The organism is Pedobacter sp. WC2501, assembly GCF_052682415.1.
Map to the genome: position 1 here is coordinate 5,360,876 of NZ_JBQZFI010000001.1, position 57,671 is coordinate 5,418,546.

The window sequence follows — 57,671 nt, forward strand, 5'->3', positions numbered from 1 at the left end:
ACTTTTGTTTATTGGGGTTCTTTTATCTGGAGGCATGGGTTATTAATGCCGCTAAGTTGAGGAAAATGTATGAAAATAAAAAAGGCGAGTTGCCCCGCCTTGAATGTTTTCACAACATTAAAAATTTATTGTGATTTGCTTCTTATCAAAGATAGTATTTAATTTTTATACAATGTTTATGGGAAACCGTAATTTCTTGATTTATTTTTTCACTAGCTTTAAAAAACTCTTTATAAACAATTGCGATGAAAAAAATTCTTGGGCTTGATATTGGCACCACTAGCGTTGGGTATTCCATCATTGAGATAAGTGACGAAAAAAATAAAAATTCTATTTCTGATAAGTTAGCGGTTTCGGATATTAATAATGATCGAATTGGAATTTATGAGGATGCAATTGGTGTTCGAATTATTAATCAAGACACAGATAGATTTGATAGAGGTTTAAAATTGAACGACCCAAAAGGAAGTACACTTACCCCTACCGCAAATAGAAGAAAATTTCGTGGTGTGAGAAGAATGCGCAACCGCTATAAGTTAAGACGTAATAAACTTTACAAAATGCTTTCCTTGTTGGGTTTAACGCCTGATGAAACTTATTTCACCAATAAAAAAGGTAAAAGAGGGAAAGATAATGATATTGGTAAAGCACTTTACGGATTGAGAGAAAGAGCAGCGAGAGAAAAAATTTCATTGTCTGAATTAGCTAGAGTTTTACTTCATTTAAACCAATTGAGAGGTTATAGTAGTGACCGTTTTGCAAAAGATGAAGAAACAAAGTTTGATTATTATTTGACGGAAGTAGTAGAACTGGATTGGAAAAATAGAATTGCTGTATTTGATAAAGGTAGTACTGAAGATGTAAAGTATTATCAATTTAAAGCAAAATTGCGATTTGTTGAACCTTATGTGATCGTTGAAAATGATGAAAAAACTTTTCTTTATGACGTGGAAGGTTACATCTTTAAAAAAGAAATCGATTTTGAAGTTGGGAAATTTATCACAATAAAAGCACCTGAGTTTAAGCAAAACAAAAAAGGAAAAGTTGTAGTGGAGGAATATTATAAAATTACCCCGACCAAACCTGACGCAACTGACTGGAATTATAAATACCAAACTTTACATAAAGATTTATCAGATTGGTGTAAATCCCAAGGAACAATAGGCTCTTATTTTTACAAGAATTTATATGAGTTGTCCAATCTTTCGAGGATTAGAAATAATGTGGTAAACCGAGAATGGTATGAAAAAGAATTTGATGCTATTTGGACTTTGCAATATGAATATCACAAAGATTTTTTTGAAAAAATTGATGTAAGCAATTTGGTAAAAGATGTTTTCAAAGATTATAATACTGTATTAAATGATGTAATTAATAAGTCTGGAAATAAAGAAAAATTACAAACGCTCATAAAAGATAAGATTATTTTCTTTCAACGTCCTTGGCAACAAGCTAAAAGTAAAGGCAGATGTGAGTTTGAAAAAATAAAAGTAAAAAGGGAATTTGCCATTAAAGGAACAGGAACTAAAGAATTAAGAGAAGAACATATCGGAAGAACTGTTGTCCCAAGAAGCCATCCGATATTTCAGGATTTTAAAGTTTGGCAACAAATCAATAATGTAAGATTAATTTGGAACACAGCGGATGATAAAATAAATCTATTTGAAAATGCTGAACTATTAGAAAAGCGTACTGGTAAAACGATTGAAGTAGTAAAAGAACTTTTATTCAAGAAATTACAAGGAAGTAAAACACTGAGTTGGCGAACTTTTGTAAAAGAAGAATTAGGTTTAGATACTTACGATGAAATTGAAGAGAAAAGGAAAGCAAAAATTTCTAAAAAGCAAGGGTTAGATTTAGAGACCGGAGAAGTTGTTGACGAGTTCTTTTCAGTCAATTTTAGAAAAAGAAAAAGAGATGGAACTTATGATGATATTAAGTTAAAAGGAAATACGACAAAAGCCGAACTTCAAAATATTCTGAAAGAAAAATCTACAGAATGGTTTGAAATGCTTCACGACCAAAATAAAAATGTAACTAATCTTCAATTGCTTTGGGAGATTATTTATGATATAACAAACAGTGATATTGCCAATGTTTCATTAATTATAAAAAAACATTTTGACTTTGATGAAAATGTTTGTTTAATGCTTTCAAAAGTGCAGTTTGACGATTCTGGAATGGCAAATTTATCTGCAAAAGCAATCAGAAATTTGCTTCCGTTGATGAGTGATGGAAAGAATTATTCTAATAAAACAAAATTAAAAGTTGATGAATTAATTTCTTTAAATAGTTCAGAAACTGGTATTGATGCAGATGAAAAACTCAGTGGATTAAAGGATTTTGTAACCGACAGAAAAGCGAGAATTCGTTTATCCAAATTTGCTACCGAGAATGAGTTCAAATACCTCAATTATTGGGAATCTGCTGCAATTGTTTATGGTTCACATTCATCGAAAGCGAAGTCTGAAAAAAAAATAATGGAGCGAGTGAAAAATCATTCGATGAACAATCCGGTAGTTGAAAAAATAGTGAATGAAACCATTTCTATTGTTAATCTACTAAAAGAAAAATATGATTTTGATGAAGTAAGAATTGAGTTGAGCCGGGAATTAAGAGCTAGTGCAGATGAACGCCAGCAAATGTGGGAAGGAATGAGCAATGGCGCAGCTAAAAACGAATGGGCAAAAAAAATGTTGCGAGAAATAAAGCAAGCAATGCTAGAAGATCACAGGGATGTTTCTCATTTGGATACGGAGATTTCTGGAAGTAATTTGGATAAAATTAAAATAATTGAAGATGTAGTTAAATACCAAAAACCTGTAGAATTTAAGAATAAAGAAAAAGAATATAAACTTACAGAACCAAGTAATGCCGAGGTTACTAAATATCTTTTGTGGTTGGAGCAGAATTTTAAATGTCCGTACACCAATCAACCTATTCCATTGACAGATGTTTTTGCAAGAGGAAAAGTGGTGGAAATAGAGCATATTATTCCACGAGAAAGATATTATTCCAATGCTTATGCCAATAAAGTAATTACTTGGAGAGAAGTAAATCAAGCAAAAGGAAGTAAAACGGCTTATGAATTTATTGTAAGCAAAAGAAATCCTGCAGGAACTGTACAAGTAGGCAAGAAAGAAATATCGCTTGTTACGGCTTCTCAATGGGAAAATCACGTGAAAGAGATGTTCCCAAAAAGTGGAAAAAGAAATAATCTTTTGCGTAAAGAAATACCTGAAGACCCAATCGAAAGAACTTTAAAAGAAACACAATACATCAATAAAAAACTGAAAGAAAAGTTAGGTGAATTGGTTGGCTCGGACAAGGTTTGGGTAACTTCTGGGGCTGTTACAGATATACTGAGAGAGAAGTGGAAGATGAATGATATTTGGAAAGAATTGGTTGAGGAACGTTTTGTTAAATTTAATAATGGCGAAGCAAAAGATAGATTAAATTTAAAATACACTACTAAACATTTTAATACCAAAACAAATCAGTATGAAGATGTAGAAAAATTTGCAGGAATGTCAAAACGAATTGACCATCGCCATCACGCTTTAGATGCCATTATCATTGCCTGTACAAAGCAAAACCACATTCAATACATCAATAATTTGAACGCAATCAATAGTGCGGATATTGAAAATGATGATAGCAAAAAAGCAAAATACAAAGGCATAAAAACAGATGTTTGTATAGGAAACAGCAGTAGTAAATTCAAGTTTCCCTGGGATGAAAATAAATTCATTCCCCAAGTGAGACAAGCTTTGCAAAACGTATTGATTTCACACAAAAACTCAAACGTTTTAATTAGTCCATCCAAACATCGAAATAATAAAGAAATTAATTCGGGCAAAGTCGCTTCGGTAAGAGGAGAATTGCATTTACAAACCAATTACACCAAGAAGAAATATTTTGAAAATGAGAAAATTGATATTGTAAAACTGATTCCTCTTTTGTTTAAAAAGAAAATGGATAACCAAAATCAAACATTGGTTCGTTTCAAATCTTTTAATGAAATCATCAGGGAAACGGTATTAAAAGAGAAGTATCAGAATGTTTTAATTCTATTATTCGGAGAATATGTAGCAGAAAAATTGAATGTGCAAACCGTAAAAGATTTCTCTAAAAAAGTTTTGAAAAGGATTGAAGATGAAAAGCTATTTTTCCACGAAAAATCCGGAGAGAAAATGACTTGGTTATCAACTTTTACAGAGAAAAATGCATCTGTAAGGCCAATGGGATTATCAATGGATTTGAATAGTGAAAAGGAAATAAAGGATATTTCTAATCCGAGATTGAGAAGAATTGGTCAGCATCGTTTGAATTACATCAATAAAAAAATTGCTGAAATTAAAGCCCTCAAATTACATTTTAAAGAAGAAGAAAACACCAAAATCCGTGAAGTAAGAGAAATTCCTCTTTACAATAACGCCATTTATGAAGTAAGAATAAAACAAAAAGACGGGAAATTTTATTGGATTGAAATTAAAGATTTGCGACATTCTGATTTAGAAAATATTGAATACGCAAAACCTGAAACAACAATTGCAATTAAAAATAAACTTAAAGAATTCTCACTTGACGAATTAAAAGAAAGATATATCTCTAATCCGATTTTCTTATCAGAAAAATCAACTATTGTTAAGAAAGCAAGGCAGAAAAGTTTCTTCCAAGACTTGTACGAATTGAATGATGGTCGATATGTATATTCAAGAGATGTTTTTATGACTTATGTTTTTGTTCCGGAAGAATCAAACAGAAAAGATGCTAAACGAGAATTAGAGTTTTTGAAGTTTTTTGATGCGGTAAAAATCGTAACATTAGATAAACCAGATAAGATTGATTATAAGAAATTAATAAAAAAAGAAGATTATAAATTGTTATTTACACTTTCAAAAAATGATATAGTTTATATCCCAGATGAAGTGTTGACAGACGAGCAAATTGCTGAAATTAATTGGAAAGACAGGAGTGAAATCATTCCGAAGCTATTTGTTGTAAAGGAAATGACTCCAAGCAGAAATGAAATTGTTTTCCAACATCTATACAAATCAGATTCTATTAGAGTAAATGGGGATGAGGCTGAAAATATTTTAAATACAGAAAAATTAGAAGAACAAATTAAGTACGGTGACACAAATATGTGGAAACGTTGCATTAAAGTAGATATTGATAAACTAGGCAGGAAAATTAAACCTTATTGGATCCAAGCTATACAATGATCAAAAGAACGCTCCACTTCTCTAATCCCGCCTACCTGAGTTTGCATCAAAATCAGCTTTCCATTGATTTACCTCATTTAAAATCATTAGGCGAAAAAGAATCTAAAAAAGCCATTCCGATTGAAGATGTAGGCATTGTCATATTAGATCATCAACAAATTACCATTACGCATGGCTGCATAGCGGCATTACTGGAAAATAATGCAGCCATCATCACCTGCAACCAGAGCCGGCACCCTACGGGTATGATGTTGCCTATTGACGGGCATAATACACAAAGCGAGCGTTTCCGGCACCAGATTGATGCTTCGCAACCTTTAAAAAAGCAACTCTGGCAGCAAACTGTCCAGGCTAAAATTTTAAACCAGGCTGCGGTATTATTTAACCGGAATATACCTTGTGATAATATGGTACACTGGGCAAAATCAGTTCGTTCCGGCGACCCGGATAATTATGAAGGCAGGGCCGCAGCGTACTACTGGAAAAATGTATTTCCCAAAAAAATAGATTTCTTCAGGGGCCGGGAGGGCGACCCGCCTAATAATTTACTGAACTATGGTTATGCCATTTTAAGGGCCATAGTGGCACGCGGCCTCGTTTGTTCGGGCCTGCTCCCTACCCTTGGTATTCACCATCGGAATAAATATAATGCCTATTGCCTGGCCGATGACATCATGGAACCTTACCGGCCTTATGTAGACGAAATTGTATTGGGAATTATAGACCGTGGTGAGAATTTTTTAGAATTGGGTACTTCAATTAAAACGCAGTTATTGGGCATTGCCACTGTAGATGTACAGTTTGAAAGAAACAAAAGCCCGCTAATGGTTGGCTTACAAAGCACTACTTCTTCCCTGGCAAAATGTTACGAGGGCACGATTCGAAGAATCAACTATCCCATCATGAGAAATTTTGATGCAAGGAGGCTGTCGAAATTTGATGTAGAGTACGATTCGCCTGCAATTAAAGCAAATGAAATTTCGGAACCGGGTAATGATGCAAACCAGGATGAATTGCCATTTTAATAGATGCGTTTAAATGAATACCGGATTTTGTGGATATTAGTTTTTTTCGATTTACCTACAGAAACGAAGAAAGAACGCAGCATTGCTGCTAAATTTCGTAAGGAAATTTTACGTGATGGCTTTGCGATGTTTCAGTTTTCTATCTACTTAAGGCATTGCAGCAGTCGCGAAAATGCAGACGTCCACATTAACCGGGTGAAAAGACTATTACCTGAGAAAGGACACATCGGCATTATGACCGTTACCGATAAACAATTCGGTATGATGGAATTATTTTACGGTAAAAAAGAAAAAGAACTTCCTGATACACCACAGCAATTGGAATTGTTTTAATTCGCCCGCTCTTAGTCCGCTTGCCCTTACGTCTGTGGGTGCCTGCGGAGTAATTGTTTCTGAAAAATAACAAATACGATCAAAAAAACTGTTTAGAATAAAAATCCGGAAGCTTTTGCAACCGGATTTTTTTAATTCTAATTTTTGAACTAACCTACTGATGGATAGTTAATTGAACTAAGGTATGTTGTTGTAAATATCAGTAGTTCAAAGAATGAAAGCAAATCACAACTTAAACTTGTTAAGGTTGTATCCTGAAGAAGTTGTTGTAAATATCAGTAGTTCAAAGAATGAAAGCAAATCACAACTTCGCAATAGAAAGCTTAGATGCAATGAAGTTGTTGTAAATATCAGTAGTTCAAAGAATGAAAGCAAATCACAACTGGATTTAAGCGCATGAACAAAATTACCATGTTGTTGTAAATATCAGTAGTTCAAAGAATGAAAGCAAATCACAACATAACGTTAGGTTGGCATATTATCGGTGAGGTTGTTGTAAATATCAGTAGTTCAAAGAATGAAAGCAAATCACAACATGAAATCGTCGTTAAATGGGGAATCGCCCGTTGTTGTAAATATCAGTAGTTCAAAGAATGAAAGCAAATCACAACAAATAACCAAGATAGCGAGTATAAATATAGGTTGTTGTAAATATCAGTAGTTCAAAGAATGAAAGCAAATCACAACTGGATTTAAGCGCATGAACAAAATTACCATGTTGTTGTAAATATCAGTAGTTCAAAGAATGAAAGCAAATCACAACACTATTCAGACCGATATAGTACGATTAAAAGTTGTTGTAAATATCAGTAGTTCAAAGAATGAAAGCAAATCACAACGTAGGGAATGTCTGCGATGATCAATTGTGCGTTGTTGTAAATATCAGTAGTTCAAAGAATGAAAGCAAATCACAACTGGTACAATCATTTACACGACTGCGGGTCAGTTGTTGTAAATATCAGTAGTTCAAAGAATGAAAGCAAATCACAACATAACCAGCCTCGTTTTTGGCAATGATAAAGTTGTTGTAAATATCAGTAGTTCAAAGAATGAAAGCAAATCACAACAATGGAGTTCAATAACCAGTATTTACTACAGTTGTTGTAAATATCAGTAGTTCAAAGAATGAAAGCAAATCACAACAACGTAACAAGTTGCCCATCCTCTTCCAATGTTGTTGTAAATATCAGTAGTTCAAAGAATGAAAGCAAATCACAACTTAAAGGCGGCCAATAAAAAAATAGATCAAGTTGTTGTAAATATCAGTAGTTCAAAGAATGAAAGCAAATCACAACAACACCCAAAAGGATATTTTCAAAAAATTGTTGTTGTAAATATCAGTAGTTCAAAGAATGAAAGCAAATCACAACATAACGGAGCAAATAGAGAAAACGCCGAAAGTTGTTGTAAATATCAGTAGTTCAAAGAATGAAAGCAAATCACAACTTCGCTAAATTAGCGGATAGCCTCAACAATGTTGTTGTAAATATCAGTAGTTCAAAGAATGAAAGCAAATCACAACCATATAATACTTTTCTTTTACTTCCTGCTGGTTGTTGTAAATATCAGTAGTTCAAAGAATGAAAGCAAATCACAACCATATCCTATAATCTGTTTTTGCTCCGCCCGTTGTTGTAAATATCAGTAGTTCAAAGAATGAAAGCAAATCACAACTATCAGCAGACGGCACAACAAAAGCTTTCTGTTGTTGTAAATATCAGTAGTTCAAAGAATGAAAGCAAATCACAACCCGGATACCAACACCAAATTGATATCAAAGTTGTTGTAAATATCAGTAGTTCAAAGAATGAAAGCAAATCACAACCATTACACCGAGAATAACATACAAAAACACGTTGTTGTAAATATCAGTAGTTCAAAGAATGAAAGCAAATCACAACACCGCGAATGAAATGCTGCCAAAGCTTGCGTTGTTGTAAATATCAGTAGTTCAAAGAATGAAAGCAAATCACAACTATAGTACAGACTAATTTTAGCTATGAAAAGTTGTTGTAAATATCAGTAGTTCAAAGAATGAAAGCAAATCACAACTCAGAAATTAAAAAACGCAAAAAATTAACTGTTGTTGTAAATATCAGTAGTTCAAAGAATGAAAGCAAATCACAACTGATCTGTGTTGATTTAAGGTTATAGGCATGTTGTTGTAAATATCAGTAGTTCAAAGAATGAAAGCAAATCACAACGGAACACCGGATAACCATTCCTGGTTTAGAGTTGTTGTAAATATCAGTAGTTCAAAGAATGAAAGCAAATCACAACAACCCATTATTATACATTCAGAACCGGCTGGTTGTTGTAAATATCAGTAGTTCAAAGAATGAAAGCAAATCACAACAGAACAACACGGGGGCTTAAAGACGTTCAGGTTGTTGTAAATATCAGTAGTTCAAAGAATGAAAGCAAATCACAACTGCGGAACGCCGAGCCCTGTAGGAGCGACAGTTGTTGTAAATATCAGTAGTTCAAAGAATGAAAGCAAATCACAACGGGTTCACGGAAGTGCCTGTCATTATAGCAGTTGTTGTAAATATCAGTAGTTCAAAGAATGAAAGCAAATCACAACTACAAATGCAACAAGTACATAAAGAACACTGTTGTTGTAAATATCAGTAGTTCAAAGAATGAAAGCAAATCACAACTGTTGTTAATTGATTCTGCTAGGCTAGGGGTTTGTTGTAAAAAACAGTAGTTCAAAGAATGAAAGCAAATCACAACCGATATCCGATAAGTTGATCAGCGACACCGGTTGTTGTAAATATCAGTAGTTCAAAGAATGAAAGCAAATCACAACTAGATTGAATGTAAATCGAAACATTTGCCCGTTGTTGTAAATATCAGTAGTTCGGCAGCATTCAAACAAATCACAACGCGGCACGGACATCAGCGCGATTTTGGGTTGTCGATTCAAATTTAATCTGTAATTGGCCATAAGATTTGGTTTTAAATTTTAACTGAACCAAACCTATTTAATGCGATACACAATTTTATACGGTTAACCGTAAACATAAAAAGAATGGCTTAAATACATGATTTCGACCTCCAACTCATTCTTCCTCTACCACCCAGCTTAACTTATCCCCTTGCGCCACTACCTCCTTTTCCACTTTAGGTTGACCCACAAAATCGACGATTACACCATCCTTTACATGCAGGGCGTGAATAATTTTACATGCATAATAACGCCGGTCGGCAAAGCGGGCAGCACCCGTAAAAAATGAAATGCCCATGGCGAAAATCAAAGCTTTATCGCCCTGGTGATCCAGATTTAAGGTTAAGGCTGTTTTCGGGAAAGGGCTGTTGTTTAAAGGTATCACCAGGTCATTTACTTCCATAATTTCGTAGCCGCCATTATCATCCAGTTCGAAATGAAAGCCCATCACCTGCAATCGTGCTTCGGTAGCCTTAGGATGCGGTTTCAGGAGCGTTTTGAGTTCGCACTTAGGCAGAATAAGTTTTACTAATCCATCGGGTTCTATGCACAAAACCGTTTCGCGAAGCCATAACTGTCCCAGGGCTTTGCTGCTGTTAAATTCGAAACCCTTAAGCAAAGTGATGTCACCATCAATCAATTTTTTATTTCCTGCATGTTCGGCTGGGATGGTTTTAAAGATTTCGATAAAACGTTTGTTCAGTCGATTCAGGAGATCTCCATAGGCATAAAGTTTCACCAGCGGGGCAAATGCTTTCCGGATATAAGCGGCATTTCTGCTGGCTGTGCCAAAATCTCGACTGCTTTTTTTGCTTGCTTCGGTTTGCTGTTTGTGGGCAGCTTTTTGTCTGACAACATCCGTATTTCCACGTTTGTAAAAAACAAGATCGCCCAGTTGCCCGTTAATTTTAATAATTCCATTCTGGATAGCCATAATTTTAGTATATTAGGTGAAACAAAAGGGATGATCACTCAATTTAATCAATCTGATTTAAAAATCCCAAAAAAAATATTCCAAACCCCACCTTCACGCCACATTTACCCCACGTTTAAGCCACCTTCCGGCCAGGCTTGCTTATGCCCAACTGTACACCAACTTAACTATAACTTCGGCTTTGCTTCGGTTGAAATGGAGCTACGGTGAAGGTCGGCATTATCAAAGGTTTGCATCGCTTTCGGTTGGCGGGTTAACATGAGGTAAATAAAAGGTAAAGCACAACATCGCTAAGGGTTACTTTGGTATATAGCTGTGTCGGTGTTAGGGTATAAAGAAGGTATGGAGATTAGCTTACAAAACACCGGAATATTAGCCAATCATGGCTTAAGTTTCCCGCCTGCGCGGTAATGGCGACCGTATTAGAAAGTCCAAAGATCTCTCCACTACGGTCGAGATGACGACCCAGCGTTCTCCCCTCATAGTTTCAGAGTGATCAATTTACGGATGCCTGTCTCTGCTCCATGCTTTCTGCTCCCTACTATCCGGCCTTAGGATATGATGGAAGGAGAAAACGTTAAAGCTTTTGCACCTCCTTTCAACCTACCACAGCCCAGAGACAGCACGCCCTCCCCGATCCTTCATCGGGGGCTTGTGCTGACGACCAAAAAAAGCTTTGACGAATTTATCCGACATCAGATCTAAGCCTTGATCTTTTGTTACTTTTGGATCAAGCCAAAAGTAAAAGCCCTTCGGTGGCTAACCGAGGCAAGACTGCGCGAAGGGCAAACTTCTTAGGTAGTGAGTAAACACAAACAAGTGCTAAACACTTAGAGATCCTTCGTACCTCAGGATGACAGAACAACATAGTGATTTTAGTATAAATCGCAGATTACCCGTAGTAGTAAGATTGCTTCCTCGGCTGAAAAGCCTCATCGCAATGACGGATTGATCGAAATAGAAATTACGCGTAATATTCCTCTGCTCCCTACTATCCGGCCTGGCAGTTCCGCCGGAAAAAGCACGGAAATCTTTGCAGTTCCCCTCCTAACGCCACAACCCAAGGCAGGGTCAAAGCGGGAGCGGTGGGATAAGTAAGGGTAAAGCCTCGATGCTGCCGCAATCAAGATTTTCGTAGCTTTTTACAAGGAATTGCGCAGCAATCTTTTATACCGATAAAAACAACATTATCAGATAAAAAACGATGCAAGCCTTGGGTTTTTGTTACTTTTGGGCCAAGCCAAAAGTAAGAGCCCTTCGGTGGTGAGCCGAGGCAAGACTGAGCGGAGGGAAAAACCTTTAATTGTCATTCTAAACGCAGTGAAGAATCTTTAAATCAAAAGATCCTTCGTACCTCAGGATGACAGAAAACAATAAGGCAAGACTGAGCGAAAGCGTTAAGATTCCCGCATGCGCGGGAATGACGATTGTATTAAAAAGTTCAAAGATCTCTCCGCTACAGGGAGATGACGAACCAGCATGCCCTTCAGAGTTTCAGAGTTGAAAGAACCGGGTTTACGAGCTAATCAATGCCGATGAAAAATAAATAATCCATGAATAATGAAAGTAAATCACAACGCGATCTAGTAGAACTCATTAAATTCCTTTGTTGCTGTAATATCAGTAGTTCGGAAGTATTCAAACAAATCACAACACCTCTTCGCTGGCAGTGAAGAGGCGATTGGTTGTTATACATATCGATCGTTCAAAGAACCGGGTTTACGAACTCATCAATGCCAATGAAATCTAAAAATGCAGATATTGAATTAAAATGATTAAATAATACCTCGCTTTTGATATTTTTACGGCATCTAAATAGACCATGTTCAAACTTATTTTCAACACTTATAAAACATCATTCAGCGGATTAAGCAAGGAAACCTGGCTATTGAGCATTGTAATGATGTTTAACAGATGTGGAAGCATGGCTGTTCCTTTTATGGGCTTATACGTTACCCAAAGTTTACATCGCTCGGAAATGGACGCCGGATTAATCATTACCTTATTTGGCGTAGGTTCAATTCTGGGTTCTGCAACAGGAGGAAAACTGACCGATATGATCGGTTTCAGGCCGGTACAAATTTTATCATCAATTATCGGCGGACTGTTTTTCATCTTTTTCTCAACCATTACCCATTTCTCTACACTTTGCGTTTTGGCAGTTGTCATCAGCTTTTTTTCAGAAGCATTCCGCCCTGCAAATTTTACAGCGGTGGCCCATTATGCAAAGGAAGGAACCATTACCCGCTCCTATTCGCTCAACAGACTCGCGGTAAACATCGGCTGGTCGGTTGGGATTAGCTTAGCGGGGATTATAGCATCATTTAATTACCGGCTTCTTTTTATTGTTGAAGGTGGGGTAAGTATTATTGTTGGCATTTTAATTTTATTGTTTTTGCCACAGGTGAAAGGTTTTATCCAGAAGGCAAAAGAAAATGCCATCAACATGGTTATCATGAAACCCTGGAAAGATGTTTTTTACGTGAAATTTATTTTGCTTACCACTGTTTTTATCACCTGCGCATTCCTGATGTTCAGGGTTGTACCGGTATTTTTTAAAGAGCAATGGCACATCAATGAATTTGCTATTGGCATCATTATCGGCATTAACGGGTCAGTTATCGCCTTGTTTGAGATGATTATGATTAATAAAATAGAAGCCAAAAGATCGCCGATGTTTTTCATTATCATTGGTGCTGTATTATTTTCGATATCATATATCTTGCTAAGTGCTCCAGTTAGCTATCATCTGGTTGCAGCCGTTGTTGTCATTATCATATTCACCGGTGGAGAAATGTTTTCACTACCATTCATTAATACAATTGTAATTAGCAGAAGTAATGAACATAACAGAGGGCTATATGCGGCCGGCTATACTTTAAGTTGGTCATGCGCCCAGGTTATCGGCCCCTTGTTTGGCTTCTTCATTGCCAAAAATTTTGGTTACAACTCGCTCTGGTTTGGACTGGCCTGTATGCTTTTATTATGTGCCTGGGGGTTTAATACACTTGATAAAAGGCAGGCAAAAACTATTTTACAAAAAACTGAAGCTCAGCTGGAAATTGAATAAAATCTCCAGCTGAACAGTGTTTATTTTACTTTCTGTGCTTTAACACCTTCGTTGGTAATTTTTACGGGTAAAATCATACCTGCTGCATCAAATTTCATTTCATCAATACAGGTAACACGATGATTGCCATCGGTTTCGATTAAAGGCCTGCGGTGATATACAATATAATAGGCTCCTTTTTTCTCGTTAATAATTACTGAATGATGGCCTGCACCCGTTGCAATTGCAGCATCCTGCTTTAATATTTTACCTACCCTTTTAAACGGACCGAAAGGTGAATCGCCAACGGCATAAGCTACTGAATAGTCCGGGCCAGTCCAGCCACCCTCGCTCCACATAAAATAATATTTACCATTTCTGATGAACATATATGGGCCTTCTACATAATTATCGGGGGTTATTTCTTTAAAAGTTGTACCATCTTCAAAAGGTAAAAAGCCAGTAAAATCTTTATTTAATTTAGCAATATTACAATGTTTCCAACCCCCATAAATTAAATAATACTGGCCATCTTTATCTTTAAACACAAACTGATCGATCGGTTGCGCTCCGTTATGAAATTTATCTACCAAAGGTTTTCCGAGGTGGTCTTTATACGGGCCTTCCGGCTTATCGGCAACGGCCACGCCGATCCCACCTACTTCATTATCGCTCTGGATATCGTTGGCGCCGAAAAACAAATAGTATTTCTTGTCTTTTTGAACAATGGCTGGCGCCCACATGGCTTTGTTGGCCCATTTTACAGCAGCAGTATCTAAAATATGCGGGTGTTTTTTCCATTTCACCAAATCGTCAGACGAAAAGGCATCCAAAAATACCTGTTCCTTATATTTTGCCGAATAGGTTGGATAAACCCAGTATTTATTATTGAAAATAGCAGCGTCAGGATCTGCATACCAACCTTGAAAAATTGGATTTCCAGACTGATTAATCGTTTTAGTATCCTGAGCAAAAGAAGCGAACCCGGATAAAAGTAAAAGAGATGAGAATAGATATTTCATGGCAGCAATTTAGAAAAAAATCTGTGGTAAAAAAATTAACAACCTGAGTTCGATTAATAATGTGCTTTAATTTGGGTTATTTTGGCGCCTTGCATGAACGGTCGTCACCCTGAACTTGTTTCAGGGTCTTTATAGCAAGGCCGTTTAACAGGAAAGATGCTGAAATAAATTCAGCATGACGAAACAGCGAGGCAATTCGTCCTAATAAAGTACATTAATTTTTAAACATTAATCGAACTCAGGTTAACAGTTCAGTTTAACGCTCAAGAAAGGTCTTCGACTCCGCTCAGACTGACAATTAAATTAATGATGTTTTGGAAAGCAAAACTTATAGTAGTTAGGTTAAAGCAGCCCTGCCTTTCGTTTCAAATCCTCGGCCTCATGCTTCGGCCTGCGGGTTTTTCACTACGGTCAGGTTTAGGTGGCACGACTGGTAATAATATTTAAAGTTTATAACGAATGCAGGAACAGGCTTTGCTTCGAAGAACGAACCGCAGTTAAATAAACCCGACAATAGCGAAAATACATTTGTTGCACCACCGCCAAACTGAGCTGTCATGCTGAGGCACGAAGCATCTGCCAGCGATGAAAAAGATGCTTCGTTCCTCAGCATGACAGTAGTGTAAAAAAATTGAAGCGGATGGCGAGACTACAGGAGCTATGAAAACAGACCGCTCATTTTCAAAATGGCAAAGAAATCCCTGCTCATAAAACAGGCGGGTCTTCGCCTCCAGTTCAGACTGACAATTAACCTAATGATGTTTTGGAAAGCAAAACTTGAAGTAGTTGGGTTAAAGCAGCCCTGCCCTTTGTTTCAAATCCTCGTCCTCATGCTTCGGCCTGCGGGTTTTACACTACAGTCAGGTTTAGGTGGCAGGGCTGGTAATACTATTTAAAGTTTATAGCGAATGCAGGAACAGGCTTTGCTCCGAAGAACGAACCACAGTTAAATAAACCCGACAGAGCTAAATAGCCCGGAATGGAGCACAGCGAATGAGGACTATAAGCGATGGCGGGACTACAGGAGCTATGAAAAACATAACGTTCATTTTCAAAAAACAGCAAAAAAAATCCCTGCTTAATAAATTAGGCAGGGATTGGTCTTCGACTCCGCTCAGACTGACTAATAAGATTACCTATTTACTCAATTCAGCGAAATATTTATGAAATAACGGCAAAGTTTCTATTCCTTTATAATAATTGTAAATATCATATTTCTCATTTGGAGAGTGCAGCGCATCGCTATCTAAACCGAAGCCAAAAAGCACCGATTTAATGCCCAGTACATCTTCAAACAAGGCCACGATAGGAATACTGCCACCACCGCGTGTTGGAATAGCTTTTTTACCAAAACTATCTTCAATCGCTTTTTCGGCTGCCTGGTATGCAATACTATCCGTTGGGGTTACTACTGGTTCGCCACCGTGGTGAGGTGTAACTTTAACCTTTACATTTTTAGGTGCTATACTTTCGAAATGTTTGGTAAAAATCTCGGCAATTTCTTCTGAACTTTGATGTGGAACCAAACGCATAGAAATTTTTGCATTGGCTTTACTAGGTAAAACAGTTTTTGCACCCTCGCCAATATAACCACTCCAAATTCCGTTTACTTCTAACGTTGGGCGGGTACCTGTACGCTCCAGGGTCGAATAACCTTTCTCCCCCCAAACTTCTTCTATATCTAAATCCTTTTTGTATTCTGCTTCATCATAAGGTGCAGAATTTAAGGCTTTTTTCTCCTCGTCTGTTAATTCAAGCACTTTATCGTAAAAAGCAGGGATAGTGATGTGGTTATTTTCGTCATGTAATGAAGCAATCATTTTACAAAGAATAGTCGCCGGATTGGCCACTGCCCCACCATAAACTCCTGAGTGTAAATCGCGGTTCGGACCAACTACTTCAACTTCCATATAAGCTAAACCACGTAAGCCAGTTTCGATTGACGGATGTTCCATACTGATCATCGAAGTATCAGAAATTAAAACTACGTCGGCTTTTAAACGCTCCGTATTTGCGTTTACAAAAATACCAAGATTGGCAGACCCTACCTCCTCTTCACCTTCAATCATGAATTTAACGTTACAAGCCAAAGTATTGGTTTGCATCATCAGTTCGAAAGCTTTTACGTGCATGTAAAACTGTCCTTTATCATCGCAGGCACCACGGGCGTAAATTTTGCCATCGCGCACTGTTGGCTCGAAAGGTGGGGTATGCCAAAGTTCTAATGGATCAGCAGGCTGAACATCGTAGTGACCGTATATTAAAACAGTTGGTAAAGAAGCATCTATAATTTTTTCGCCATAAACAATCGGATATCCTGCAGTTGGGCAAATTTCTACCTGATCTGCACCTGCATCCTTTAATTTCTGCGCAACATAATCGGCAGTTTTTAAAACATCGCCTTTGTATTTCGGATCAGCACTAACCGATGGAAAACGCAATAACTCAAACAACTCATCTAAAAAACGTTGTTTGTGCGTTTCTACATAATTTTTAATCTCTTGCATAACAAAATGAATTTGGACAAATATAGGCTTTACCGGATAAAAGGCACAGTAATCGATTAAATTATCACCTTGTCAAGCATAAAACTTTGCTTATACATGATTTCTGCATTTAATTATTTTGAGCCCAAAATCTTTACGTTATCTTAAAATGTAAAAACCGTCTTTTAAGAGCTACAAAAAATAGTTTAATGTTTGTAAAAAAGAATAGTACAGTACTTTTTATGTTTACTTTTTTTGTAAATTGCGCAATTAAAAAATATCCTTAAATCCTGTACGAAAGAATTTTAACAATGAAGTTTAGCGCAAAAGTATTTCTATCTCTGCTGCTGCTTTTCGTTGTCCGCATTTCTTCTTTTGCTCAGGGAACACCTTCCCCAAATCGCGTTAGTTGCCCGGAAGCAGCCCAATATTATTCGAAAGACAGTATAAATATTGTAACCTTTGGAGCGAGTACAATAGAGGGCGTAAAAGGCCTTGGTTTTCAAACCATGCTCCAGAACAATTTTACAAATTGTTATACGAATAAGACAGTTGATATTACCAACCATGGTATTGGTGGCCAGACTACTTTTCAAGGGTTACTCCGGATTGATAAAGCAATAGCCAATAGAACAGGTTTTATCGTGATTGATATGGGGATTAATGATGCTCTTGCCATAGCTGCAGGCAAGGGAAATGTGGCCGAAACCGTTGCCAATATGCGGGTTTTAATTACGGCGAGTCTTAAACAGAAATTAATCCCGATTTTGTGTACGCTCCAGTTTGTTGATGACAGAAACAATAAAAGTTATATTGCTGTAAATACCAATATCAGGAACCTGAATGCTGCATACAGAAAATTAGCAACAGAGTATAAAATATACCTGGCTGATGTAAACTCGGCCATGAGACGCGATTTTTCTCTTTACCAGGATGCATTCCATCCAAATGCACGCGGTTACAGATTGGTAAGTTATGTTATTTTCGATGCTATTAATAAAGCAATTTTCGAAAAACTCCTGAAGTTTACCGTGACTCAGAATTACCCGAATCCTGCTGCCATGCAAACATTTATTGATATCGTTTTGCCTGAAACGGATAAAATTAATGTGCAGATTTACGATTTAATGGGTCGATTGGTTAAGACAGTAGTGAACGAATACCTTAATGTAGGAAAACACACTTTAGAAATCAATACTTCTGCTTTTGTTCCTGGCATTTATTTCTTCAAAATTTCTTCCGATTCCGGTCAATATAACTCTGCAAAAAAGTTTATTGTAGCGAGGTAACAAAAGCATTAAATATTAGTCAGATATTTGATTAATACGTGTTAACATTTTAATTATGTCCTCCGATACACCTTTCACAAACGAAACAATCGATCTTAAGCATCTTCCGAAGTATGAAAAAATTTCACTAAAACAACCTCATTCCAGTTATTGGAAAATTATCTGTATCAACCTGGTGATTTTTTTTGTGCTACTGGGAATTGGTGCTGGTTCGCTTTTATTGTTTGTTGATGAAATAAGACCGAATGTAGTTTGGATTGTCCCTCTTTATTTCATCCTGGCCGTTATTTTTTTTCTGCTTTTCCGTTTAAGTTTTAAAAAACGTGGTTACGCAGTACGTACGCACGATGTAATTTATAAGAGTGGAATTATTGCAGAGTCTACCACGATTGTTCCTTTAAACAGGATCCAGCATATTGAATTAAATGAAGGGATTTTTTCGCGGATATTTAAATTAGGATCCCTGCAGTTATTTACTGCTGGCGGCCAAAGCGGGCATATCCACATTTCGGGTATAGCAATTGGGGAAGCAAAAAGCATTAGGGACTTACTTTTGAAAAAATTAGACCTGCTCGAAAACCCAACGACTGAAACAGAAGTATAATGGACAACGATTTTAGCAAACCACAACGCGAATCGGCCTTTGGCATCATTATAATGGGTGCGCATACCATGCTCAAGATTGGCAAGGCGAGTTTTTTCTTATTCGTTATTGCTTTCGTAAAGATGCCGGGCACTTCTTTTACCTATCTGATATTAGCCATTTCTGCAATAATCGTAATCAGTTTTATATTTGCTTATTTATGGTATTTAAAATTCACCTTCTTTTTAGATAAAGAAAAGCAGGAGTTTGTAGTAAATAAAGGCATCTTCAATCGCGACCAGGTCATTATTCAACTCGATAAAATACAGCAGGTTAACATTAACCAGAATATTCTGCAGAAAATTATTGGTGTTTATGGTTTAAAAATCGACACTGCGGGTGCACATGGCGAAGAAGTAAGTATAAAAGCCATCGATGAAACTGCTGCTTACAACCTTCAAGCGCATCTACTGAACAGAAAGGCTGTGGATGGGTTGCAACCGGAAGCGATACATGAAAATGATCTGACTGAAGAAACACCATTTTTAAGGATCAGTGGCTTTACCCTATTTAAAGTTGGTTTAACTTCTAATTACGGACAAAGTTTAGCTTTGCTTGCCGCTTTTTTTTATACTGTTATTTATGAAGGCCGACAATTGCTGGATGCTTTTAAAATCAACAGAGATGAAATTCAGAATACGGTAACCGGAATGCTGACCATTGTTACGGTTTTCATTTTAATTGCATGCCTGTTAATTGTATTGCTGATTATTAATCTGGTTAGAACCTTCTACAAATATTTCGAACTCCAGATCAGTCAGCATAAAGATGCCCTACTGCTCTCTTCAGGGCTCATTGCCAAGAAAAATACTTTGATCAGTCCAAATAAAGTACAGATTACAAAATACAGCCAGAATTATTTTCAGAGGAAGATGAATATGCTGAATATGAGTTTAAGGCAGGCTCATTTTGGGCAAAGTAAAAAAGGACATGAAATGCAGGGAAATACCTTGGAAATCCCAGGCTGTAACCCTATTGAGCGTGATGAACTGTTAAAAATGATATTGGCTAAGGCACCACTAAAGGGAAAAACCTTTGCTCCAGACTGGCGTTTTTTAAACCTGCCGATTTTCTTCAAACTGATTTTACCCGTTGCAATCTTTTTGATCCTGGCTTTTAATATCCCGGAGGTGAAACCTTTTATTGGTATTGCAATGGCATACTTCGTTGCAGGTGTGCTCATGATTTATATCAGCTACCGCCGGCACCGGATTTCAGTAAGTCAGGATTTCATCATCAAAACCAGCGGAATTTGGGATATTTCTGATGAAATTGTAATGCCAAATAAGATTCAGGCGATTACTGCTTTTCAATACCCCTGGCACAAAGGAGTGGATGTTGGCCACCTTACTTTACATACCGCTGCAGGTCAGATTCACTTCAAATATGGCAATTATACCGAAATTAAGCAGCTCGTAAATTATTGGTTGTACCAGGTAGAACATAAAAATGAGAATTGGATGTAGCCAAACAGTTGTCCGGCCGCTAAACCGAACAACTGTTATCTTTTAATTAGCTATGATATGCTGCAGCAAAATCTCTGGCAAAATCTTCAAGTTTAATACTACCTAAAACAGGTCTGTTTTTATAATAATCTACAAAAAGTTTCTTGCTTCTAATCGCATCGCCCATTTCTACATAGTTTTTGGCTATTTCTTCAGGCAAACCTGCGCCTACCATTCCGTTAAATGCGTCTTCATCGCTAAATTCAATCCATGGCAATTCTGGCTTACCCACGGCATTGCCCAATGCTTTTGCAACATCAGCGGGAGTACTTTCATCATCACTGGCTACATATTGTATGGTTTTACCTGTAAAATCGCTTTCCAATACTTCGGCGGCTGCCGCTGCAATGTTACGGGGATGCACCAAAACAAGTTTGGCATCAGCACCGAAATTAGATCCCAATATGTTGGCATGTTTAACCATATCGATGTTAGCTAAAAAGTTAATATAGAAATAACCGGCACGCAAATGTTTTACATCTACCCCATTTAATGTTTCAAAAATATTTTCTACATCATGTAATCCGGCAATTGGGCCGGTTCCATCAGGTAGATCTGCACCTACACTACTTAAATTCACTACTTTTTTAACCCCCGAATCTTTTATGGCAGCAGCATAATTTTCGCCGATACCTTTAATATATTCCCTGAATTTTGGTGCAGCAAAATCTGATGGAACCATCGTGTAAATGGCGTCAGCCCCGGTAAATGCATTTGTTAAAAATTTAGTATCGCTCACATTACCAATTAAGGGTATTGCGCCAAGCGATTTAATTTCTTCCGCTCTATCAGCGTTACTGCTAATCACTTTCACTTCATGGCCTTTGGCTACCAATATTTCGGCTAGCGGCTTTGTAATATTTCCTATTGAACCTGTTAATGTTATTTTCATGATTTTTTGTTTTTAAATATTGAATACAAAGCTATATTTGTGCTTACTTTTATACAAGTACTTACCCCAAAGTATGTAACTATGACAGCTGTTAAAGAAAGTTCGACCCGTAATTTTAACAAAGGTATAGCGCTAACAAGCTGCCCTGTTACTTTTGTAATGGAAAAAATTGGTGGTTATTGGAAACCGATTATTATTTTTCATTTAATGAGCGGGCCAAAACGTTACAGCGAGTTAAAACGTGCTATACCCGAGATTACGGAGAAAATGCTGATACAACACTTAAAGCAGTTGCAAAATGATGACCTCGTTCATCGGGATGCACAAGCCGTTATTCCGCCCGTAGTTACCTACAGCCTCACCAAATCCGGGCAGGATCTGTTTCAGGTATTAGATTCGATGGTAGATTGGGCCGTTAAAAATGGTTCTGTTTAACCTTTATTATAGACTAAGTAAGGGTTTGAGTAAAACTTTGGCTCATTTTACCATTTAAGACACATAAGGTACATATAAGCCAATACAGGGTAGATCATGAAACAAGTTTAGCATGATGGCTTTATGTGTAGTTGATCATTAGGCGATATAATATCTTTTATTGATTGGAAATGAAAGGATGGTTTTTCATCGGATATTACAGTCCTGCTGTTTGCTGTAGCCCTCATGCTTCGGGGCTGCCGCTACCATCAGGTTTATGAACAACGTAGGTGCACAACGCAACCTCAAAAATGAAATACTGATCTAGCTTTTCTAAAAACCAAAAGAAATTCATTTCAAATGTGCGGGATAGTCTACAGTATCATAATCCCCTTGATGTTTCCTGCCTGCTTATAAACAGCAATTACCTCATCAGCATTCTGCATGGCCTTTTTTACCGTAATCGAAACATATTTACCGGTTTTTGAGGGTTGCTCAATAAACTCATCATTGGGTAAAATGGCACGTAAATCCTGTATTTTATCTAAACCGCCTGTAATGATAAATTTAAAATTGTAAACACCCGGAAACTTTTCAACGCTTTCCAATTTCTCTTTTAAATTGGCATAAATATCCTTGTTATCCCCATCCGGGATATCAGTAAGCTCAATATTCTTATTTATCTTTTTCTCTTCCATAAACAAGGCTTATCAAATTCTATACCCAAATAAACAGGGTGCAATTCTGACAGCATAATGCATTTAATCGAAAAAATGTGACTTTGGGTTTTAAACCCACAATAGTAGCACAAACCCAATTTACATAAACCTTGGCGAAGCGGATACCGGCCCAGTGCATAAGGCCTGCAGGCGTATGAGCAAAGCAAAGGGCTACACAACCCAATGAAATACAGGTTTGGCTTTTCTAAAAAACAAAAGGGCAGATTTACCATAGCTATATTAGCCCCAAATAAAAACAAGGGCATTTTACCATATAAGATAGATAAGGGCCATATAAGCCAATACCGGATAGATTCTGACCACGAAGTAGCTATTAGACCTAAAAAACAATAAGAACAGCTAATAAAACGAGTTCAGAATGACGGGCGATAAAATAAAGGTGTTAGTTTTAAACCCTCAATAGTAGTACAAACCCAATTTATATAAACCTTGGCGAAGCGGATACCGGCCTGGTGCGTAAGGCCTGCAGGCGTATGAGCAAAGCAAAGGGCAACATAACGCAATGAAATACAGGTTTGGCTTTTCTAAAAACCAAAAGGGCAGATTTACCATAGCTATATTAGCCCCAAATAAAAACAAGGTTCATTTTACCATATAAGATAGATAAGGACATATAAGCCAATACTGCCAGATCCTGGCCACGAAGTAGCTTTAGACCTAAAAAAATAAGAACAGCTAATAAAACGAGTTCGGAATGACGAACGGTTAGGGCGACCGATTAAGTTTGAAACTAATTACTAACAACTTTGGCAAAAAGCGACAGGAATTGTTATTTTTGAACCTCAAAAAAACAGGAGCCGATTTGGATTATTTAGCAGGATTAAACCCACAACAGAGAGCAGCAGTAGAGAACACAAAAGGACCAGTAATGATTGTTGCAGGTGCAGGTTCGGGCAAAACCAGGGTAATTACCTTTCGTGTAGCCCACCTTATTCAAACCGGTACCGATCCATTTAATATTCTGGTTTTAACCTTTACCAACAAAGCGAGTAAAGATATGCGTGAGCGTATCAGTAAAGTGGTTGGTGCAGAGGCAAAGAACATCTGGATGGGTACTTTTCACTCTGTTTTTGCGAAAATTCTACGGGTAGAGGCCGAGAAAATCGGTTATCCAAGCAACTTTACCATTTACGATACGGATGATAGCAAAAGTGTAATCCGCGCTATTTTGAAAGAAATGCAGCTGGATGATAAATTATATGCTGCGAACTTTGTTTTCAATAGAATTTCATCAGCTAAAAATAATTTAATTTCATGGGGCGAATACCAGGCTAACGATCAAATACAGGCTGAAGATATCCAGAATAAACGCCCATTAATTGGCCAGATTTACGAAACCTATGCCAAACGTTGTTTCAGGGCCGGCGCAATGGATTTTGATGATCTGTTGTTCAAAACCAATATTTTATTAAAAGAACACCCGGATGTTTTAAATAAATACCAGCAGAAATTCAGATACCTGATGGTGGATGAGTACCAAGATACCAACTTTTCGCAGTACACTATTGTGAAAAAACTGGCTGCTGCATATCAAAACATTTGTGTAGTGGGTGATGATGCACAGAGTATTTATGCGTTCCGTGGTGCAAACATCCAGAATATTTTAAATTTCGAACGCGATTACCCTGATTTAAAGGTTTATAAATTAGAACAGAATTATCGCTCTACCCAAAATATTGTTGATGCAGCGAGCAGTATTATTGCCAACAACAAAAATCAGCTCGAAAAGAATGTATTTTCTGAAAATGCAGAAGGAGATAGAATTAAAGTTTCGCGTGCATTTACCGATAACGAAGAAGGTAAATTGGTTGCCGAAGCCATTATTCAGGAGCGCAGTACAAAAGGATATCAACACAGCGATTTCGCCATTTTATACCGTACCAATGCACAAAGCAGGGCTATGGAGGAAGGTTTACGTAAACTGAATATTCCTTACCGGATCTATGGCGGTCAGTCTTTTTACCAACGCAAAGAGATTAAAGATTTAATTGCTTATTTCCGTTTAACTTTTAATCCGAAGGATGAAGAGGCTATAAAACGTGTAATCAATTACCCTAAACGTGGTATTGGCGACACTTCTATCGATAAAATTATTGTTGCTGCAGATCAGCATGGAAAAACCATGTGGGATGTAATTTCTAATGCACACGAATATGTTGATGGGCGTTTAGCCAATCAACTGAACGATTTTTCCATGATGGTGCAAAGCTTCCAGGCAGAGGCAAAAAAACTTGATGCCTATGATACAGCTTTGTTTATTGCCCAACATGCAGGTATTTTAAAAGAATTATACACTGATGATAGTGTGGAAGGGCGTGCGAGATACGAAAATATCCAGGAGTTACTAAACGGTATTAAAGAATTTGCGGAGCGCGAAGATATTGAAGAAAAAGGCCTTGATATTTTTATGCAGGATGTTGCCCTTTTAACCAATGATGATAAAGATGGTGATAAAAATAAGGATACCGTTTCTTTAATGACGATCCACTCAGCCAAAGGATTGGAGTTTAAAAACGTGTTTATTGTTGGATTGGAAGAAAATCTGTTTCCATCACAAATGTCGTTAACCAACCGCACTGATTTAGAAGAGGAGCGCCGTTTGTTTTATGTAGCCATTACCCGTGCCGAGATAAAACTAACCATAACCTATGCTACGTCACGTTACCGTTGGGGTACATTAACCAACTGCGAACCAAGTCGTTTCATTAACGAAATTAGTCCGAAGTTTTTAGAGTTGGATGTTAAACCTGCCAAATCAACCAGTTTTGATGGCAATTTTGATGATGACCGCAAATCATGGACTTCACAACCACGCGACTTCATTAGCAAACCCAAACCAGCGGCTGGTGCAACTACTTCTGCACCACCTGTCCGTCCGAAAACAACATCGCTACTGGCAAAAGCGCACGTACCAACACCAGGTTTTACCCCATCACAACCGCATGAATTTCAGGGCGGTATGGAAGTGGAACACGAAAAATTCGGTTTTGGAAAAATTATCAGCTTAGAAGGAACCTTACCAGATGTTAAGGCAACAGTGTTTTTTCAGGGTTTAGGCAATAAACAGTTGCTGCTTAAATTTGCAAAACTGATGATTGTGAAGTAAAACGCAGATTTCCATTTAGCTACAGAAACGCAGAGGTATGAAAATCAAAGGAGATTCGTCATCCTGAACTTGTTTCAGGATCTTTAATAGATGCTGAATCAAGTTCAGCATGACCAGCGCTAATGAAAATTATGTCCAAGTCAGTACTCTCTGCGCTTTTCTCTCCGCGCTCTTTGCGGTTAAAAACACGATGGTTAAAAAGTTGAAAAACCACGAAATTATCCTTAATATTGGATTGGGTTCTCCCGATTACAAACCATGCAACTTACCAGGTTAGAAATTAAAGGTTTTAAGAGCTTTGGCGATAAAGTGACCATCAATTTTAATGAGGGTGTTACCGCTATCGTTGGTCCGAATGGTTGTGGAAAATCTAATGTAATTGATGCCATGCGCTGGGTTTTAGGCGAACAAAGCACTAAAGCATTACGTTCGGAAAAGATGGAGAACATCATTTTCAATGGAACAAAAAACCGTAAACAGGCGCAACTTGCAGAGGTTTCATTAAGTTTTGATAATACAAAAAATATCCTTCCTACCGCTTATTCACAGGTTACCGTAACCCGTAAACTCTACAGAAATGGCGACAGTGAATATCGTTTAAATGATGTTCAATGCAGGTTAAAAGACATCACCGACCTTTTTCTGGATACCGGAATCGGCTCTGATAGTTATTCCATTATCGAGCTTAAAATGGTTGATGAAATTATCACCAATAAAGAGCATAGCCGTCGTTCCTTATTTGAAGAAGCATCAGGAATCTCGAAATACAAATTACGCAAAAAACAGACTTTCAGCAAATTAAAAGACACAGAAGCCGATTTAGAGCGCGTTGAAGATTTACTTTTCGAGATCGAAAAAAACCTTAAAACCTTAGAAAATCAGGCGCGCAAAGCTGAGCGTTATTATAAGTTAAAAGAGCAATACCGCGAACTGAGTATTCAGTTGGCTACACATCGCATTGCCTTCTTCCGTACCGACTTAAATGCTTTAGAAACACAGGAGCAAAGTCAGCAGGTGAAGCGTGCAGAACTCAGTACCAAAATAGATACCGGTGAAGCCGAACTGCAAAAACTTAAACTAGGCAGTATTAATCAGGAAAAGAACCTTTCTGTACAACAAAAGGCTACAAACGAGTTTGTTTCTAAAATCCGCGCTTACGAAAGTGAGAAAAAAGTAAAAAACGAGCAGATGCGCTTTTTACAGGAAAAAGAAACACGCTTATCCGGCGAGCTGGAAAAAGATAAAAACCAGGTTAACCACATTAAATACAACATTAAACGTTTAAATGAAGAAGTTTTAACAGAAACCGAGGTTTTTAACCGACTGGAATCTGATTTAAAGCAGCTAAAATCTACGCTTGATACTTTACGCGAGCAACAACAGACCGAGAAAAACAGGACTGACAACCTGATCAAATCTGTTAACGACCTGCAAAACCAGGTATACCAATCGCAAAAAGAAATTGATATCCTGAATATCCAGAAAGATGCCCTGGTACAGGAAACCAACCGGAATGTTGATGATACCGAAACCAAAACATTAGAGTTAAAGGCTTTCGATCATGCATTAGCCGAACTTGATATCCAGGTAAGGGAAAAGCAGGCCAATATTAAAAACTTAACAGAAGCCGAAGAACTTTTAAAAGAAAAACTGGCTGCTTCCGAAATCAACCTGAGTTCTAACAAGGAAAAACTTACGGCTGAAAACCGTAAAAAAGATGCCAAACAGAACGAATATAACCTGACCAAATCGCTGGTTGATAGTTTGGAAGGTTTCCCGGAATCGATTCGCTTTTTAAAAAAAAACAATGCCTTTGCTAAAAGTGCCCTGCTCCTATCTGATATTTTATTCTGTAATGAAGATTACCGCATCGCGATAGAAAATTACCTCGAACCGGTAATGAACCACTATGTTGTTGACCAGTATGCAGATGCCGTTCAGGCCATTAACCTTTTAACCGATGCCAGCCGTGGAAGGGCGAATTTCTTTATTTTAGAAAATGTTCCCGATAAAAACCCGGTTATTGGTACTCACGAAGGATTGGTTTCGGCTTTATCGGTGATAGAAGTCGACAAAAAATACCAGCACCTCTGTAACCTGCTTTTACAAAATGTATACATCGCAATAGCTGAGCAAGAAAATTTGTTTAAAGCCACACCAACCGAGAGTTTAACCATTTTGGCCAAAAATGGAAAATATGCCCAAACGAGATTCACTTTGGCAGGTGGATCTGTAGGACTGTTTGAAGGTAAAAGGATTGGTCGTGCGAAGAATTTAGAAAATCTGGCCAAAGAAATTAAAGCTTCAGAATCACTGATTAATCAGTATAATGCAGCTATAAAAGCCGAAACAGACAACATATTTAACCTGAAAGAGGCTTCTAAAATTAACCAGATTAACGCTTTACAGCAGGAAATGAACCGTTTAAACAACGAACACATTTCTGTGCAGACGCGCCGCGATCAATATCAGGAGTTTATCACCACCAGCGAAAACCGCAAAACGGATATCGCGCAAAAGATCGTATCGATAGAAAAAGCCTTGTCGGAGAAGTTACCCGCATTGGTTCAACTGCAAAAAAATCAACAGGAAGCACACGTTAACCTGCAAGAGCAACAACTGAACTATCAGGAAATTGCCGATCAGGTAAATGAAAGTGCGGGTAAGTACAACCAGGATAATATCCGTTTCCATCAACAACAAAATAAGTTATCGGGTTTAGAAAAAGATTTAGATTACCGTTTTGTACAGGAAGAAGCTTTAAATAAGCGCATTGCCCAAAACGACAAAGAATTACAGGAAACCCTAATCCAAATTACGGCAACGTTACAACATACCGATCTGAACGATGATACGCTTCTGGAGATGTATCAACAACGTGAAGAGATGGAAAAAGGCCTTGCTGAAGCCGAGCAGGCATATTTTTCAAGCAAAGGAAGCATTAACGAGGTAGAAAACGACCTGACGAACATCCGCAAAAACCGCGAAGAAACTGATTTCTTATTAACCGAAATCAAGGATAAAAAGAATGCTTTAAAAATAGATCTGAATGCATTAAAAGAACGTTTAGCTGTCGAGTTTAATATCGACATCAATGATCTTTTAGAAACCGAAACTGAAATTGAAGTGCTGGAAAGCGAGTTCGAACTGCGCCAGAAAGTAGAAAAAATGAAGCGTCAGTTGGATGAATTTGGAGCCATCAACTCCATGGCCATGGAGGCTTTTAAAGAAATGGAAGAGCGTTACACCTTTATCCAGAACCAGAAAAAAGATCTCAACGCCGCCAAAGCCGATCTTTTACAAACCATAAAAGAAATTGATGATACGGCTAAAGATAAGTTTATGCAGGCTTTTACTCAGGCCCGCGAACATTTTATCGTGGTTTTCCGCTCTTTATTTAACGAAGAAGATAGCTGCGACCTGATTTTATCAGATATCAACAATCCTTTAGAGGCCGATATTGATATTATTGCCCGCCCAAAAGGGAAAAGACCTTTATCGATCAACCAGTTATCTGGTGGAGAAAAAACATTAACGGCTACCGCCCTATTGTTTTCACTTTACCTGTTGAAACCTGCGCCTTTCTGTATTTTCGACGAGGTTGATGCCCCATTGGATGATACCAACATTGATAAATTCAATAATATTATCCGCAAATTCTCCGATCAATCGCAGTTTATCATCGTATCACATAACAAACGTACCATTGCCAGTACCGATATCATTTACGGAGTAACGATGGTAGAGCAGGGCGTTTCGAGGGTGGTAGCCGTAGATTTAAGAGAAGTGGCGGCGTAAGCACTTACAGACCTATAAGGTTTAAAAACTTAATAAGTCTAAAGCAAACAAATCTATTGTTTCCGTCATTTGATATTTTTTGTCATGCTGAGGTACGAAGCATCTTCAACCTATGAGAAAGATGCTTCGTACCTCAGCATGACAACGTTTTCAAGGCTGCCGCAAATAAAAAGTATTCCGTTCCCATCAGGTTTAGAAACGCAATACAGCAAAGCAAACAGCGTTTGAATAGCGTAACGAAAAATGTATATTTGTTAATAACAATAAAAGATATGTTAGCTACAGTTAAAGGATATTATGAAAAAGGAAAAATAACGCTGAAAGAAAAAGCGCCTGTACAGACCAAAACGGAAGTTATAGTTACTTTTTTAACAGAAGATAAGCCACTTCTTGCTAAAAGGATTCCTGGTGCGTTTAAAGGTAAAATATCAATCCCTGATGATTTTAACGAACCTTTAGATGATTTTAAGGAATATATGTAATGGCATCTAATCATTATCTTTTAGATACCCATTGTTTAATATGGTTTCAGGAAAATAATCCAAAGATCCCTAAAAAGATATTAGATATTCTTCAAAATACAGAAAACGTTGTTTATTTCAGTCAAATTAGTTTGTTTGAAATCTCAATAAAACAGTCCCTCGGCAAACTTCCTAACTTCAGTGTATCTGTTGAAGATATTCATAATCAAGCGCTATTAGATGGCTTCAGTTTTTTAGTCATAGAAAATTCTGCAATTTTCAATTATTATAGCATTCCATTGTTGAATGAACACAGAGATCCATTCGATCGGCTATTAATTTCTTCAGCTATACAACAAGATGCTACTTTATTATCTGCTGATGAAAAATTCAAGCTTTATCCAAATATTTTAAAATTACTTTGGCAATAATTCATTATAATCATGAAAATCCTATATATCATTCCCTTAGCGATGATGCTAAGTTGCTGCTCATCAGTAAAAAATCAAACGGGGGCTACCGATTCAGGCAAATTAGATACCCAATTATTAAAAGATGTAGAAGTATTATCATCAGATGCTTATCAAGGCAGAAAAACCGGTACAAAGGGCGCTGAAATGGCCAGGACATATATTATAGAAAGGTTTCAGAAACTGGGTTTAAAATCCTACCCACAGCATGTAAACTATGCACAGGAATTTACCTTTAATGGAAGATCTGGCGCAAAAGTGAATGGGACAAATCTAATCGGCTACATTCCTGGCAAAGGAAACAATGTAATTGTTGTTTCGGCACATTACGACCATTTAGGGGTAATTAAAGATGAAGTTTATAATGGTGCTGATGACAATGCATCAGGAACTGCAGGCCTATTAAAAATTGCAGCCTATTTCGCTAAGAACAAGCCGAATAATACGATCATTTTCGCGGCTTTCGATGCGGAAGAAATGGGCTTACAGGGTGCAAAAGCATTTGTTGGTAACCCACCAGTGCCTGTTAATACTATCGCTATTGATTTAAACATGGATATGATCAGCCATAGTGATAAAGGTGAACTCTATGTATGTGGGACTTTCAAATATCCTGATTTAAAGAAATATGTAGATACGACTAAAACCAATATCAAATTACTTTTCGGCCACGACGATCCTAAACAAGGTCATGACGACTGGACCAACCAGAGTGATCAAGGCGCATTTAATGCTAAAAATATTCCATTCTTATATTTTGGCGTGGAAGATCACAAAGATTACCATAAAGCTACAGATGAATATTCTACCATCACCAAACCATTTTTCAGTAATGCTGCAAGTGCTGTACTGGATGTGGTAAAAAGTATCGACACACAAACTGGCTTACAACAATTGTTAAAGGATAAAATGATCATGATGGACAACCCAAGAAAGTTGGAAAAATTTTAATGAATTGATTTATATAGATCTAAACCTGCCCTATCCGGCAGGTTTTTTTATGCTTTAAAAATTTAAAGCATAAAAACATCCAACTGAATATCAATTAATTAACAATAAAATATTTTATAGTAGTAACTTAAATTAACCAAACTAAAAAAATAGTTGCTACGATAAAAGAGTTAAAGAAATAACGATTAATGAAGTTCTATTGCTGGAGATCATAAAAAAGAAGCCAGAAGATTACCACCACCACCGCCAGTTGAACCAGGCTTTTTAAAATCAAAAAAGTCTGGTGCTCCAAAAGTTGATCAGATTCGTTTCGCTCCACCTATTGTAAAAAAAGATAAAAAGAACTTACCAGTACCACCGCCACCGCCAGTTGAACCAAAAACTAAAAAAATTGGTGGTAAATAGTAAAAGGTAATATTTTAAGTACAGGATAACTACTATGGCACGGTAAACCACGAATTTCGTTTCAAAAAATCTCCCTCAAAATAAGCTGAAAGCGGGTATAACTCTGCTTTCAGTTTTTATATTATATGATTTTTTCCCAAGGCCTTACTTCAATACCATTACTACGGTTTTGGATAACCGATCCGGTATAACAAATAATGGTTTTTAATTTCTTCTTATCATCTGCCAGATCCTTAAAATATAACAAGCCTTTTTGATAATCGGAATTCATTGTTGCCCCAGCTTTAATTTCTACTGCTGTAACTGCTGTGGCTGTATCAAGTAGTACGTCCAATTCATTTCCTGTTTTATCACGCCAATAATAAAGATTATCCTGTAAACCATCATTTAAACGTTGTTTAAGCAGGTCTATAATCATCATATTTTCGAACAGAGCACCAATACTGGGATGAAATGCAAGTTGCTCAACATTTTGGAGTCCTAATAAACTACAGGCAACGCCAGTATCGTAAAAATAAAGTTTTGGGGCTTTTATAATCCGTTTATTGTAGTTATTATAAAATGGTCTCAGCAAATAGATGATATAACTTGATTGCAAGATATATAACCATGCATGCACCGTTTTGGCATCGATACCACAATCGTTACCAAGCGATTGCATATTTAAAATTTGCCCCGTTCTACCCGCACATAAGCGTAAAAATTTCATGAACAATGCCAAATCTGTAATGTTTTTCAATTGGCGAACATCTCTTTCTACGTAAGTATTGATATAATTGGGATACCAATCTACAGTATCGATATTTTTATATAAAGGCTCTGGATAAGCCCCAGAAAATATATGACTTTGATAATCCGATAATAATTTTGCCGTCTTTAATTCTTTCAAACTGCAGGGCAATAAATGTAAATAAGCTACCCTACCAGCTAAGGTCTGGGATATGCTTTCCTGCATTAAAAAGTTATTGCTTCCACTTAAAATAAAAAAACCAGCTTTATTATTTTCATCTACGATTTGCTGGATATAAGAAAACAAATGAGGTAATTTTTGCACTTCATCTAAAATGGCTCCATTTTTAAATTGCTTTAAAAAACCCTTTGGATCAGCTGTTGCAAATTCAGCAATATCAGGATTTTCAAGTGACACATAGGGTTTACGAGGAAAAGTTGTCTTGCAGATCGTTGTTTTACCACTCTGCCGTGGACCAACAACTGCAACAACTCTAAACTTAGAGGCCAATTGTTTTAATTTATTTTTACCAACTCTATGAATCATAGTTAAATATAAAAATAAAGTAGACAAATCCGGAATTAAATTCCTGATTAGGACAAAATAAATAACCCCGAGGCAAGCCTCGAGGTATTAAAAGAGCCGGAGTTGTTCTAAATGCACTTTTTGATACTCATTTTCCTTGCCTTGATTCTCTATATATTTTTTTATCACGTCTTTATTGCCATATTGACCAACAGTATTTGCATAGTAGCCACTTGTCCAAAAATTGCCTCCCCACAACAATTGCTTTATTTCCGGATGGCGTTTAAAAAGCTCACGAGCTGTGAGGCTTTTTATCAAGGTCACAAGTTTCGAAACACTCATCGAGGGAACAGATTGAACTAAAAAATGAACATGGTCTGGCTCGTAACCTATTTCCAAAAACTGCAATTCATAACGCTCGGATATCTCCACGCAAATATCTTTCAATGAAACACCTGAAGAACTGTTTAGTGCTCCACGACTATATTTCAGAGGAAATACCAGATGGTATAACAAAAGGGTCTTATTGTGACGTTTATAAATATGTTCATCCACAATGCAAATGTATTTGAAAACTCTTCGTTTTCAAACTTTCCGCTTTGACCCCGAGGCAAGCCTCGAGGTATTCTCGGAATAAATTATTAAATAACTATAAATCAAAAACTTAATTAAAGAATAGCTACATAGATATCGATTAATTACTGCGGCACATAAACCACATATTTAGTCTCAAAAAAATCTTCCTCAAAATAAGCTGAAAGCGGGTATAATTCTGCTTTCAGTTTTGATTCTTTGATTTCTTCAGCTAAATCGCCCCCTTTTAAATATAAAATCCCATTCGGAATGGCATTTAAGGAGTCTTTTTTAAATTTACCCTGTATCCATGGATAAAATTCGCCTAAGCGTGTAACCGCCCTAGATACGACAAAGTTAAATTTCTCTTTAATCTGCTCAGCTCTTAAATGATCGGCCTTTAAATTCTCCAAGCCTAATGCCGATGCTACTTCTTTAACCACTTTAATCTTTTTTCCAATAGAATCTACCAGATAGAATTGCGTTTCAGGAAACAAAATCGCCAATGGGATGCCCGGAAAACCACCACCAGTACCTACATCTAAAACTGATTCGCCAGCTTTAAAATTGCATACTTTAGCTATTCCCAACGAGTGCAATACGTGGCGCTCATATAATTCTTCAATATCTTTTCTCGAAATTACATTGATTTGCGAATTCCAAAAGCTATATAATTCGAACAGTTGCGAAAATTGGGCAATCTGTTTTTCGCTTAAATCAGGGAAATATTTTAAAACGATATCGGGCTTTACATCAAGCATATTGTAATTACTAAAGGATTATTGAATTATTTCCAGTTTACTTTTTTCTTGCCAAATAAGGCTAAAAATCCGTTCAGGGTTAAAAACAGAAACAAAAGTATATCTAAAATCGGGAACCACCAACGCAAATCGCTATAGTTTAAGCGTTTCAGCAATTTTGGATAAATAAAACACCTGATGATGATGCTTAATCCGAGGATTCCTAAAGCGATGTATTGCGCCTCGCGACTAAAAAACATACATGCGACAAAGAAAGCATAGAATAAAAACTGGAAAACAATCTGCAGGCTTAAAATAAACTTATGTTTTGATTTATAGAACTTTCCCGCACCAAAATGACGTTTTTTTTGTCTCAGATAGCCTTGCCAGGTATTATTAGGTTCACTCCAAACATGACTATCGCGGTGTAAACGGATTTCGGTATTGTATTTATTGGCGTGTGCATTTACAAACAAATCATCATCTCCGGATGGGATATGCATGTGTGCTGCAAAGCCTTTATTTTTAAAAAAAAGCGATTTTTTATAAGCCATATTGCGTCCAACGCCCATATAAGGCATGCCTTTTAAGGCGAAAGACAAGTAATTTACTGCAGTAAAAAAGGTTTCAAACCTGATCAGTGCATTTAAAAGACTTCTTTTCTTCATATAAGGAGAATAGCCCAAAACGATTTCCGTATTTTCGTCAGCAGGCTGCTGCATATCCATTAACCAATTTTCGGAAGCTGGAGTGCAATCTGCATCAGTAAAAACTAACCAATCATATTTAGCGGCCTTTATTCCCATGGTTACCGCAAATTTTTTGCCTGCTATAAATTTATCGTTATCTAAAATCTTAACTACTTTCAGGTTACGGTGTTTCTTCTCTAATTGTTCTAAAAACTCTTCTGTACCGTCCCAGGAGCGATCATTAACCACCACAATTTCGAACTCCGGATAGTTTTGACTTAATAATACAGGCAGATACCGCTCTAAATTCACAATTTCATTTCTGGCACAAACAATTACACTTAGCGGTTTTTGAGCCGACGAGGGAACCTCTTCGATACTTACATTAGCCAATTTTAAATGAACAAAAAGTACATAGTAAAGCTGCACAAAAAGGCAAAAAGCCAATATCGAGAGCAGAATAATTTCAATCAGGGTTAATATCACGGTGTTAAAATAAACAGGCGCAAATTTCTCATTTTTAATCTGTAAATCACTTTTATGTGGATAAAAAATTAAACAAAAATATGCCCTCAATTTTTGCTATTTTTGGCAGATTTTCGACGAGAAAAAACACATATAAACCGCCTGCCATCAAAATAGCAATTCGTTTAATAAAACGGAATTGATGGCGGTAAACTCCACTTAATAATGGGAGAAAAATAAATAGAAACAGATGAAATTTAGTTTACAGGCTAACGATCCACTATCTAAAGCCAGAGCCGGAACAGTAACAACTGCTCATGGCGAAATACAAACCCCTATTTTTATGCCTGTGGGCACTGCCGGAACGGTAAAAGCCGTTCATCAGCGCGAACTGAAAGACGATATTGATGCTAAAATCATTCTTGGCAATACGTACCATTTATATTTAAGACCAGGATTAGACATTCTTGAAAAAGCTGGCGGATTACATAAATTTATTGGCTGGGATCGTCCTATTTTAACAGATAGTGGCGGCTACCAGGTGTATTCTTTGAGTAAAGTTCGTAAAATTAAGGAAGAAGGTGTTACTTTTCACTCTCACATTGATGGATCAAAACACCTTTTTACTCCTGAATATGCGATGGATATTCAGCGCACCATTGGTGCAGATATTATTATGGCCTTTGATGAGTGTACGCCTTATCCATGCGACTATACTTATGCGGCGCAATCGATTAAAATGACCCATCGTTGGTTAAAACGCTGTTGCGAACGTTTTGATACAACAGAACCTAAATATGGTTTTGACCAAACGTTATTCCCCATTGTACAGGGTTCGGTGTATAAAGATTTACGTATTAAATCTGCAGAATTCATTGCCAGCATGAACCGTGAAGGCAATGCCATTGGTGGTTTATCTGTTGGCGAACCTGCTGAAGAGATGTATGCCATGACAGAAGTGGTATGCAATATATTACCAGAAGAAAAACCACGTTATTTAATGGGTGTGGGCACACCTATTAATATTTTAGAGAATATTGCGTTGGGTATTGATATGTTCGATTGTGTAATGCCAACCAGAAACGCTAGAAATGGCATGCTTTTTACCAGAAACGGAATCATCAACATCAGGAACAAAAAATGGGAGAATGATTTCTCTCCACTGGATGCCGAGAGCGATCTTCATGCTGATTTAGTAACCAGTAAAGCATATTTAAGACATTTAGTACATAGCAAGGAGATGCTTGGCGCTCAAATTGCTACCTTGCATAATCTGCATTTCTATCTTTGGCTGGTAAAACAGGCCAGGGAAAAGATCATTGCTGGTGAATTTTACGAATGGAAAAACAAAATGGTTAAAGTATTAGGCAATAAGCTATAAAATGAGTCTGTTAAAAGGAAGGATAAAAATCATCGATCAGTATATTATCGGGAAATACCTGGGTACATTTATTTATACCCTGGCCATTTTTGTGATCATTATTGTAGTGTTCGACCTGTCGGAAAAGATGGATGATTTTATGAAAAGCGGCTTGAGTTTTTGGGGAATCCTTTCCAAATATTACGCAGGCTCTATTCCTTTTTATGTGAATATGCTTTCCCCCCTGATCAATTTTATTGCAGTGATTTTCTTTACCGCAAAAATGGCCGATCAGACTGAAATTGTACCAATTTTGAGTGGTGGGGTGAGTTTTAACCGCTTTTTATTTCCTTACCTGGTGTCGGCTACAATTATTTTCTCAGCCAACTTACTTTCAAATCTATATATCCTTCCTTATACCAATACTTTAAAAAACAGCTTCGAGAATACATATGTAAAACGTAATGATCCTTCCACAAAATCAAACATCCACATGAAACTGGATGACAAAACCTATATTTATATTGATAATTTCGACAATAAAACCAATTCAGGATACCGGTTTTCTCTGGATAATTTTAGCGGAGATGTACTGACCAAAAAGATTGTTGCAGAAAATATAAAATGGGATTCGCTTAAACGAAAATGGCAGTTGAGCAACTACTCTATCAGGAAGATTGACGGCCTGAAAGAAACCATGATTTATGGTAACGGAAAGCTTAAGGATACCATTCTGGATATGCGTCCGGATGATTTTTCAGCATATGACAATGTGGTACAAAATTTAACCACAAAGGAACTTTCCGATAAGATCAGGAAAGAAAAGATCCGTGGAACAGGCATAATGAACGACCTCCAGTTTGAAAAATACAAACGTTACCTTCACCCGCTTTCAGCATTCGTATTAACGCTGATTGGCGTGGCACTATCGTCGCGTAAAGTACGTGGAGGGGTCGGTGTATCATTAGGTATCGGAATCTTCATTAGCTTTGCTTATATCGTATTTAATCAGTTCACACAGATGTTTTCGACTAAAGGTGGATTACCTCCTTTTGCAGCTGTGATTATGCCTACATTATTCTTTGGCTTATTAGGTTTTTACCTGTTAAGAAAAGCACCAAAATAGCAATGGAAGCCACTAAAAAGAATTTACTCATTCTTCATCTTACTGTATTTGTCTGGGGCTTTACAGGCGTGCTCGGAAAATTAATTTCTATTGATGCAGTACCCATGGTTTGGTACCGGGTATTGATTGCAGCAGCTACACTTTTTGCCTGGTTTTTAATCACCAAAAAGAATATTAAAATAACCAAAAAGCAGTTTATTCAATTCTTTCTAACCGGCGGAATTGTAGCCATTCACTGGATATTTTTCTTTCATGCCATTAAAGTTTCCACGGTTTCAGTAACCTTGGTATGCCTGTCATCCTTTACTTTATTTACCGCAATTTTAGAGCCACTGATCAAAAAACAGCCCATTCAAATGGGCGATATTCTGATTGGTTTATTAATTATTCTCGGGATATATATGATCTTTAAATTTGAAGGCCAGTATACCTTAGGAATTATTTTTGGTTTGTTAGCAGCAGTGGCATCCAGTCTTTTTTCAACCATAAACTCGACATTAGTACAAAAAAGCGAGCCTTCCATTATCAGTTTTTATGAACTGGTGGGTGCGCTTTTCTGGATTACACTTTACCGTTTATACGATGGAACACTACTGCACACAGCATTCAATTTAAGCACCAAAAACTGGTTCTATCTTATTCTTCTTGGGACACTTTGTACATCTGTTGCCTATGTTGCGGGTGTTGCTGTAATGCGGACATTATCGGCTTTCAGGGTAGCCTTAATTACCAATCTTGAACCTGTTTACGGAATTGTTTTGGCCTTCATTTTCTTTCAGAATAAAGAACAGATGACAGGCGGGTTTTACATTGGTGCAACGATTATTCTAGGCTCGATATTCTTATATCCGATCTACAAAAAGAGGAAGAACAAGCTATAGAATCCTATTGGTAAATTACACAGTAATACAACATACACCTTTCATCAAAACCGGTCGTCATCTCGACCGAAGCAACGCGAAGTGGAGAAATCTATTTAGGCAGATTTCGCTACATCAAGCATTCAGAAACTCAACTAATCTGTACTCCACAGCATTTACAGCTACCATCATCTCGACCGAAGCAACGCGAAGTGGAGAAATCTATTTAGGCAGATTTCGCTACATCAAGCATTCAGAAACTCAACTAATCTGTACTCCACAGCATTTACAGCTACCATCAAAACGAGTCGTCCTTCTCGACTGAAGCGCAGCGAAATGTAGAGATCTATTTAGCAGATTTCTCGACTTCGTTGCACTCCGCTCGAAATGACGATAACTCTAATTAATTTTTTATAGACTAATTTTTACGCATAAATTATCTTGAAATAGATTCATTTTGATAGCTTACCAACTTCGTTACATCCCATTTGAAATGACAATATCACGCAATCCCAAATGCCACTTTACTTTATTTCCTATGCACTAAATTATCAACATTAAACGCTTTAAGTAAAGCTAAGACCACCAAATAAAGGTCAAAATAAATTAGATATTTTCACACGAATCTATCAATTCAGATTGGATTTTTTGTTAATAAACTAGAGGCAACTAACAGAATACAGAGGTACGTACTAAAGCTAAATAAGTACCCTCATACAAATGATTATGCAGCATCATACTTGTACATAAAAAATTAAAATGCCAACGCACGTAAGACAGCAGAATTTAAAACCCAAAAACAATATCAAACCAGCAGATAAGCATCATAAAACCTCAACAATACCGACCAATAATAGCCTAGCAAAAACAACAGATATTCAAACAAAAATCACATCAAAAAAAACACGTGTTTAAGATTAAAAACAGCCCAGAAAAAGAGTTGTAAAAGAGCTCATAAATACCTAAAAAAAAGCAGAATAAATATAACACAAAAAGCATTTAAAAAGCATAATTAATTAAGATTGAAATCCCATAAAAACTGCTTCAAAAATCATTAGCTATACCAATATAAAATCTAGTTAAAAACCAACCAAAAACCTAAATTTTCATTCCCAACAAAGAGGTATTAACATTATTGAATCCCGCAAATTAAATACTACTAGTTAAAGCAAATACTCGAATATTGAGGTCTTTAATCAGCTGATCAGCATCATAGAAAACTACTCTTTTTCGACTGAAAAACTGAGCTTTTAAAAATATAACATTTAGAAAAAATACCGAAAAACAGACCTCATGATGTACTCAGGTTTAGCATAAATAGCTGAAAAATCGTCAAAATTTAACTAATTCGCCAACCTAAAAAAGCAATAATAAAACCAATCAAAAAGTGCCCTTAAGTAATAAAGGAAGCAGTTTTTAACTTAAAAATAATTTTTTCAAAAAAAGATGTCCACAACCAATCTACCTTAGAATATCGCAAGGAAATCGCATTATCCAGTCAAAAAACCTGAGTTTTAAAGCCTAAAAACATTAAAAAGATATACAAATCAGGGTGCCTAAAGTAAAATTCAGACAAGATTTTTAGTGTTAAAACCCTTGTTGAAGCCATAATAAACTGAGTTTTTAAATGTTAAATTACAACATCCAGAACCACCTGGATATGGAATAGCAAGTTGTGAAAGTTAAATCCAGGCCTGATGACGAAAAAACCAGTATGAATTAAGCGACAAAAATTAAAGACATTTTGTCATAAAAATATTTATCACCCTATAAAACCGAATTTTAAACCGGCATCAATTTATACATTAAGCGTTATAAATTCTTAGAGTCTTACGGCTCTAAAAATCTAATCCCTGGCTGGGAATAAATCAATTTTACGGTAATGGTTATTCTCCACATAAGCAAATAAACCAGACAATTCTTAACTCCTATAAATCATCAGGAAGGATTCTGAAATCCACAAGACTCAGGCTCAATTTTCAGGACAGAAACCTCATTCTAAAATTCATACTAAAATTTAAAAAGCCGCAAAAATTTTCAAGGAAAATCGATTAATAAGTGTAAATTAAATCAATAAATTAGTATTGATAAAAAACGTGATGAAGCGGTTAAATCTAAAGTAAAATCAGGTTAAAAAACACAACAAAATCAGTATTTAATGAATTTACATAAATTTCATTAATATTTACAAATCAGTATCTTATGACAATAAATATAAATTAAAAATTTACGTTTAAGAATACCTTTAAAATTTAAAAAACTAAATATTTTAGCAAAGATTTTAGATGAATTTAAAAAGAGCAAACAAAAAACTAATTATCAAGCATTTAAGCGCAATTACTTTAAGTTTTATTTCAGCATCAGTTTTTGGGCAAATTTTCAGCACAGCACAAAACCCACTTAGTGTAAAATGGAACTACATTTCATCAGGAGGCTTTAAAATCATCTATCCTGAAGAACTGGAGAAAGAAGCACAAAGAATGGCCAACACCCTACCCTATATCTACACCAAGATTGGCTTGGGTTTGAGGCAACAAAAAACTACTATTCCACTCCTTCTCCAGAACCGAGGAACGGTTGCAAATGGCTTTGTTCAGCTGGGTCCGAAGAAGTCTGAATTTTATGCAACGCCCCCTCAATTTTTCGACAGTCAGGATTGGCTAAACAACCTCGCTGTACATGAGCTCAGACACATTGCACAGTTTGACAAATTGACAGGAACACAGGCTCACCCCTTTCCGGAGCTAGTTTACTTTGCCTACTTTGGTGCAGGCATACCTATCTGGTTTTTCGAAGGGGATGCGGTGGTTAATGAAACGGCGCTGACCTTTTCAGGCAGGGGCCGCCAGCCCAATTGGATCATGCCTTACCGGGCTTCAATTTTGGAAGGCAAAAAATTCAGCTACAGCAAAGCCTATTTTGGTTCGAACAAAAATGTGACACCAGGCTACTACCAAACCGGATATTTGATGGTAGCAGACATGAAAGAAAAATACGGCCAGTTCATTTCCGACAGTTTACTTGGCGACATCAGAAAAAGACCAGTGAGGCTTTATCCCTTTTCGAAAAGCTTAAAAAAATATACAGGAGAAAATACGCGACAATATTTTCTAGCTACCCAAAATAAGCTTGCCGAAAAATGGAAAATACAGGAAGAAAAAACAGCTTTAGAAAACTATGAAAGTTTAAATAAAAAAACATCGCTGGCCACGAATTATTTCTTACCGGTTAGAATCAATAAAAACCAGATTTTAGCACTCAAAGAAAGTAAGACAGATGCACGATATTTCGTGATTATTAACGAGGATAAATCGGAGCAAAAATTATTTGGAATTGGCTATCAGGAACAGCCCTGGTTCAGCTTAAAAAATGACTTGCTGGTTTGGGATGAAATTCGTTACGATCCGCGATACAAACAGCGCAGTTATAGTGTAATCTGTTCGTATAATTTGAAAACCAAAAAACTCAATAAATTAAGCAGCAAAAGCCGGTTCTTCTCCCCTAGCCTTTCTAACGATGCGAAGAAAATCATCGCTTCAAAAGTAGAGCTGAACAATCAGTTCAACCTAGTTGAATTGGATGCTATCTCGGGAAAAATTTTAAAGACCTATCCAAATCCTGAAAACGCAATCCTGCAAACGCCAGCTTTCGATAAAACCGGAAATAAGATTGCTTATATCAGCGTAACGGAAAAAGGAAAAAGCTTGTGGCTGATGGATGGAGAGAAAAAATCGCAATTGATTTCTAACAGCCGGCAACAGCTCAGCCGTCCGGTTTTTATTAACGATAAAATTGTTTTCAATGCGCACTTCAATGGCATCGATAATATTTACGGAATTGATCCTGCTTCGAAAAAAATTACAGCATTAAGCGCGTCTAAATTTGGCGCCTTTAACCCTACCGAAACCAGTGATGGAAAAATCATTTTTAACGATTACAAAATCAATGGTTACGAAATTGCCGAAACCAGCATTACAGAAAAACCTGTAGGCGAAAATAACTTTATAGATTTTTCGGCCGCAGCAGAAAAGCAGGAAAATATTGGAAATGTTTTCGACAAAATACCGGATAGCACTTACCAATCTAAACGTTACCACCAAGCTTTAAATCTTTTCAGCATCCACAGCATTATTCCGGTAATTGACAACGAATACGTTTTTGGTTTAGAACTGCAATCGAACAACCTGCTTAACACTATGGACATTTATTCGGGTGCAAAATACCACCGCGATTTAAAACGTTTCGAATACACAGCTGACATTAGCTATAAAGCGCTCTATCCGGTGTTTAGTGTATTATACCGCAACCGTCCGAAAAGAACGTTCTACAGAGCTAAAAATGCGATACAACAAGGCGATTGGAGAGAGAACTATATCAAGCTTAATGCATCGGTTCCGCTATCGTTCAATATGCGCAATGAGAACTATGCTTTTACACTAAATACGGCGACCAGTTTCACGCAAAGGTACATGCCAGAAAACATGCCAACCGGTTTTATACGGGAACTTAAATTTCCGATGGAATACAACTTTACTTTCAATCACAGTGTGCGCACTACCGAAAGAGATATTGCACCCAAGTGGGCACAGGTATTCAGGGTAACTTATGATCACCAACCTTTCGATAAAAATTTAGGTGGAGAAATTTTAGCGCTCGAAAGTTTTCTATATTTCCCGGGGCTTGCTAAAAACCATTCCTTCCTGGCGAGTTTCAATTACCAGAAAGCAAGCGGGGTAAACCAGTATGCAACAGAGATTACAACCGTGTATGGATACAACAACATTTTAGCAAAAAGCAAACTGCAGAACAGCTTACTTTTCAACTACCGCTTTCCATTTGCCTTTCCCGATTGGGAATTGGGTCCGCTGGCTTACATAAGGAATTTTAGAGCGGGATTATTTTGCCATTACGAGAACATTGGTAAGGGCACCACATTTAACGATCCGAAAACTTATGGGGTAGAATTGAACACGAGCGTAAACATTTTACGCTATCAACCTGTTGTAGATTTAGGAGCGAGATTGGTTTTTGTTAACCAGATTTACAATCAAAATCCGATATTAGAGTTTTCATTTAATTATAGCTTCTAAAACCATGAGCGCAAAAACAATCTCCATTATTATTTTAACCGCATTGCTGACCATATTCTTGATGGTAAATACTGAAGCTGTAGATTTCAATTTTCTGGTTACCACAGTTCCGGTATCTAAACTTTTGGTTATCGGTGTTTGCATCATTATTGGTTTTATTATCGGCTTTGTAGTGGGTCGTCCGCGGAAAACAGTAAGCAGTTACGATGATGAGATCGAAAGAAATCAACCTACAATAGAAAAGAAAAATACCTTAAGCGACGAGGACAGAGATTACATTAGTTAGAGCCCAAAAATTCCCATGGTCTGTGTCTCACAGACCATCAAGATTTATTTTTCCTGCGTAAAACTAGTTTTAATGAGATTAGCCTAAAGTGTTTTGAAAAGCAAGTCTTGTAGCGCTATTAATTGACAGTCGGGCTTTTCGCTAAATCTTTTAAAATGCAATTGTCATGCTGAGGCACGAAGCATCTGTTTCATCGGTTGCAGATGCTTCGTACCTCAGCATGACAGTGAAACGGAAGCAGGTGCTAATTTTAAAAGGATATCGCTGCAATCCCGTTTAGGAGAGGTTGTGGCAACTGCCGCTATTTAAGTTCAAATAGCAAAGCGTATAAATATTAGTTTTACTAATTTAACGCGGTCATGATCTCCCCATACAACAACCCACTTCCCCCGCCATAGTGCTGGATAATTTTTAGGTCTGGTTTAAGCCCGGTGAGTCTTGCTCTCAATGCTTTTTCACATATTGCATCAATGCCATTTCCCAGCAGCACCAAATCTATTTCATGTGTTTGGCAAATCTCGATAGCTTCATCATCCGTGCATACACAGATACCTTTCCACTCTGGCCTGGCATTTAACAAGCGGTTCATTACCGTCGTAATTTCAGTATCTCTTCCGATATAAAGTATGGTAGTTTGCATAGTTCTTACATAGATAAACCTCGCAGGTTTTAAAACCTGCGAGGTTTGGTTAAATTATTTTAGTTTAATTCCATCGGAACATCCATCAATAAAACCTCTGCATCTGCAGTATTGGCTTTAAAACTGATGCTATCGGTATCCCAAACACCTAAACCATCTCTTTTGCTTAGTACCTGTCCGTTTATGGTTACTTCTCCATTGATGATGAAAGCATACACACCATTCCCTTCTTTTTTGATTTTGTATTCAGTTTCAAATCCGGCATCGAATTTACCTAATGAGAACCAGGCATCCTGGTGAATCCATACACCAGCATCATCCGCGTTTGGCGATAAAATCTGCTGGAAGTTATTGTGCCTCGCCGCAACATCCAATGTTTGCTGATCGTAACGTGGTGTAACGTTTTTCTGGTTTGGAAACAACCAGATCTGTAATAAATTTAATTGTTCATCTGCATTTGCATTAAATTCGCTATGGCTCACACCTGTTCCGGCACTCATTACCTGGATTTCTCCATTTTTAATTGTGGCTGAATTACCCATACTATCTTTGTGTGCAATTGCACCGGCCAATGGAATGGTAATAATTTCCATGTTATCGTGTGGGTGAGCGCCAAAGCCCATTCCACCATCAATACTGTCATCATTTAAAACCCTTAAAACTCCGAAGTGCATTCTTTCCGGATTGTAGTAATTAGCAAAACTGAATGAATGGTGTGCATCTAACCAACCATGATTAGCATGACCGCGGGTGTTTTCTTTGTGCAAAATAAACTGTGACATAAATTTCCTTTCTTGTTTATGATACAAAGTTAATACAGTACTGCTTGCTGTGCATTGATGTAGGGTAAGAAGTGAGGGCGGGGAGCGGAGGGCGGGGAGCGATTGGCGTTTGATAAGACTAAGGATTAACTTTCGCCAACACAGCATTGCTGTTTAATTCCCTCAGCGCATCTAAAGCTACCCAATTTGTTTTTTTATTGTTCTGTGCCAGAATATTGTGTGCAGTTTGGATGGCCTGCCCATGCAGAAATGCATTACGTTTGCCAATCTGCCTTAGCGCCCAGTTAATGGCTTTTTCAACAAAATTCCGGTTATCATAAGCCTCCCTTTCAATAATTGGAAGAAAACTTAAAAATGTTTCGTTCGGTTCTTTTTTGAGGTGTACGGCTGCTTCGGCCATTAACACAAAACCGGTACGTTTTACAAATTCCGCTTCAGCCGCTGCAAATTCAATAACCTTTGACCTAAAATAAGGCGTTTTAACGAAAAGATTCCCGCAAGTCTGACCACATATATCCCATGAACTGAAATCTTTCACCCAGGCGTTTATTTGCATTTCTGTTACTTGTTTATAATCGCCGATGAATGTGGCTAAAAGACGGGCTTCGTGAAATCCGGTTCCCCAAAGGAGTAAAGACAGCTCCTGATTTTTACCGATCTGTTTGCCCAACTTGCGAATATTGGGCACTCGGATACCAAAAGCTTTTGAAATATCGATTCCAAAATGGTCCATCTTTTTTAAATATTCAGGCTCGCTGATTGATTCTAGTTCGGAAAGAATGAAAGAAACGTCATTCATGTTTGATCTTCAATTCGCCAATCCCTATCATCGGTAAAGTACCAATGAAATTAAAAAGAATGATTACTTAAATTTTTCATTAAGGATGCTATCCATTAAAACGATATTCTTTTGAGGATCATTTTTGTACAATTTGAAATCGCCCTGCATCACTTTATATTCCTTTGTTTTAGCATAATTTTTCTGCTGAATGCTATCAATTTTTGCCCCCTCAGCCCTACTAAAAATAAGCATTTGCATGTTAAATGTTTGCTTAACCTCCGTTTTCTTGCCAGACATCGCTTCCATTGAAACTCCTTTAGAATAATCGATTTGTATACGTCTATCTTTGGCAGACCACTCGTAAAAAACGTCTTCAGTAGTTTGTGGCCTAAAAGCTGGCGTGCCAAATTGTTTCTCTAACTGCTTAACAAACTCGTTGTAAACCGTATCAGATTTAAGTTCTGCATCGGCTAAAATCGCTACAGTTTTATTATTATGCGCTAAAAAAGCAACCCTGTTAAAGTATATGTTCTGATAATAGGCAATACTATCAATAACCTTACTATAATACGCTTTACCGTAAAAGGAATCTTTGCCATTCCAGGCATCTAACTTATAAGCAACCGGATAGTCGAAAGGCATTGAATAGCCTTTTTTAAGGTAATCCGGATCATTATTTACATTTGAGTCTATTTTGAATTTTAATAATTCAAGTGGTTTTTCTTTGAAATCAATTTTTTCCAGATTCAACCCTGCCTTTTCCTTAAGGGCTGAAGCATTTTTATCTCTTTGATTGCAAGAAAATAAAACTGTAGTCAATAATAGAAGAAAAAAGTTTTTCATAAAATTATTTCAAATCAAACATCCTACTGATAAACAAACCATTAAAAAAATATTTATGATTTTTTCCGTCAAAAAAACTTTAAGCTAAAGCTTGCTCAATATCCGCTAAAATATCGTTGATATGCTCCAAACCTATTGATAAACGAATTGAACCTTGTTCAATCCCAACTTCATTACGTTGCTCTTCGGTAAGTTTGCTGTGTGTACTCGTAGCCGGGTGCGTTGCAATAGAACGGGTATCAGCCAAATTTGCGGAAATAGAGAACATTTGCAGACCATCCATAAATTTACGTGCCGCATCTATACCACCATCAACGACAATGGTTACAATACCACCACCCTGTTTCATTTGCTTTTTGGCAATATTGTATTGAGGGTGCGATGGTAAAAAAGGATACTTTACCAGTTTAATTTTCGGGTGTTTTTCTAAATATTCGGCAACCTTTAAAGCATTTTCGCAATGACGATCCATACGGATAGCCAAGGTTTCCAAACTCTTAGATAAAATCCATGCGTTAAAAGGCGACAAAGCTGGTCCGCTGTGACGGGCAAAACCAATTACATCTGCAATTAAATCTTTGGTTCCTAAAATTACACCACCCAAAACACGCCCTTGTCCATCAATATATTTAGTAGCTGAGTGGATTGAAATATGCGCACCATATTTAATCGGCTGTTGCAGATATGGTGTAGCAAAGCAATTATCTACAACAAGTAATATATTATGTTTTTTAGCCAAATTGCCCAAAAATTCAAGATCGATAATATCAATACCAGGATTAGATGGGGTTTCTACAAAAATCATTTTAGTGTTCGGCTTAATCAAAGCCTCCCAATCCTGCGGTTTATCTAAATCGGCATAATCGAAAGTTACACCCCAGTTAGAAAAAACATTGGTTAATAATTGGTGCGTAGAACCAAAAACCGAACGGCTCGAAACCAGGTGGTCGCCATTTTTCAAAAATGCACCAAATGTGGTAAAAATCGCGGCCATACCTGTTGCAGTAGCAAAACCATCTTCGGCACCTTCTAAAAGGCACATTTTCTCGATGAACTCGGATGTATTTGGATTTGAATAACGACTGTATACATTTCCCTCCTTTTCATTCGCAAACAAAGCACGCATTTCTTCTGCATCTTCAAACTTATAACTCGAAGTGAGGTAAATTGGTGATGAATGCTCTTTGTGTAAACTGCGTTCGGTTTGCGTGCGTATAGCTATGGTTTCAAAATTTTCGGATTTCATTGTATATTAGATATGAGTATGGAGACATGAGATTGGAGACATAAGATTTGAGATAAGAGAATTTCCTCCTCAATCTTAAACCCTACACCTTGTTTATTTTGTAAGTAAAATTAATAGTTGCTGAACGGCCCAAAATATTCGATACCGAGCAATATTTATCGAAGGTCATTTGTAGAGCACGTTCTACCTTTTGAGTGCTTAAATCGCCAAATAAATCGAAGTGAATATCGATTACATCAAAAATTGGTGGCATTTCTTCCTCTTTTCTGGTAGCATTTATAGCGATTTTAATATCGTCAAGTGGTTCCTTTTGCTTGGTTAATACATTTACCATATCAATACCGCTGCAGCCGCCTAATCCAATCAGTAACATTTCCATCGGTCTGAAACCTTTTCCCTCGCCCCCAATGGCAGCTTTTGCATCCAACTCTACAGTAAAACCGCCCTCGTTTTCTGCTTCAAAATTAAATTTACCGCTCTTGCGGATCAGATTTATGTTCATATTAATCGTATCGAGATGTCAGATTTGAGATATTAGATATGAGACATTTCAAACGCCTTAAACCTTCTATCTTCCAAGCTTCTACCTTAATTTAAATTTATTATTTAATACCCTAACATTTTGCTATTCGAACACCATGCGCCATGCGCTCAGCTTAAATACCATAAAATACTAAGTTATTTTTTTCCAGCTCAGGCAATTTAACCGGATGGTCGAAAATTGCAAAAACCGACGAACCGCTACCACTCATTAAAGCGAATGTTGCGCCTGCATCGTATAAACTGGTTTTTATTTGATGAATTTGGGGATACTTGGCGAAAACGGATATTTCGAAATCGTTGATAACCTTATTTTTCCATGTTGTTGGTGACAAATGTATAATTTCTTTTAAAGATTGCAAAGGCTTTTGCGGTTTTACATGCGCATAAGCATCGGCCGTACTCACATGCACGGTCGGTTTTACCAAAACTTTAAACCAGGCTGACAAATCTACTTCGCACTTTTCAAATTCGTCTCCTTTATTAAAGGCATAAACAGGTCTGTTTTCGATAAAGAAGGCACAGTCTGCGCCTAACTGACGGGCGTAACCTTCCATTTTATCAACAGACATTTCCAGACTGAATTTATCATTCAACAATTTGATCAGGAAAGCACAATCTGCTGATCCACCGCCCAAGCCTGCTCCCACAGGAATATTTTTCAGCAAATTGATCTGCTGTGCGGGGATATCAAAATCTTTTTTTACCAATTGGTATGCTTTAAAACAGAGGTTATCGTTAGGATCGCCGGGAATCTCAATACCATGAATTTTGCAAGAAGTTACCTCTGCATCGGTAATCTCGACCGAATCTTTAATATTGATCGGGTAAAAAACGGTTTCAAGGTTGTGGTAACCATCAGCACGTTTTTCGGTGATATTTAAACCTAAGTTTATTTTTGCGTTGGGAAAAGATAGCATTTTAGTTCTTAGTCGTGAGTCTTAAGTCCTGAGTCCATGGTGCCGAAACCAGCAACCGTCTCATGTTGCAAACATACAAATTTTATGTAGGCCCCGGCTTCACGTCGGGACTACACAACGGAATTACACCCAACCGATGTTAACAATTAAACAATAAAATGATTTACAACACCTGATAAATTTTAGATATTTGTAAATTATCAGAACAGTATGAAACAATATTTAGATTTAATGCAGCATGTGCTTGATCTTGGCGCTCAAAAGCACGACCGTACAGGCACTGGGACTATAAGTGTTTTTGGTTACCAGATGCGTTTTAACCTTCAGGAAGGTTTTCCAATGGTTACAACAAAAAAGCTACACTTAAAATCTATTATTCACGAGCTGATCTGGTTTTTAACCGGCGATACAAACATTAAATACCTGAAAGATAATGGGGTACGTATCTGGGACGAATGGGCAGATGAAAACGGCAACCTCGGACCGGTTTATGGTTCGCAATGGAGAAGCTGGCCAACACCAGACGGACAGCATATTGATCAGATTACCAATATGATTAACACGATCAAAAACAATCCCGATTCGCGCAGAATTATTGTTTCTGCATGGAATGTTGCTGAAATCGAAAATATGGCCTTACCTCCTTGTCATGCCTTCTTTCAGTTTTATGTTGCCGATGGGAAATTAAGCTGTCAGCTGTACCAGCGCAGTGCCGATATTTTCCTGGGTGTGCCTTTTAATATTGCCTCTTATGCACTACTCACTATGATGGTGGCACAGGTTTGCGGTCTTGAAGCCGGAGATTTTATCCACACCCTTGGCGATGCCCATTTATACAATAACCATATCGAACAGGCCAATCTTCAATTAAGTCGCGAACCGAAACCACTTCCAACCATGAAAATCAATCCAGAAATAAAAAGCATTTTTGATTTTAAATTTGAAGATTTTACATTAGAAAATTACGAAGCGCATCCGCATATTAAAGGTATAGTGGCGGTGTAACATTTGTTCACTTGCCATTAGCCATTGGTTCATTTGTTTGGATGCAGATTGAATGCCCTATTTTAAAAAATCATCCCTTTAATTTACTTAATCAAGAGAAATCATGAATTATAAATTAGAGGATTTAGAAGTATATAATTTGTCTGAGGTAATTTCAGATAAAATCTGGGGTATTGTTATGGGATGGGAATATTTCGCTAAAGATACCATCGGCAAACAATTGTGCAGAGCAGCAGATTCTATTAGTGCAAATATTGCAGAAGGATATGGGAGGTATCATTTCAAAGAGAACAAAAACTTTTGTTATTATAGCCGCGGTTCGATTCTAGAAGTAAAATCATTTCTTCGGAAATCAAAAAACAGAAATTTGATATCTGAAGATTGTTATTCAGAACTTTATACCGAATTGCAAACAATCCATTTAAAGCTGAATGCTTACATAAAATATATTGGAAAAAATTTAAACAAGTTTTAACCTGTCGACGCATGCTGGGATCATACTTAGAAATTATGCCTAATGCACTTTGCAGACACTAATAAACAAATGACTAATGACTAATGAACCAGAAAGCCCTTCGCTTTCAATAGCCGTAGCCGTAGGCGAAAACTTCGCAATAGGCAAAAACAACCAGCTTTTATGGCACATGCCTGCCGATTTAAAGTTTTTTAAGCAAACTACTTCTGGCCATACGGTTGTAATGGGCCGTAAAACGTTCGATTCCGTAGGCAGGCCCTTACCGAACCGCAGGAATATTGTGATTACCAGAGATACTGAATTAAAAATTGAAGGTGTTGAAGTGGTGAATAGTTTGGATGAAGCTTTAGCAATCACCAAAACAGAAGAAAAACCAGTATTCATTGTTGGCGGAGCGGAGATTTACAGACAGGCATTACCTAAAACGCAGACGCTTTATTTAACCACTATTCATCATAATTTTGACGCGGACACTTTTTTCCCTGAAATAGACCGGAAAGAATGGAAAGTGATTAGCAGCGAAACACACAAAGCAGACGAAAAGAATAAATACGATTATACTTTTGAGGTTTTAGAAAGGGTTTAACTCAATTTAACCGAAGAACGCGAAGAACTTGCGCAAGGAGCGCAAAGCATCTTATTTACAGGTTATCCTATGCGAATAGAACCTCTACCCCTGCCGGCTAAACCCGATGGCAGTGAGCATGAAGCGCAGCGAAATAAAACGGACAGCGGGACTATCAGAACCGAAGAAACCCAGGTGTTGCTTTTCATAAAAGATCGATCATGTGTCTTTGTTTCTAAGAACCCTCGTATGGAAAGATGCTTCGTGCCCCAGCATGACAGCAGAAAAAAGATTAAAACAGTAGCGGGATGGAACCAAGCCTAAAAGCTGCTGCAATTGCTTTCCGATCAATTTCAATATTAATTCAATACCCTAAAATGAATTCTGCCTGGTGAATCTCCAATGATTATTGCCCCATAAAAATTAATGTTAATAAATTATCAATTAAGGGGTTCTATAATTTAAAAATTTAATTAGATTTGCCGACTTGTTAAAAAACAGCGAAAGACAAATTATTTTAAACAAACAATGCAAGGAAAAGGTTTTATTAAGTTTATAGCGATAGTATTGGCTATCGTTTGTGCGTACGCACTTTCTTTTACTTTGGTAGCATCCAAGGTAGAAAAAGACGCAAAAAACGCTGCGAAGGGTGATTTAGCCAAAGAAAAGGCTTACTTAGATTCGATGAGTACCGTAAAAGTTTATCCATTAGTTGGATTTACTTACCAGGAGGTAAAAGCGAAAGAGATTAATTTGGGTCTGGATTTAAAAGGCGGAATGAACGTAACGATGGAAATATCGTTGGCGGAGTTGGTAAAATCATTAGCGGGTAACCCTGCTGATGCAAACTTCAACAAAGCAGTTCAGAATGCACAGATTCAATTAAATGCCGGTGGTAAAGATTACATCAAAATTTTTGTTGATGAATTCGAAAAATTAAGCCCGGGAGTAAAACTTGCAGATTATTTTTCTAATCAGGATAACGCATCTCAGTTAAAACCTAGCGCAAGCAATAGCGATGTTGAATCTTTCTTAGAAAAAGAAGCTACCAGCGCTATCGATCGTTCATTTACAGTTTTACGTTCACGTATTGATGGTTTCGGAGTAGTTAGTCCGAATATGCAAAAACAAGAAGGTAGCAACCGTATCTTAATCGAAATGCCAGGTGTACAGGATAAAGAGCGTATTGCTAAACTTTTACAGGGTTCTGCCGAATTACAATTCTGGCAGGTTTACCAGGTACAGGAAGTTGCGCCATTATTAGAAAACATTAATAAAATTTTAGCGGCAACATTAAAAACTGATGCACCAGCTGCTAAAGATACAACGGCTGCTCCGGCTGCTGGGGGTAAATTAGCTGGCTTGGAAAAAGCTGCTGCTAAAGACACTACAGCTAAAGGTGGCAAACTTGCTGGCTTAGGTAAAAAAGATTCGAGTGCAGTTAAAGCCGAATTGATGAAATCTAACCCATTGTATGCTGTTCTTAACCTACCGATTTACCAGGGCGAAAACGGACAACAACAATTAATGCCTGGTGCAGTTGTTGGTATGTCGTTACAAAAAGATACTGCAAAAGTTAATGCTTACTTAAAACTTCCTGAAGTTGCTGCATCTATTCCATCTACGATGAAATTTATGTGGAGTGTTAAACCCAGGGAAGGTTCAAGAATTTTCGAATTATATGCAATCAAAGCGGTTAGCGCTGATGGTAAACCAGATTTAGGTGGAGAGGCAATCAGCGATTCGCGTGCAGATTTTGACCAAAAAGGTAAACCAGAAGTAACCATGTACATGACCAGCGAAGGTTCTGCTAAATGGAAAAAAATTACTGCTGAAGCTGCTGCTGATCCAAACAACAAAAAATCTATCGCCATTGTATTGGATAATCAGGTTTATTCTGCTCCTACCGTACAGAACGAGATTGCTGGTGGTGTTTCTCAAATTACTGGTAACTTTACGCAGGCCGATACTAAAGATTTATCAAACATCTTAAAAGCTGGTAAATTACCTGCACCTGCGCGTATTGCAGGTAGCTATGTAGTTGGTCCAACTTTAGGTGCACAAGCTATTCACGATGGTTTAATCTCTTTCGTAATTGCCTTTATCGTAATCTTAATCTTCATGGCGTTGTATTATCACCGTGCAGGTTGGGTTGCAAACTTTGCGTTGTTAATTAACTTATTCTTCATCATTGGTATCCTGGTATCACTTGGTGCAGTATTAACCTTACCTGGTATTGCCGGTATCGTATTAACCATTGGTTTATCGGTAGATGCAAACATCCTTATCTTTGAGCGCGTACGTGAAGAGCTTGCGCATGGCAAGAACACCGCTACGGCAATTAAGGAAGGTTTTAAACATGCAATGCCGTCGATTATCGATTCAAACGTTACCTTATTCATTTTAGGAGCTATCCTTTACGTTTTCGGTAGCGGTCCAGTTCAAGGTTTTGCAACTACTTTATGTATTGGTATCCTTTCATCATTATTTGCAGCTGTAGCCATTTCGAGAGTAGTTTTCGAATCGTTATTAAGCCGCAAAATCGATGTAAGTTTCGATAATAGCTTAACCCGTAACGCATTTAAAAACTTAGCCTTCAACTTTGTTGGCCGTCGTAAAATCTATTACATTATCTCTACCATCATTATTATTGCTGGTATTGGTATGTACTTCAAAAATGGCGGTTTAAACTTAGGTGTAGATTTTAAAGGGGGTAGAACTTATTTGGTTCACTTCGATAAAGCAGTTAACACTGAAGATTTAAAAGCTAAGTTAAACCCGGTTTTCGGTAACGAAACGCCAGAGGTTAAAACTGCAGGCGAAGATAGTCAGGTAAAAATCACTACTACTTTCCACATCGAAGATCAGGACATTAAAACTGATAAAGTTGTAGAAGATGCGTTAAACAAAGGTTTAGCCGGATCCAAATATGAAATCGTAAGCTCACAAAAGGTAACGCCAATTATTGCAAGTGATATCGTAAACGGTGCTTTCTATGCGGTATTGATTTCATGTTTATTCATGTTTATCTACATCGTAGTACGATTCAAAAAATGGCAGTATGGTTTAGGTGCGGTAATCGCATTGTTCCATGATGTGTTAATGGTATTATCTTTCTACACTATTTTAGATGGTATTATGCCGTTCTCACTAGAAATTGGTCAGGATTTCATCGCAGCAATTTTAACTGTAATGGGTTACACCATGACAGAGACAGTTGTTGTATTTGACCGTATCCGTGAGAAATTAAAAGAATCAGGTAAAGAAGATTTACATGGCGAAGCACGTAACAACTTAATCAACTTCGCGTTGAACAGTACATTAAGTCGTACGATTTTAACCTCATTAACCGTATTCTTCGTGTTATTGGTAATCTTCATTTTCGGTGGCGATAGCATCCGTGGGTTTATCTTCGCATTATTGATCGGCCGTATCATTGGTACATACTCATCATTATGTATCTCTACTCCTATCGTAATTGATTTGGGTAGCTCAGCTGAGAAAAAATAAGAGACTAAGATCTTAAAATATATAAGCGCTTCGATTTATCGGAGCGCTTTTTTTATGCCCTGCTTTTTTACCACGAAAAGAACAAAAAGTGGTTTGCTATATTTTTTGGTTTTAGAAAAGCAATGCCTGTGGCTCTTCGGTTCCAATAGTCCTGCTATACATTCCAATCTTTTTAATAGGCATTGTCATGCTGAGGAACGAAGCATCTGTTCCATCGTTTGCAGATGCTTCGTTCCTCAGCATGACAAAATGTTCAGGGCTACTGCAAATTAAAAAGGATTTCCATTCCTATCAGGTTTATTTAACCTGAGTTAGTACTATAAACCTATAAAATCCCGCTTCGTCATACCAGCGTTATATCTTCTTTTTTAAGCTAGAATAACTGTCAAAACCTCATCTTTTAAACCTTTTGGCCATTTTTTTGTTACATTGCTACAGATAAACCGATAAAGAATGGATTTACAACTTCCAAAAAGCGAATACCCCAGAGTAGTGATTGTTGGTGGCGGATTTGGTGGGATTGAGTTAGCTAAACGTTTAAAAAATAAACCTTTTCAGGTGGTTATGCTTGATAAACATAACTATCATACTTTTCAACCGTTGCTTTATCAGGTAGCTACAGGAGGTCTGGAAGCAGATTCGATTGCTTTTCCTTTACGGAAGATTTTTAAAGGACAAAAAAATCTGATTTTTCGCGTGACCAAAGTTACGGAAGTTAATGCTGCCGAAAACTGTTTACAAACTGACATAGGCAGAATCAATTATGATTATCTGGTTATCGCCACAGGTTCTACCAGTAATTTTTTCGGCAATAAAGAAATTGAAGCCAATTCAATGCCGATGAAATCAATTCCTGAAGCATTAGATTTAAGAAGTTTGATTTTACAGAATTTCGAAAAATCGCTGATCGAAAAAGATGCAGATAAAAAAAGTGCCCTATTAAACTTTGTTGTAGTTGGCGGTGGTCCGACAGGCGTTGAAACCTCCGGTGCCATTGCAGAGCTTAAAAGACATGTAATTCCTAACGATTATCCGGAAATGGATTTGAGCAGGGTGAACATCTACCTGATCGAAAATTCACCTGAATTATTGGGCGTAATGTCGCCACAGGCACAAAAAAAAGCCAAAGATTTCCTTACCGATATGGGCGTTCAGATTATGAATGAAACCAGGGTACTGGGTTACGACGGGCATACACTCACCTTGCAGGATAAAGCACCAATTTTAAGTTCAACCGTAATCTGGAGTGCTGGCGTTAAGGGTGAGGTTTTAGCTGGTTTAGATAAAGCCGAAGTGGTGAGAGGCGGCAGATTAAAAACAGATCCCCAAAATTTAATAGTAGGGTACCATAACATTTATGCCATAGGCGATGTAGCTGCTATTATTGACGAAGAGACACCAAACGGTCACCCGGGAGTAGCTCCGGCAGCCATTCAGCAAGGTCATCACCTCGCTAAAAACCTGATCAATATCAAAGAAAACAAACCTTTGGAGAAATTTAAATATTTCGATAAAGGCTCAATGGCTACAGTAGGTAGAAATAAAGCTGTTGTTGATATCGGCAAAATCCGTTTCCAGGGTGTTTTCGCATGGTTTACCTGGATGTTTGTTCACTTAATGACCTTAGTGGGCTTCAGGAATAAAATCATTGTTTTCGTAAACTGGGTTTGGAGTTATTTTAGTTACGACAGAGGAACACGTTTAATTATCAGGACCTTTGCAAAAGATAGAAGTGTGGATTATAGGGAAGAAGTGAAGAGTGAGGTACATTAGTTCATTTGTCATTGGTTGATTGGTTAATTTCCAGCGTCTAATGGTTCATAGTTGATAGTATGTTGGTTAATAGCCTAAGTGCATATAGCCACACGCTAATGGTTTATAGTTTATAGTTGATGGTTCATGGCCAAAATGGTTAATTGTTATAGTCGGAACCATCAACTTTCAACCGAAATATTAGCAAGCAGGCTATAAATCCATCATGCACCCTGGCTATCAACGAACCTAACCATGAACCATCAACTATAAATTTCAAATTCTTTCCTTATTTTGCTAAAAATTCCACTAGCCAAAAACATGAGCCAAAACAATTTCAAATTAGTAGAGTGTCCGCGCGATGCCATGCAGGGATTACACGATTTTGTTCCCACTGCGCTTAAAGCCGAATATTTAAATCTTTTGCTTCAGGTGGGTTTTGATACCCTTGATTTTGGAAGTTTTGT

43 protein-coding genes and 1 CRISPR repeat array (2 of these 44 running past the window's edge) are annotated in these 57,671 nt (G+C 37.3%); of the genes, 24 read left to right on the top strand and 19 right to left on the bottom strand.

The genetic code is table 11. From position 1 onward, the window contains the following. Nucleotides 1-36, bottom strand: partial view of a glycoside hydrolase family 25 protein gene (locus ACUN24_RS22525; RefSeq protein WP_445564562.1) — the beginning only. It extends 861 nt beyond the left edge of the window; 36 of the gene's 897 nt are visible here — the first part of the coding sequence; the start codon lies at nt 34-36; its stop codon lies beyond the left edge, outside the window. A gap of 209 nt (nt 37-245) precedes the next feature. Here ACUN24_RS22525 and cas9 point away from each other — a divergent pair, with 209 nt between their 5' ends. From cas9 to cas2, 3 genes are read left to right on the top strand one after another with little or no spacing between them, the layout of a single operon-like run. Beyond that, complete coding sequence (cas9, locus tag ACUN24_RS22530; RefSeq protein ID WP_445564563.1) at nt 246-5,228, top strand: type II CRISPR RNA-guided endonuclease Cas9; 4,983 nt, start codon at nt 246-248, stop codon at nt 5,226-5,228. Then, nucleotides 5,225-6,253 carry a type II CRISPR-associated endonuclease Cas1 gene (cas1, locus tag ACUN24_RS22535; protein ID WP_445564564.1) on the top strand — a complete coding sequence of 343 codons (1,029 nt, stop codon included), beginning with the start codon at nt 5,225-5,227 and terminating at the stop codon, nt 6,251-6,253. The genes cas9 and cas1 overlap by 4 nt, the downstream gene beginning before the upstream one ends. A 3-nt stretch (nt 6,254-6,256) precedes the next feature. Further along, nucleotides 6,257-6,586: a CRISPR-associated endonuclease Cas2 gene (gene cas2 / locus ACUN24_RS22540; RefSeq protein WP_445564565.1), complete on the top strand. Its 330-nt coding sequence runs from the start codon at nt 6,257-6,259 to the stop codon at nt 6,584-6,586. A gap of 186 nt (nt 6,587-6,772) precedes the next feature. Further along, nucleotides 6,773-9,398: a CRISPR direct-repeat array (repeat unit 46 nt; unit sequence GTTGTTGTAAATATCAGTAGTTCAAAGAATGAAAGCAAATCACAAC). A 253-nt stretch (nt 9,399-9,651) separates the two neighbouring features. On the opposite strand, the gene ACUN24_RS22545 is transcribed toward cas2, so the two are convergent. Beyond that, nucleotides 9,652-10,470, bottom strand: a complete 819-nt coding sequence (locus tag ACUN24_RS22545) for a hypothetical protein (RefSeq protein ID WP_445564566.1) — start codon at nt 10,468-10,470, stop codon at nt 9,652-9,654. A 1,822-nt stretch (nt 10,471-12,292) separates the two neighbouring features. Between ACUN24_RS22545 and ACUN24_RS22550 the strand changes: the two genes are divergently transcribed. Continuing rightward, the gene (locus tag ACUN24_RS22550; RefSeq protein ID WP_445564567.1) at nt 12,293-13,540 is read left to right on the top strand and encodes an MFS transporter; all 1,248 of its coding nucleotides are present in this window, start codon (nt 12,293-12,295) and stop codon (nt 13,538-13,540) included. A gap of 20 nt (nt 13,541-13,560) precedes the next feature. Here ACUN24_RS22550 and ACUN24_RS22555 read toward each other — a convergent pair whose 3' ends face one another. The 3 genes from ACUN24_RS22555 to ACUN24_RS22565 all read right to left on the bottom strand — a co-directional run bounded on the left by ACUN24_RS22555 (nt 13,561) and on the right by ACUN24_RS22565 (nt 17,048). Then, a complete protein-coding gene (locus ACUN24_RS22555) occupies nt 13,561-14,541 on the bottom strand; it encodes a glycoside hydrolase family 43 protein (RefSeq protein ID WP_445564568.1) in 981 nt (326 codons plus the stop codon). Between the two features lie 379 nt (nt 14,542-14,920). Beyond that, nucleotides 14,921-15,154 carry a hypothetical protein gene (locus ACUN24_RS22560; RefSeq protein ID WP_445564569.1) on the bottom strand — a complete coding sequence of 78 codons (234 nt, stop codon included), beginning with the start codon at nt 15,152-15,154 and terminating at the stop codon, nt 14,921-14,923. A 523-nt stretch (nt 15,155-15,677) separates the two neighbouring features. After that, a complete protein-coding gene (locus tag ACUN24_RS22565) occupies nt 15,678-17,048 on the bottom strand; it encodes a dipeptidase (protein WP_057933422.1) in 1,371 nt (456 codons plus the stop codon). Nucleotides 17,049-17,338: 290 nt separating this feature from the next. Here ACUN24_RS22565 and ACUN24_RS22570 point away from each other — a divergent pair, with 290 nt between their 5' ends. From ACUN24_RS22570 to ACUN24_RS22580, 3 genes are read left to right on the top strand one after another with little or no spacing between them, the layout of a single operon-like run. After that, a complete protein-coding gene (locus tag ACUN24_RS22570; RefSeq protein ID WP_445564570.1) occupies nt 17,339-18,316 on the top strand; it encodes a GDSL-type esterase/lipase family protein in 978 nt (325 codons plus the stop codon). Nucleotides 18,317-18,371: 55 nt separating this feature from the next. Next, entirely contained in the window at nt 18,372-18,920 is a 549-nt protein-coding gene (locus ACUN24_RS22575) for a PH domain-containing protein (RefSeq protein ID WP_445564571.1), read from the top strand. After that, the gene (locus tag ACUN24_RS22580; RefSeq protein WP_445564572.1) at nt 18,920-20,425 is read left to right on the top strand and encodes a PH domain-containing protein; all 1,506 of its coding nucleotides are present in this window, start codon (nt 18,920-18,922) and stop codon (nt 20,423-20,425) included. Before ACUN24_RS22575 ends, ACUN24_RS22580 begins: the two co-directional genes overlap by 1 nt. 46 nt (nt 20,426-20,471) lie before the next feature. Here ACUN24_RS22580 and ACUN24_RS22585 read toward each other — a convergent pair whose 3' ends face one another. Further along, on the bottom strand, nt 20,472-21,356 hold the full coding sequence (locus tag ACUN24_RS22585; RefSeq protein ID WP_445564573.1) for an NmrA family NAD(P)-binding protein: 885 nt from the start codon (nt 21,354-21,356) through the stop codon (nt 20,472-20,474). An 81-nt stretch (nt 21,357-21,437) separates the two neighbouring features. On the opposite strand from ACUN24_RS22585, the gene ACUN24_RS22590 reads away from it, so the two are divergent. Next, nucleotides 21,438-21,791, top strand: coding sequence for a winged helix-turn-helix transcriptional regulator (locus ACUN24_RS22590; RefSeq protein ID WP_445564574.1), 354 nt, complete (start codon nt 21,438-21,440; stop codon nt 21,789-21,791). A 353-nt stretch (nt 21,792-22,144) separates the two neighbouring features. Here the strand turns inward: ACUN24_RS22590 and ACUN24_RS22595 are convergent, their stop codons facing one another. Then, nucleotides 22,145-22,468: a DUF493 family protein gene (locus ACUN24_RS22595; protein WP_445564575.1), complete on the bottom strand. Its 324-nt coding sequence runs from the start codon at nt 22,466-22,468 to the stop codon at nt 22,145-22,147. A gap of 844 nt (nt 22,469-23,312) precedes the next feature. Between ACUN24_RS22595 and ACUN24_RS22600 the strand changes: the two genes are divergently transcribed. The 5 genes from ACUN24_RS22600 to ACUN24_RS22620 all read left to right on the top strand — a co-directional run bounded on the left by ACUN24_RS22600 (nt 23,313) and on the right by ACUN24_RS22620 (nt 31,296). Next, on the top strand, nt 23,313-25,616 hold the full coding sequence (locus ACUN24_RS22600; RefSeq protein WP_445565155.1) for an ATP-dependent helicase: 2,304 nt from the start codon (nt 23,313-23,315) through the stop codon (nt 25,614-25,616). 258 nt (nt 25,617-25,874) lie between these two features. Then, complete coding sequence (gene smc / locus ACUN24_RS22605; protein ID WP_445564576.1) at nt 25,875-29,414, top strand: chromosome segregation protein SMC; 3,540 nt, start codon at nt 25,875-25,877, stop codon at nt 29,412-29,414. 272 nt (nt 29,415-29,686) lie between these two features. After that, on the top strand, nt 29,687-29,896 hold the full coding sequence (locus tag ACUN24_RS22610; RefSeq protein ID WP_121286706.1) for a DUF2281 domain-containing protein: 210 nt from the start codon (nt 29,687-29,689) through the stop codon (nt 29,894-29,896). Beyond that, nucleotides 29,896-30,306, top strand: a complete 411-nt coding sequence (locus tag ACUN24_RS22615) for a type II toxin-antitoxin system VapC family toxin (protein ID WP_132403815.1) — start codon at nt 29,896-29,898, stop codon at nt 30,304-30,306. The genes ACUN24_RS22610 and ACUN24_RS22615 overlap by 1 nt, the downstream gene beginning before the upstream one ends. 12 nt (nt 30,307-30,318) lie before the next feature. Continuing rightward, on the top strand, nt 30,319-31,296 hold the full coding sequence (locus ACUN24_RS22620) for a M28 family peptidase (RefSeq protein WP_445564577.1): 978 nt from the start codon (nt 30,319-30,321) through the stop codon (nt 31,294-31,296). A gap of 526 nt (nt 31,297-31,822) precedes the next feature. On the opposite strand, the gene ACUN24_RS22625 is transcribed toward ACUN24_RS22620, so the two are convergent. The 4 genes from ACUN24_RS22625 to ACUN24_RS22640 all read right to left on the bottom strand — a co-directional run bounded on the left by ACUN24_RS22625 (nt 31,823) and on the right by ACUN24_RS22640 (nt 35,534). Then, nucleotides 31,823-32,977: an ATP-binding protein gene (locus ACUN24_RS22625; protein ID WP_445564578.1), complete on the bottom strand. Its 1,155-nt coding sequence runs from the start codon at nt 32,975-32,977 to the stop codon at nt 31,823-31,825. An 87-nt stretch (nt 32,978-33,064) separates the two neighbouring features. Beyond that, on the bottom strand, nt 33,065-33,511 hold the full coding sequence (gene tnpA, locus ACUN24_RS22630) for an IS200/IS605 family transposase (protein WP_445564579.1): 447 nt from the start codon (nt 33,509-33,511) through the stop codon (nt 33,065-33,067). A gap of 143 nt (nt 33,512-33,654) precedes the next feature. Then, a complete protein-coding gene (gene rsmG, locus ACUN24_RS22635) occupies nt 33,655-34,290 on the bottom strand; it encodes a 16S rRNA (guanine(527)-N(7))-methyltransferase RsmG (RefSeq protein WP_445564580.1) in 636 nt (211 codons plus the stop codon). Nucleotides 34,291-34,316: 26 nt separating this feature from the next. Then, nucleotides 34,317-35,534 (bottom strand): glycosyltransferase, encoded by a 1,218-nt coding sequence (locus ACUN24_RS22640; RefSeq protein ID WP_445564581.1) that lies wholly within the window; start codon nt 35,532-35,534, stop codon nt 34,317-34,319. Between the two features lie 139 nt (nt 35,535-35,673). Between ACUN24_RS22640 and tgt the strand changes: the two genes are divergently transcribed. The 5 genes from tgt to ACUN24_RS22665 all read left to right on the top strand — a co-directional run bounded on the left by tgt (nt 35,674) and on the right by ACUN24_RS22665 (nt 44,145). Further along, nucleotides 35,674-36,804, top strand: a complete 1,131-nt coding sequence (tgt, locus tag ACUN24_RS22645; RefSeq protein ID WP_121286727.1) for a tRNA guanosine(34) transglycosylase Tgt — start codon at nt 35,674-35,676, stop codon at nt 36,802-36,804. A 1-nt stretch (nt 36,805) separates the two neighbouring features. Further along, the gene (locus tag ACUN24_RS22650) at nt 36,806-37,909 is read left to right on the top strand and encodes an LptF/LptG family permease (RefSeq protein ID WP_132403829.1); all 1,104 of its coding nucleotides are present in this window, start codon (nt 36,806-36,808) and stop codon (nt 37,907-37,909) included. Between the two features lie 2 nt (nt 37,910-37,911). Continuing rightward, entirely contained in the window at nt 37,912-38,790 is an 879-nt protein-coding gene (locus tag ACUN24_RS22655) for a DMT family transporter (protein ID WP_445564582.1), read from the top strand. A gap of 2,264 nt (nt 38,791-41,054) precedes the next feature. Further along, the gene (locus ACUN24_RS22660; RefSeq protein ID WP_445564583.1) at nt 41,055-43,859 is read left to right on the top strand and encodes a TolB family protein; all 2,805 of its coding nucleotides are present in this window, start codon (nt 41,055-41,057) and stop codon (nt 43,857-43,859) included. Nucleotides 43,860-43,863: 4 nt separating this feature from the next. Further along, the gene (locus tag ACUN24_RS22665) at nt 43,864-44,145 is read left to right on the top strand and encodes a lipopolysaccharide assembly protein LapA domain-containing protein (RefSeq protein WP_219075353.1); all 282 of its coding nucleotides are present in this window, start codon (nt 43,864-43,866) and stop codon (nt 44,143-44,145) included. A 343-nt stretch (nt 44,146-44,488) separates the two neighbouring features. On the opposite strand, the gene ACUN24_RS22670 is transcribed toward ACUN24_RS22665, so the two are convergent. From ACUN24_RS22670 to ispE, 7 genes are all read right to left on the bottom strand, one after another. Further along, the gene (locus ACUN24_RS22670; RefSeq protein WP_445564584.1) at nt 44,489-44,785 is read right to left on the bottom strand and encodes a hypothetical protein; all 297 of its coding nucleotides are present in this window, start codon (nt 44,783-44,785) and stop codon (nt 44,489-44,491) included. A gap of 59 nt (nt 44,786-44,844) precedes the next feature. Next, a complete protein-coding gene (locus ACUN24_RS22675) occupies nt 44,845-45,567 on the bottom strand; it encodes a pirin family protein (protein ID WP_445564585.1) in 723 nt (240 codons plus the stop codon). A gap of 118 nt (nt 45,568-45,685) precedes the next feature. After that, nucleotides 45,686-46,366: a DNA alkylation repair protein gene (locus ACUN24_RS22680; RefSeq protein WP_445564586.1), complete on the bottom strand. Its 681-nt coding sequence runs from the start codon at nt 46,364-46,366 to the stop codon at nt 45,686-45,688. Between the two features lie 63 nt (nt 46,367-46,429). Continuing rightward, nucleotides 46,430-47,191: a hypothetical protein gene (locus tag ACUN24_RS22685; protein WP_445564587.1), complete on the bottom strand. Its 762-nt coding sequence runs from the start codon at nt 47,189-47,191 to the stop codon at nt 46,430-46,432. 79 nt (nt 47,192-47,270) lie between these two features. Beyond that, nucleotides 47,271-48,437 carry a trans-sulfuration enzyme family protein gene (locus ACUN24_RS22690; RefSeq protein ID WP_445564588.1) on the bottom strand — a complete coding sequence of 389 codons (1,167 nt, stop codon included), beginning with the start codon at nt 48,435-48,437 and terminating at the stop codon, nt 47,271-47,273. Nucleotides 48,438-48,519: 82 nt separating this feature from the next. After that, a complete protein-coding gene (locus ACUN24_RS22695; RefSeq protein WP_445564589.1) occupies nt 48,520-48,939 on the bottom strand; it encodes an OsmC family protein in 420 nt (139 codons plus the stop codon). A 154-nt stretch (nt 48,940-49,093) separates the two neighbouring features. Next, the gene (gene ispE, locus ACUN24_RS22700) at nt 49,094-49,897 is read right to left on the bottom strand and encodes a 4-(cytidine 5'-diphospho)-2-C-methyl-D-erythritol kinase (RefSeq protein WP_445564590.1); all 804 of its coding nucleotides are present in this window, start codon (nt 49,895-49,897) and stop codon (nt 49,094-49,096) included. Nucleotides 49,898-50,107: 210 nt separating this feature from the next. Between ispE and ACUN24_RS22705 the strand changes: the two genes are divergently transcribed. The 4 genes from ACUN24_RS22705 to secDF all read left to right on the top strand — a co-directional run bounded on the left by ACUN24_RS22705 (nt 50,108) and on the right by secDF (nt 55,452). Continuing rightward, nucleotides 50,108-50,902 carry a thymidylate synthase gene (locus tag ACUN24_RS22705; protein ID WP_445564591.1) on the top strand — a complete coding sequence of 265 codons (795 nt, stop codon included), beginning with the start codon at nt 50,108-50,110 and terminating at the stop codon, nt 50,900-50,902. A 103-nt stretch (nt 50,903-51,005) separates the two neighbouring features. After that, the gene (locus ACUN24_RS22710) at nt 51,006-51,377 is read left to right on the top strand and encodes a four helix bundle protein (RefSeq protein ID WP_445564592.1); all 372 of its coding nucleotides are present in this window, start codon (nt 51,006-51,008) and stop codon (nt 51,375-51,377) included. 76 nt (nt 51,378-51,453) lie between these two features. Then, complete coding sequence (locus ACUN24_RS22715) at nt 51,454-51,963, top strand: dihydrofolate reductase (RefSeq protein WP_445564593.1); 510 nt, start codon at nt 51,454-51,456, stop codon at nt 51,961-51,963. Between the two features lie 507 nt (nt 51,964-52,470). Next, entirely contained in the window at nt 52,471-55,452 is a 2,982-nt protein-coding gene (gene secDF / locus ACUN24_RS22720) for a protein translocase subunit SecDF (protein WP_445564594.1), read from the top strand. Between the two features lie 111 nt (nt 55,453-55,563). Here the strand turns inward: secDF and ACUN24_RS22725 are convergent, their stop codons facing one another. Further along, entirely contained in the window at nt 55,564-55,695 is a 132-nt protein-coding gene (locus tag ACUN24_RS22725; RefSeq protein WP_445564595.1) for a hypothetical protein, read from the bottom strand. Between the two features lie 210 nt (nt 55,696-55,905). Between ACUN24_RS22725 and ACUN24_RS22730 the strand changes: the two genes are divergently transcribed. Next, complete coding sequence (locus ACUN24_RS22730) at nt 55,906-57,225, top strand: NAD(P)/FAD-dependent oxidoreductase (RefSeq protein ID WP_445564596.1); 1,320 nt, start codon at nt 55,906-55,908, stop codon at nt 57,223-57,225. 300 nt (nt 57,226-57,525) lie between these two features. After that, nucleotides 57,526-57,671: the 5' end (the start) of a hydroxymethylglutaryl-CoA lyase gene (locus ACUN24_RS22735; RefSeq protein WP_445564597.1), read on the top strand. The gene runs 715 nt beyond the window's last position; the window shows 146 of its 861 coding nt (coding positions 1-146); it begins with the start codon at nt 57,526-57,528; the stop codon falls past the right edge of the window.

Coding starts and splice junctions, on each gene's coding strand:
- cas9 (WP_445564563.1), top strand. CDS start 246: ATGAAAAAAATTCTTGGGCTTGATATTGGCACCACTAGCGTTGGGTAT.
- cas1 (WP_445564564.1), top strand. CDS start 5,225: ATGATCAAAAGAACGCTCCACTTCTCTAATCCCGCCTACCTGAGTTTG.
- cas2 (WP_445564565.1), top strand. CDS start 6,257: ATGCGTTTAAATGAATACCGGATTTTGTGGATATTAGTTTTTTTCGAT.
- ACUN24_RS22545 (WP_445564566.1), bottom strand. CDS start 10,470: ATGGCTATCCAGAATGGAATTATTAAAATTAACGGGCAACTGGGCGAT.
- ACUN24_RS22550 (WP_445564567.1), top strand. CDS start 12,293: ATGTTCAAACTTATTTTCAACACTTATAAAACATCATTCAGCGGATTA.
- ACUN24_RS22555 (WP_445564568.1), bottom strand. CDS start 14,541: ATGAAATATCTATTCTCATCTCTTTTACTTTTATCCGGGTTCGCTTCT.
- ACUN24_RS22560 (WP_445564569.1), bottom strand. CDS start 15,154: ATGCTGAGGAACGAAGCATCTTTTTCATCGCTGGCAGATGCTTCGTGC.
- ACUN24_RS22565 (WP_057933422.1), bottom strand. CDS start 17,048: ATGCAAGAGATTAAAAATTATGTAGAAACGCACAAACAACGTTTTTTA.
- ACUN24_RS22570 (WP_445564570.1), top strand. CDS start 17,339: ATGAAGTTTAGCGCAAAAGTATTTCTATCTCTGCTGCTGCTTTTCGTT.
- ACUN24_RS22575 (WP_445564571.1), top strand. CDS start 18,372: ATGTCCTCCGATACACCTTTCACAAACGAAACAATCGATCTTAAGCAT.
- ACUN24_RS22580 (WP_445564572.1), top strand. CDS start 18,920: ATGGACAACGATTTTAGCAAACCACAACGCGAATCGGCCTTTGGCATC.
- ACUN24_RS22585 (WP_445564573.1), bottom strand. CDS start 21,356: ATGAAAATAACATTAACAGGTTCAATAGGAAATATTACAAAGCCGCTA.
- ACUN24_RS22590 (WP_445564574.1), top strand. CDS start 21,438: ATGACAGCTGTTAAAGAAAGTTCGACCCGTAATTTTAACAAAGGTATA.
- ACUN24_RS22595 (WP_445564575.1), bottom strand. CDS start 22,468: ATGGAAGAGAAAAAGATAAATAAGAATATTGAGCTTACTGATATCCCG.
- smc (WP_445564576.1), top strand. CDS start 25,875: ATGCAACTTACCAGGTTAGAAATTAAAGGTTTTAAGAGCTTTGGCGAT.
- ACUN24_RS22610 (WP_121286706.1), top strand. CDS start 29,687: ATGTTAGCTACAGTTAAAGGATATTATGAAAAAGGAAAAATAACGCTG.
- ACUN24_RS22615 (WP_132403815.1), top strand. CDS start 29,896: ATGGCATCTAATCATTATCTTTTAGATACCCATTGTTTAATATGGTTT.
- ACUN24_RS22620 (WP_445564577.1), top strand. CDS start 30,319: ATGAAAATCCTATATATCATTCCCTTAGCGATGATGCTAAGTTGCTGC.
- ACUN24_RS22625 (WP_445564578.1), bottom strand. CDS start 32,977: ATGATTCATAGAGTTGGTAAAAATAAATTAAAACAATTGGCCTCTAAG.
- rsmG (WP_445564580.1), bottom strand. CDS start 34,290: ATGCTTGATGTAAAGCCCGATATCGTTTTAAAATATTTCCCTGATTTA.
- tgt (WP_121286727.1), top strand. CDS start 35,674: ATGAAATTTAGTTTACAGGCTAACGATCCACTATCTAAAGCCAGAGCC.
- ACUN24_RS22650 (WP_132403829.1), top strand. CDS start 36,806: ATGAGTCTGTTAAAAGGAAGGATAAAAATCATCGATCAGTATATTATC.
- ACUN24_RS22655 (WP_445564582.1), top strand. CDS start 37,912: ATGGAAGCCACTAAAAAGAATTTACTCATTCTTCATCTTACTGTATTT.
- ACUN24_RS22660 (WP_445564583.1), top strand. CDS start 41,055: ATGAATTTAAAAAGAGCAAACAAAAAACTAATTATCAAGCATTTAAGC.
- ACUN24_RS22665 (WP_219075353.1), top strand. CDS start 43,864: ATGAGCGCAAAAACAATCTCCATTATTATTTTAACCGCATTGCTGACC.
- ACUN24_RS22670 (WP_445564584.1), bottom strand. CDS start 44,785: ATGCAAACTACCATACTTTATATCGGAAGAGATACTGAAATTACGACG.
- ACUN24_RS22675 (WP_445564585.1), bottom strand. CDS start 45,567: ATGTCACAGTTTATTTTGCACAAAGAAAACACCCGCGGTCATGCTAAT.
- ACUN24_RS22680 (WP_445564586.1), bottom strand. CDS start 46,366: ATGAATGACGTTTCTTTCATTCTTTCCGAACTAGAATCAATCAGCGAG.
- ACUN24_RS22685 (WP_445564587.1), bottom strand. CDS start 47,191: ATGAAAAACTTTTTTCTTCTATTATTGACTACAGTTTTATTTTCTTGC.
- ACUN24_RS22690 (WP_445564588.1), bottom strand. CDS start 48,437: ATGAAATCCGAAAATTTTGAAACCATAGCTATACGCACGCAAACCGAA.
- ACUN24_RS22695 (WP_445564589.1), bottom strand. CDS start 48,939: ATGAACATAAATCTGATCCGCAAGAGCGGTAAATTTAATTTTGAAGCA.
- ispE (WP_445564590.1), bottom strand. CDS start 49,897: ATGCTATCTTTTCCCAACGCAAAAATAAACTTAGGTTTAAATATCACC.
- ACUN24_RS22705 (WP_445564591.1), top strand. CDS start 50,108: ATGAAACAATATTTAGATTTAATGCAGCATGTGCTTGATCTTGGCGCT.
- ACUN24_RS22710 (WP_445564592.1), top strand. CDS start 51,006: ATGAATTATAAATTAGAGGATTTAGAAGTATATAATTTGTCTGAGGTA.
- ACUN24_RS22715 (WP_445564593.1), top strand. CDS start 51,454: ATGACTAATGAACCAGAAAGCCCTTCGCTTTCAATAGCCGTAGCCGTA.
- secDF (WP_445564594.1), top strand. CDS start 52,471: ATGCAAGGAAAAGGTTTTATTAAGTTTATAGCGATAGTATTGGCTATC.
- ACUN24_RS22725 (WP_445564595.1), bottom strand. CDS start 55,695: ATGCTGAGGAACGAAGCATCTGCAAACGATGGAACAGATGCTTCGTTC.
- ACUN24_RS22730 (WP_445564596.1), top strand. CDS start 55,906: ATGGATTTACAACTTCCAAAAAGCGAATACCCCAGAGTAGTGATTGTT.